Genomic DNA, 57,671 nt, shown 5'->3' on the forward strand with positions numbered 1-57,671 from the left:
TGAATCACCGACAGGCTCCCCGGCAGTCACGGGCCACTCGGCACCGCTCCATCGCGACTTACTGGACGAAGCCGGCCTCTCACTCTCTTCAATCGTTTTTTGGCTTTCGCCGATTTCGGACTGACGCCGTCACCCGTGACCGTCCGGTGGCAGTCCGAGAGAAGGCGAGAGTCAAAAAACCAAGGTGCGATCGTTAACAGAGCGTGCGTAGACTTTAACGATTGATGGCGAAGCGTTTTTCTACTTTTGCAGCGGTTGGCCGATTGCCCTGTTGACAGCCAGGCGGAGCTGTCGCGTCATCGAGGTGCTCCCTGCTCCCTGCTCATTGAACTTGATCACCACCGCCACCGATCAAGGCTGCCGCTATCGATGACAACCGAGGGACACGCAGCGCAGCCGGCCGGATCGCAAAGCCCACGCGACTCCGCCGGCATGGATCTTTTCCCACGCGACCGCGCGATAGCAACGTTCCCAACTCAAGGTCAACACGATGGCTTCGACGTTACAAACCCAAGTTCAAAGCTACATCGCTCACCTTCAAGCCGCTTCCGATTCAAGCAGGTCGTTGCACCACAACGACCTAACCGCTCTGGCGTCAAACCTGATGCCAATACTTCGCAATGCCCGCTTAATCAGAGCCTGGCCATAGGCGCATCGACGCGTCAGTGATGCCGCGTTCTTTGGTCGAGTGTCGTTCACGCGGCCGCTTCCACCCCGTCCGCTGATCCGGGATACCGGTGTGGGCGGACACAACCCCAAGGAAATTCAAAACGATGTCCAATTCACCTACTCGATCCGTCCTGCTATCCCGTTACTTCACCCACTTGCGAATGAACAACTGGTCCCCGATGGCGATCTCCCGTCGCGATTACGCTCTTGGCAAGTTTATCGTCTGGTGCAGCGATCGCGACATCGACAACGTCGCAGAGATCACAACCGAGGCGTTGTTCGGGTATCGTCGTTGGCTTTACCATCATCACAGCGTGAAGTCCACAACCGCACTCACTCGGGTGCGGGAGATGGCGAACCGGGCACGTAATGATCATCGGCCCCTGATCGATTAGAATAGGAATAGGCGGTTGCTCTTTCGCACGCTCCGTTCAGACAATCCCCCAAGGCCCATCGATGGAACCACATCAACTCACCGAAGCTGCGCTGTCACTTCCCGAACCTCAGAGAATCGAGTTGGCGGCTTCACTCATTTATAGTCTGGAACCGACGCCAGACCCAAACGCCGATGCTGCTTGGGCAGATGAGATCAACCGTCGACTCATTTCAATTGACGAGGGGAAGGTTAGCCTGCTTCCATCAGAAGACGTGCTGGCAGAAATGAAACAACGTCGAAATGGCTGAGTTGCCAACTAAATTTCACCCTGACGCGCGACTTGAAGCACTCGCGGCGCACGATCGCTACGCCGAAAAGAGCAGTGTACTTGGTGAAGCGTTTGAAACCGAGTTGTCCAAGGCAATTGAAGCCATCAGTGCTAACCCGGAAATGTGGGCAAGTTATCTCTTTGGGACTCAGCGATATCTAATGCGCCGATTCCCGTTCGTTGTCGTGTATCGACGACGGAGCGAATCCATAGAGATCATCGCGGTTGCCCATGGTCACCAAAAGCCTGGCTACTGGAATAAACGATCGTAGCGACTCCGGCGACCCATCGGGGCACACGAAGCTTTTTCCGTGCAGGGCGACATTGCGCAGGCTGTGATTGCACTGCAATTGCAGGATGCCCGTCGACTGAAACCCGTCGGTGACCGGATGTCAGTCGAAGAACGATGGCAGGAAGCGGGGAGAAAGAGGGGGAGTTGGGAGTGGGGGAGAATGGGGAGATTGTGTGGGTATGCCCATAGCGGTGGTGCGATCGTCTGGAATTTCGCCTGCTAATCTTACTGCGCATCAGCGATGTAGCGGCGTTGGTGGTCCATCAATTCGCTCAGTTCGTCCATGGTTTCGCAGGTGCATTGGAAGGTGCACAGCAGCATTTCGTCGGTCGAATCCTCGCCCCAACGGACGGTCACCGGCGGCGAGTTGGGGTTGAGCGGGTTGTCCGACGAATTGTCAAACCAGGCGTCAACGATGATCTGGGTGCCTGCGGGCAGGATGATCGGTTTGGCGAATGAGTATTGTCCTTGCCAATTGAAGTCCCAGTCTTTGATCCACAACAGCGGTTTGCTGCGGCCATCGGGTGCTTTCGCCCAAACCTTCACTTCGCTGCCGAGCATGTGCATGTGGGGGACCAGATCCAGAAACATCGTCTGGACCGGCAGCGTGTACGTTGCCCGCTCGTGGTGATGCGAGGCTCCCGCAGGAATCTCGATGTCCTTGTTGCCCACCTGGACTTCGACGACCAGCTGGCGGGCTGATCGGTGGGCGAAGTAGAGCCCGATCTTGGACCGGTCCCGTTCGACTTTTCCCGTCGTCACGTAGTGGATTTCCGCCACGATGTCGCTGCCCTTTTGCACCAGTCGCCCCATCCCCCGGGGCAGCTTGCGTGGCGTCATCCCGGGAAACCAACTGGTCAGGGTGCCTTGCGATTCAAATTGTGGCCCGCCGAAACCGCTGTACCCTGGTTCCGGGTCCGCTTCGTCGAGTTTTCGTCCGGCGCGTCGAGTGTCCAAATAGAAACTCGCGTGATGAACCGCTTGCGGCGTCCCGGGGTGAAAGTCGATGGCGGTGATCAGCCGGTCGTCGCTCAGCCGCGAGGGGATGACAAAGTACTGGCGGATATCGGGGCCACTGGCGGGAACGGTGAACACGTCCTGCATCTCCAGAATTAAATCCGGTTCGCCCAACTTCCATCCTTTGACGTGTCGGATCGGAGGCGGGAGGTCGGCCGGGTCGCCTTGGGGTTTGCCCGATTCGACCCAGGCCTCGATCAGGTCGATTTGATGATCACTTAGCCGCATCTCGTCGCGGAGACGCGTGAACCCCGGCGCGGGTTTCCATGGCGGCATGTAGCGGTCTCGGGTGACTTCGACGATTTGATTGGCGTGGCCGCTGACGTCGTCGTAGGTCAACAGCGGAAACGGCGCCGACTGGTTTTCGCGGTGACAGGACGAGCAATGTGTCTGGATGATCGGCGCGATGTCGCGGGTGTAGGTGACGCTGCCTTCGCGAGTCTTATTGGGCGGTTGTTCCAAGCGACAGCCGATCGGTTGGGTCGATGGGACGAGGATCGGTGTGCCCTCGATCGCTGATCGAATGGCGTCGTCCAGGTACTCGGTTTCCGCCGTTTCTTTTTTGCGGCCCAATTGCACATAACGGTCGTCGATGGCTCCGCTGTAGATGACTCGACCACGCTGGTTGATGACAAAGGTTTGTGGCGTGTGCGTGGGAGCGAGTGCGAGCCGCAATTCACCGGATCCATCAAACAAAACGGGAAAGCGGACCTTGTACGTGTCGCGATGGGCGATCGCATCGGCACGCGTCACCGACGGATCAGACACCACGCCGTAGAATTCCACACCGCTGCGGCGGTACCGTGACGACATCTCATTGAGCCGCGGTAGGTAACCGTTGCTGATCGGGCATTGTGTCGACATGAAGGTGACGACGACGGCTTTGGTGTCGCCCCGTTCGCCCAGACGACGCAGTCGTCCATCCAGGTCAATGCCCTTGAGCCGGCCGGCCGACCGCGTGTCCCCGGCGACGGCGGATCCGCAGTCGACTCCGCTTAGCAGATAGACAATCGCAAGCGTCGCGGCGATCGCCACTGGAAAATAAGCGAAACCGGCGGGGCCTTTCGTTGTGTGGACGATGGCTGACATTCCGTTTGAATAGTGCCCCGACGCGACGATTCGACGCGACGGGTAAGAAGAGGGGTAAGCGCACTATACGCTTTCCTCGGGGGCACTCGCAACAATTTCGTGCTCGGATGCAGCGTCGATCTCGTGATTGAGGTTGCGGAAAACAGGCCAGAAGATTTCGGGGGTAAGAAAATGGTGGAATGCAGTTTCAAACCGGAGCAGCCAATTTTCCTACCTCCAAAATCTTCCTACCTCGCGATCCAGCGGGTGGCAGGCAGGGGAGGGATGGCAGAATGATTCGGGGCAGAATGATGGGGTGTTCGCCGGCGGACGCCGAACGGTGACCGCCAAGAAACTGGATTGAAGAGGCCCCACATCGACAGGCTGGAAGCCTATCCCACTTGGGAGGCGGTGGCGGAGTTGCGGTGCACGAGGGAGTAGACACAGGGGACCAGGACCAATGTCAACAGCGTGCTAGCAATCATGCCGCCCATCAGGGCTCGGGCCAGTGGGATCATCGCCTCGTTGCCGGGGGCCAGTTGGAACGACAGCGGCAACATCGATGCGACCAGCGTCAGCGAGGTCATCAGGATCGGTCGCAGACGGACGCCGGCTGCCGAAAGCGCCGCGTCGTGGGGCGACAGGCCATCGGCGCGACGGCGGTTGGCGAATTCGACCAACAGGATCGAGTTGTTCACCACGACGCCGATCATCATCAACGTCCCCATCAACGACTGGATGTTGATCGTCGTGCCGGTCAGGTACAACACCAACAACACACCGCCGATACCCAAGGGGACCGCCAGCATGATAATCAGCGGATCGGTGAATGAGCGGAACTGAGCCATCAGCACCAGGTAGACCAACAAGGTCGCGACCGCCAAGCCGACGCCCAACAGATTCATCCCGGACCGCATCTTCTCGACCGGGCCGCGGAGTGCGACGCTGACGCCGTTTTCGAATTCCATCTCCGCCAGGACCGCTTCGATGTCCGCGGCGACCGAGCCGATGTCGCGGCCGGAAACGTTGACGTGGACGTCGTTGACGCGGGAGATATTGTAATGGGCAATCTCGCCGGGAATGTTGACGCGTTTGACCGTGGCGACGTTGGACAACGGAATCGTGATCGGGCCGCTGGGGGTGCTCAGCGACAACGGGATGTTGCGGATTTCATCGAGCGATTCGAAGGTGTTGTTCTCGTATTGCACGCCCATGAAGAAGTCGACGCCGGTCTTGGGGTCGATCCAAATCGTCGGCGCGTAACCGACGCTGGATCCGAGCGCGGTCAACACCGTCTGGGCGACTTCTTCTTGGTCCAGTCCCAGGTACTTGGCGCGGGTTCGATCGACTTGCACATCGAATTGTGGGTAGTCCAGCGACTGTGCGATTTGGACGTCTTCGGTGCCCGCGATCGGACGAATGGCCTGGACGATTCGCTCGGCGGCGTCGCGGCATTGCCCCAGCGTCCCTGCAGAAACCTGGACACTGATCGGCGTCGGCACCCCTTCGTTGAGCGCCATGTTGACGATGCCGCCGGAGACGAACAGGAATTCTTCGAGCGGATAGTCGGCCGCCAGCTTTTCGCGCAGCTGGTTGATGTACGTCTTCGTGCTGGTCGATCGGCCGTCCTGTTTCAAGTTCACGATCAGGTAGGCGGTGTCGGGGCCGGAGTTGGAACTGAGCACGGTGGAGAACCCGGCGCCTTTGCCGACCGGCAGTCCGATGTTGGCGATCAGCGTTTCGATCTCATCTTCGGGGATCACCTCTTTGATGGTGTCTTCGATCCGGGCGACCAGTTTTTCGGTTTCGACCAGTTCGGTCCCCGGCAACGTTTTCAGCCGCAGCTCGAAGGATCCCGAATCGACGCTGGGAAACAGTTCGGTTCCGATCCGCGGCCACAACAGAAACGTCGCACCAACGGCGACGACGATGGCCAGGGCGCTGACCGCGGGGACTTTCATCGCGGCCCCAAGCAGTCGGCCGTACAGACCTCGGGGCATCGTGTCACCACGGTCTTCATCGCTCGGCGTGTGTCCGACCTTTTCGCGGATGAAGGTCGCACAGAAAGCTGGCACGACGGTCAACGCCAAAATGTACGACGCGCCGATCGTGAATGTGGCGGCCAGTGACAGCGGCGTGAACAGGTACTTGATCATCCCGGTCAGGAACACGGCCGGCAGAAACACCGCGAGCGTGGTGACGGTGCCGGCCAGGATCGCGCCGGAAACTTCCGCCGTCCCGTCGCGGGCGGCATCGAAGGCGGATTTCCCCATGCGTTGGTGACGGATCACGTTCTCGACAACGACAATGCCCGCGTCGACGACCGTTCCGATCGCCAAGGCCAATCCGCCCAGGGTCATCACGTTAATCGTCTGGCCGCTGAATGCGAATCCGAGCGCCCCGATCAGAACCGCGAACAGGATGGTCGCGACGATGATCACCGTCGGCAGCAAGCGACGCAGGAAAACGATGACGACGATCGCCACCAACAGCGCGCCCAATGAAATCTGGGTCAACAGGTTGCTCATCGCCTTGCGAATGTAGCTGGACTGGTCGGACACCAGCGTGACTTCGGTGGTTTCGGGGATGTCGCCCCGCTCTTTCATCTTGGGGATTTCGCTGCCGATGCCTTCATAGATTCGGTCAACGACGGCGATGGTGTTTTCGCCGGGCTCTCGCAACAACGGGCAATACACGCTGCGTTTTCCGTTGACCCGAACGATGTTGTATTGCAGTGCCGCGTCATCAACGACGCGGGCCACGTCTCGCACGAACACCGGGCGTTCGTCGCGGACGGTGATCGGAATCGCTTCGATTTCATCGATCGTCGGCAACGTGTTACGGGGATGGATCTGATAGTCGGTGCCGCCCAGGCGTGCGGTCCCGGCAGCGAGGACGAGGTTTGATTTTCGCAGCGCGTCGACGACATCGGTCGCGCTGATGTGGTAGGCCTGCAGTTTGGCCGGATCGACGTACACCATCATCTGGCGAAACTTGCCGCCGAAGGGGTGTGGGATCTGAACGCCTTTCAATCCGCCCATCTTGTTCCGCACGGCGTAGTAGCCGATCGTATAAAGCTCGGATTCGCTCAGGCCTTCGCCGGAGATCGCTGCCAGCACGACGGGCAAGTTGGCCGGTTCGCTGCGCAGGGTGAACGGCCACTCGATGCCCGGCGGCAAGTGGAACATGTCACTGGCTTCCAAGTTGACGATGTCGTTCATCGCCGAACTGGCATCGGCACCGGGTTGAAAGAACACCTTGATGACGGCCGCGCCGGGAACCGTGCGCGATTCCTGGTGTTCGATTTTTCCGGCCAGGGTCAAAGCGCGTTCGACCCGCGACGTGACGGATTTCTCCATGTCCATCGTCGGCAGGCCCGGGTACGAAAAGAAGCTGACGACGACTGGTTTTTTGAAGTCCGGCAAGATGTCGATCGTGATGCCGGGGATGACCGCCGCGCCGAGCACGCACAGGGCGATCGAGCCGGCCAGAACGGCAAAGCGGTTGCGAAGTGAAAAGTGAATCAATCCCATCAGGGCAGTTCTCAGTTGTCAGTCTTGTGTGCGGTGAGTGTGGGATAGGCTTCCAGCCTGTCGATTCGCGTGAGATTGACAGGCTGGAAGCCTATCCCACTTGCCGGGACGCCTGTCCCGCTAGTTGCCCAGGACGGAGACCTTTTGTCCGTCGGTGAAACGTTTCAGGTGGGCATCGATCACGCGCTGGCCGGGCAGCAATCCGGAGCGAACTTGGATCGATTTGCCATCGTCGAGTCCGGTTTCGATCGCCGCGACGGTGACCGTGTCGTCTTGGCCGAGCACATAGACGTGGGCGGTGCCTTCTTCGCTGAAGCGGATCGCGCGGGAGGGCAACAGGTTGGCGGCCACTTTGGTGCCCAGTTTGATCGACGCCCGCCCGAACATGCCGGGCAACAGTTTCCCCTCGGCGTTCTCCAATTCGATTTCGACGATCATGGTCCGCGTGCTCGGATCCAGGCTTCCCGATCGCCGGGTAACGGCCGCCGTGATCGGCGGTTCGCCGGCGAACGTCGGGAAGGTCAACGTGACTTCGTCGCCGGGATTGAGGTGAGCCGCGTCGGTTTCGGGAACGGGAATGCGGACGCGGACCTTGTCGACTTGGCTGACGACGAACAGCGGCTTGGCGGACGCCTGGTCACCGCCGCTGCCGACCAGATCGCCGGGTTCGACGTTTCGCTGGGAGACGATGCCTGCCAGCGGCGCGCGAACGGTCGCGTAGTCGATCATCACTTGCAACTCTTCCAGTTCACGCTCGGCGATCATCGTTTCGGCTTGGGCGGCTTCCAAGTCGGCTTGGGCGGCGGCCTTCTGTGCTTCGGTCACCGCGACGTTCGCCTTGGCCGAATCGATCGCCGAGGCCACGGCTTGCTTGGCCGCACGCTCGCTGTCACGCTTCTTTCGCGATTCGTCCAACATCCGGTCCTGCAACGATCCACGCTCGACCAGATCGCTGGTGCGATCGAATTCGGATTGGGCGGCGGCCAGAGAGGCGTCCACACGGCTCATTTCGCTCTCCGCTTCGGCCAGACGGGCTTGGGAGGAACGGACTTGAGCGTCGGCAAGATCGACACCGGCGGCCGCGCGTTTCTCCTCGGCCTTGAGTCGCGCGATGCGGGCCTGGATGATTTGGCGTTGTTTGTCCATTTCGGGAACATCGATTTGTGCCAAGACCTGGCCGGCTTGGACGACGTCGCCGATGTCCGCCTTTAGCTCGCTGACAAACCCCGACACCTTGGCGCGGATCTCCGAGCGATAGTAGGCATGAACCGACGCCGGTTGCGTGGTCGTCGGCTGGATCTCCGATTCGGTGACGGCGACGGTTCGCACCGCTACCAGACGATCAGCGTCGGCCTTTTGGGCGGCCGGGCCGGACGGTTGGCATCCGGAGAGCCACAACAAGGCTGCCGCAGCACCAAACGTGATTGCGTTGCCGAAACGAAGGGTCATCGAAGGTGGGTCCGTAAGTGGGAAGGGTTGGTTTTTGCCAGGGCGATCGGCACGACCGTCATAACCGCTACCGGTCGGTAACTCTGGCCGATGCTGCCAAGCATCATAGTTGTAACAACGGTTTTTTTCGCTTGGTCAACCCGCGGATTCCGAGAAACCAGCGGTTGCAGTCGTCATTGCCGGAGCCTTTGTTTGCCGAAGCATGATCGGCAGGACCGCTGCGTTTGGCGCAACGGTGACAACAAGATGGACGGACAAAACCGATAGGCGGCAGGATGCCCAAGCGAATTCTGGCTCTAGGATTGATCAGCTGTATGGGGTGTGCGACCGGCCCCGAAGTAGCCCGAAACGCCCCCGATGCAATGCCATCGGTCCCCGCGGACCAGGTCGCCGTGAATACGACCGCCAATATCGATGTTGCTGTCCCCCCGGAGACCGCGAAAGCCGCCGTCGAAGAGCTCGTCGCATCGGAGACCGATGATGCGCTCTCGCTGGTCGATTACATCGCCGAGGAAGATTGGGTGGCGGAGACGGAGCAGGCGGATCCCACGCGAATGCCGATTCGTCCCGTCGCCGCGGAGTCGGGCGATGCGGAGCTGGCGGAAGCGAGCGTCGAGATGAATCTGCCATCGGCCCTGGCGATGGTTTCGGGGCAACACCCGGTCGTCGGTTTCGCTCGCTGGCAGGTCCAGCAGGCCTACGCCCGATTGGCTCAGGCCGAAGCGTTGTGGCTGCCGTCGATCCAAGCCGGTTTCAATTTTCATCGCCACGACGGCAACTACCAGGCCAGCAACGGCGACATTGTCGACGTCAACCGAAACTCTTTTCAGTACGGTTTGGGTGTCGGTGCGACCGGTGCGGGGACGACGCCCCGTCCCGGTTTGGTCGCCCAGTTCCATTTGGCCGACGCGATCTTTCAGCCGCGGGTCGCCGAGGCAACCGCCTGGGCCAGCGGACATGCCGCCAACGCGACACAGAATCGGCAATTGCTGACCGCGGCGCTGGCGTACATCGATCTGATCGCCGCGCACCAGGACGTCAGCATCTTGGCAGCGTCGCGGGCCCGAACGGAAGAGCTGGCCAAGATCACCGCCGATTTTGCCGAAGCCGGCCAGGGGCTCAAAGCGGACGCCGATCGGATGCAGACTGAACTGGCGCTGATGAAAAACCGATTGATCGCCGCGGAGGAGCAAACCGCCGTCGCCTCGGCCCGGTTAGCCGAAGCGATCAGCTTGAGCGGCCAGCCCAAGATTCAACCGATGGATGTCACCGTGCTCCCGCTGGAATTGGTGCCGGTCGAGTCGGACAAGGCGTCGTTGATTGCGACGGGGCTGGCGATGCGTCCGGAGCTGAAGGAATCCCAGGCGCTCGTCGCTGCGGCCTGCCAGGCGTACAGCCGTGAAAAGTACGCTCCGTTTGTGCCCAGCGTGCTGCTGGGATTCAGCACCGGTGGTTTCGGCGGTGGCCTGGGCAATGAACTGGATGATGTCAACGGGCGCTACGACATCGATGCACTGATGTCATGGCAGGTGCGCAGCTTGGGCTTGGGCGAAAAGGCGGCACGGCGCGAGCAATCGGCGCGCGTCCAGCAAGCCAAGTATGAACGCATTCGCGTGATGGATCAGGTGGCCCGCGAGATCAGCGAAGGCCACGCGCGGGTGCAGTCGCGTCATCGCCAGATCGCGGTGACCGAGCGTGCGATCGAGTTCGCGATGGATTCGTACGATCGCAATCTGAAACGGATTCGCGACGGCGAAGGATTGCCGTTGGAAGTGCTGCAGTCGCTGCAGGCGTTGGAGACCGCCAGCCGGGCGTACCTGAGCGCGGTCGTCGACCACAATCGCGCCCAGTTTGAATTGCAATGGGCACAGGGCTGGCCGGTGCAGGGAGGGTGAGGAGTTGGGAGTTGGGAGTTGGGAGTTGGGAGTTGGGAGTTGGGAGTTGGGAGTTGGGAGTTGGGAGTTGGGAGTTGGGAGTTGGGAGTTGGGAGTTGGGAGTTGGGAGTTGGGAGAAAAATGGCGGTGGGAAAGGGGGAGACAAGAAAATGGGTGACAGGAAAATATTGCGCGGCGTTTGAAACCTGTCTTTGAACGAAGTCGGGCGAGGAGGACGATTGGTCAAAAAAATGGGTTGGTCAAAAAATGGCCGAACCCCACTGGATTCTCTCGTGGTGATCGGACGACCGGCCGCTATTTTTTGACCCTTCTCTTGTTCCGCTTCTCTGCCACGTGCCCGGTGGGGAGCGTATCTCACGTGACGCTTACGCCCCTGGAGACCAACCGGGGCGGGGGACGGGGTGGATCTTTGGGGGCTGGTCGCCGGCGAGTTTTTCAATCCGCTCGGCCATTTCGGCGACCGATTCGGGATCGGACAGTGGATCGAGTGTGACGCGGAAGCAGACGGTTTGTTCGGGTTGGACTTCGACGACGCGATCGTGGGAGGCTTCGAAGGACCGCTGGTTGGGAAAATTGGTGGCCGGTTCGAGTCCGGTGACGTAGCCGTCGGTGGAGTCGGCGGTGTTTTTCCAGAGGATGAACCGCGGCAAGGTTTTGGTGGCGTAGGTGACCGCGAGGGCTTGGGAGGCGTCCGCGTTTTGCAGCATCACGGAGGTCAGGTTGGTTTCGTCCCCGCGGAGTTTGGCAAAGTAGACGCGTTCGGCGTACCCGGACTGCGGTTCGCCGTATTCATGGAAGCTTTCGATTTCGCCGGCGGAAAGTTTGTCTTTGGGGGCCAATTCGTCGATCGGCAGCAGCACCTTGGAGCCTTTTTCCAGGAGGGGGTGGCCGACGTTGATGTGATAGAGCATCTGCAAGCTGGCCGGAGTCGAACGCTCGTTGGTCACGTCATCGAGGATTTGGACCGAGGGGCTGCCGGCGTGGACGCGGATCCGGCTGTTGAGGCGAAAATTAGAGAAGAACAATCGGCTTTCGCGGAGGTCGCCGATCAATTCCAAGCGTCCGGAAACCTCATCATATTCGACCTGCAATCCGTCGGCGGGCAAATTTGCGATCCGGCCGTGCAGCGGATAGGTCAATTTCCCGCTCTCGTCGTGCTCCGGGGCACCGTTGCTTTCCAGCCCGCAGCGGACGACCAGTTCATCAAAACCTTCCAGCCAACCGAGTCCGCTGGGGTCGTGAATCGGGACCAGCGACGGGTGGACGGGGCCGTCGACGGGCGAGTGCCAGCCGAAGCGTCCGGTGTCGGATTCGATGCTCCAGATTCCCATCCCACGCGAGGGCAGCACGTTGACGACGACGGCACCGGTGTCGATTTGGACGATTTCGACGCCGTCGGCCCGTCCGCCGACGAACCGCCCGTGCCGCGTTTGGACTTTTCCTCGGGGCGATTCAATCGTGACCGAAAGTGGCGATTGATCGTCCCAAACCACACTTTTGAGCCGATGATCGATCGAGCGAGCGGTCTTCGTTTTTACCATCACTATTCCTAAATCTGTTTCCGCGGACGAATCTGCCGCAGTTCAATTCGCCCCTGGGCCGACGCGACGTAGCGGCCGGCTGTTGTCGGTACAATGTCCCTGGGGACTGGATCGATCCGGGACCGGGATCAATCTTGCCCCGATTGTGCCCTATTTCGGGACTGCCTGCATTCTTGTCGCACAGCGTTCCAATCAATACAACATGCGGGCAGACTTTCCGCCGCAAACGCTCCAAAATTGTCCCTAGCCCTCACAACCATAAAGACATCCATGACGAATGTGAAGCTGGACGCCGGACTCATCCGAGGCGACTCCTGATTCGAAGTCTGTGTTCAACCCTCCCTGCAAGGGAGGGTTCCTACCAACGCCCTTCATTTCCCCCAAGAATCGAAAGACACGATGAAACTTCACAACGCAATGTGGCCCGGATTGGTTGGAAAAGGCGATGGCCCCGACCAGGAGCCGCCGATCAGTTTGGAACACATGCTGGATCTGACGGCCGCAGCCGAGGTGAACGGGCGGAAGTTCGACGGCATCGATTACTTTCTATTCTTGCCGCACACCGACCCGGAAGCCAGCGATGATGACCTGCGCAAGATCGCCGATCTGATCCAGTCCAAAGGTTTCAGTGTCGGTTCGTTGGTCGCACCGGTCTGGCCGGGCACCATCGGTGATTCGGCAATGGGCGACAAAGAACAAACCGACAAGTTCCTCTCGGCGGTCAAAATGGCCTGCCGCGTCGCCGGAATCTTCAACGAACACGGCGTCCGCCAGTACGGCGTGATCCGGATCGATAGCGCCGAGTTCGGCGTGGAAAAATGGCGTGAAGACCCCCAAGCGAACACCGCAAAAATTGCCAACACGTTCCGCGAAGCCGCCAAGATCGCCGCCGATCACGGCGAGCGTCTGGCCGCCGAAGGCGAAATCTGTTGGGCCGGCATGCACAGTTGGAAAGACATGCTGGACTTATTGGAAGCCGTCGGAATGCCCGAATCGTTGGGCTTCCAGGCCGACCTGGCTCACACGTACTTGTACCTGATGGGCTACAACGCCCCCGAACACGCGCTGTTGCACGAAGGGTACAGCGAAGAAGAGTTCTACGCGGCGTATGAAACGATGACCGACAAGCTGCGGCCGTGGACGATCGATTTCCACGTCGCCCAAAACGACGGCGAAGTCCACGGCGCCGGCGACCACGACAAGACCGGCAAGCACTGCCCCGCCGATGACCCCAACGGCAAGTTGGACATCGTCAAGTGCGCCGGGTATTGGCTGAAAGACGCCGACCAGCGCGGCATCAAACACATCTGCTGGGACGGTTGCATGTTCCCCAACGCCACCCTGGAACAGCCGGAAACCTGGAACACGATCCTGGACGCCATGATCAAGGTCGACGAGTCGCTGAAATAGTCCAGCGACTGCGCGTGGGATAGGCTTCCAGCCTGTCGTGGCAGTGCCTGTCGTGGCAGTGTTGACGAGCCTCTCCCATCCGCCCGCAATGACAGGCTAGAAGCCTATCCCACTTCATCCCTTCACACCGCAACAAACAACTATGAAACCTCTTAACATCGGTATGGTCGGCTACGGATTCATGGGCCGCACCCACAGCAACGGGTACTGCCAAGCCAACCACTTCTTTGACCTGGAGTACAAGCCCGTCCTGAAAGCCGTCTGCGCCCGAAACAAGGACAAGGCGCAAGCGTTCGCCGATCAATGGGGTTACGAATCGATCGAGACCGATTGGCGGGAGCTGCTTAAACGCGACGACATCGACGCGATCGACGTTTGCACGCCCAACAATCTGCACAAAGAGATCTCGATCGCGGCGGCCGAAGCCGGCAAGATGGTGCTGTGTGAAAAGCCGATCGCGATGGATGTCGCCGAAGGTGAAGAGATGTGCGCGGCGGTCGAAAAGGCCGGAGTGGCCAACATGGTCTGGTACAACTATCGACGCGTCCCCGCGGTGACGTTGGCCAAGCAGTTGATCGACGAAGGCCGTTTGGGACGGATCTTTCACTACCGAGCGAACTTCCTGCAGGACTGGACGATCAACGCCGATGTCCCCCAAGGCGGGGCGGCGACCTGGCGACTGGATGCCGAGGCCGCCGGCAGCGGCGTGACCGGTGACTTGCTGGCCCACTGCATCGACACCGCCATCTGGCTCAACGGTGGCATCACCGACGTTTCCGCGGTCGCCGAAACGTTCATCAAAGAACGAACGCACGCCGAAACCGGTGCCAAGCAAGCCGTCAAAATCGATGACGCCTGCACGTTCCATTGTCACTTTAACAACGGATCACTGGGGTTGTTCGAATCGACCCGTTACGCCCGCGGGCACAAGGCGTTGTACACGCTGGAAATCAACGGCGAACACGCATCGATCCGCTGGGACCTGCACGACCTGCATCGGCTGGAGTACTTCGATCACAGCGACGATTCCATCGTCCGCGGTTGGCGCAGCGTCCACGTCAGCGACGGTGACCAACCCTACATGGGCAACTGGTGGGTGCCGGGATTGAACATCGGCTACGAACACACCTTCATCCACCAAGTCGCCGACTTCCTGAAGTCGTTGGAAACGGGCGAGCCGATCGAGCCGAGTTTCCGCACGGCGCTGGAAACCCAAAAGGTTTGCGACGCCGTGCTGGCCAGCGCCAGCGACCGAGCCTGGAAGACGATCGAATAAGACGTCAGTTGCCAGCACGACGCGTAAGCGAGTGGCAGACGCTTGCATCGCGGTTCGACACGTGCCGCTCGCTGACCGGCCTGTTGATCTAATCAGCCGCACGGCACTAGCCGCGGTTCTCGCCGCCGCAAAACCGGGGCTAGCGCCCATCGGCTAATCGTTAGCTGTTTCATTTCGACTCAATCAACAGGCCGTGACGCTTCCCGCTGGCAGGGGCTGCGTCTTGCCGGCACACTACGTCAGCCCTGCCAATTCGCTGGCACGGCGGACGCGGGTGATGCCGATCATGTAGGCCGCCGTGCGTAACGGGATGTCTTTTTCGTGCGCGTTCTGCCAAACGTGCTCGAAGGCTTCGGTGAGCGTGCGGTCGAGTTCTTGGCGGACGCGATCGAGTGTCCATCGGTAATGCTGGCGATTCTGCACCCATTCGAAATAGCTGACCGTCACACCGCCGGCGTTGGCCAGGATGTCGGGCAGAATCGTCACGCCGTGGTCATGCAGGATGCGATCGGCGTCGGGGTCGACCGGGCCGTTGGCCGCTTCGATGATCGCCTTGGCAGAAACCTGTTTGGCATTCTTCTCGGTGATCACGCCGCCGAGTGCCGCGGGAATCAGGATGTCCACATCCGGCAGCGTCAACAACGCGTCTTTTGCCAAGACCTCACAGTCTTTGAATCCTTCCAGCAACCCATAAGGGTGTTGCAGCTTGTGGTGCAACGCGGCGGCAATGTCCAACCCTTGCTTGCGATAGTAGGTCCCCGTGATGTCGCTGATCGCGACCACCGGGAACTGTGCTTCGCACAAGAACTTTGCCGCGTGGGAGCCCACGTTGCCGAACCCTTGGATCGCGACCTTGGTGGCTTCGGGTTTCATCCCCAGTCGCTTGGTCAACTTGACCGTCAGCGTTCCGACGCCGCGACCGGTCGCCTCTTCGCGGCCTTTGGCGCCGTATTCTTCGACGGGTTTTCCGGTGATCACGGCGGGGTTGAACCCGTGGTACTTTTCCCACTGGTTGCGAAACCAGGCCATGACGCGATGGTCGGTGCCCATGTCGGGGGCGGGGATGTCGGTGTCGGGGCCGACGATGTCGTGGATTTGATCGACGAACGCGCGGGTCAGTCGTTCCATCTCGCGATGCGACAACGACCGCGGGTCGACGCCGATGCCGCCTTTGGCGCCACCGTAGGGCAGGTTGACGACGGCGGTCTTCCAAGTCATCAGGCTTGCCAACGACCGCGTCTCGTCCAAGTTGACTTCGGGGTGGTAGCGCAAACCGCCCTTCATCGGGCCTCGGCTGTTGTCGTGCTGGACGCGAAACCCGACGAACGTCGCCAGGGAACCGTCGTCACGTTCGATCGAAACCTGAACGCGGACTTCACGCGAAGCCATCAACATCGCCTCCCGCGCTTGGGGACTCAGGTCAAGATGCTCGGCGGCGGCGTGGAAAAATCGGCGAGTCGCTTCAAAGGCTTTCATCGTGGTCGCCCGGTTTGGTGGTTCATTGGGATCTGTATCAAGTGTAGCCCTGCATCGAGTGACGTGACGAGGTCAGGCCGCCCGGCGACGCACTTGTGCGTGACGTTTTTCCGCCTGGTGGATCGCGATCACCCGTTGCTTGATGTCGACTTCGGCAGGCAACCACTGGTCCAAACGTCCGGTTCGATTGTATTCTTCGGCCAACGCCCGTACGGAGATCGATTCCACATGCCGTCGCACCCATGCGTTCCAAATGCCGATCGGGGCGCGAAGGGTTGCGCCGATCAGTGCCCACCCGCGATGAGGTTCGGGGATCGGGTATCCGTTGTACGATTCCGATTCCTCGGCCGCCCGCTCCAAGACCAGGCTGATCGAGGTGATCGCCAGGCAAAACAATTCTGCCAAACACTCGATCGATGGCCCATCAAGTCCCTCGTCGGGGTCTTGCACGCTTCGCGGGAAACGGTAATGCCGAACCAGCAAGTCACAGCGCTGGTTGGCAAAGCGGGCGGCGTGCATCATCAGCGAGCCCAGCCATTCGGGGCCGTCGGCTAGCTCGATGACGGCATGGATGCCGTCATCGTGACACTTTCGGATGATCCGATCGTAGGATCGATCGACGCTCCATTCCCACGGCCGATGGATCAATGCCTCGCGCTGGTTGCTGACCGTATGCAGGGGATCAATCACGTCGGTCACATAGTGCGACAGCACGCCGGCGGCATGGGCGGCATCGCGAAACCGTTCGGCACGAAGGTACTTTTGCAGCCGGCGGTACCACTGGTAGGCGACGCGTGGTGCACCTCCCCACTCGCCGTCGCGAACGTGTAGCACGTGGTTCTGGTAGTCACGAAAGCGGAGGTCCGGGTCGAGCGTGCCACGCAGGTAAGACCGATGGTAATACAGCAGCCAGGCCGCGAGTCGTTTGCCGGCATCGGAGCGGATCTGTGGCAGCGCGTCGATCGCGAATCGATGATGGGTGCCGACACAGTGTGTTTGGCGAACGATCGTGTGCAACCGATTCATCATTCTGCTGATGTAGCTGCGCTCGCCAGAGCGTGGAAATCGAGTTCTGGTGGTAGCATGAATCGACAACGGCTTTCGGCAAATCGGTAGTGGACGACGCGAGAAGTCCTCGCAGTGTGCACTCCGAACGGACTCGTCGCCTCGTCCACTACCCGAAACCGATCTGCGGTAGACGGCTAGGATGCGTAGGGCAGTTTGCTCCCATGCATGTCGGGTGTGTTTTCGCGGCGTGCCGGTCGCAATCGCGGCCGCGCGGGACGTTGCAGTTCAGCGGCATCGACGCGATTGAGGTGAACGTCCATTTGCGGATACGGAATCCCGATGCCGGCCTGATCGAGTTGGCGTTTGATTTCCACGGTCAACGATTCCATCAACCGCCAATAGTCCGCGGATTTGACCCACATGCGGACCTTCCACTCGACGGCGCTGTCGCCGAGGTTGCTAAGAATAACCGCCGTGCCACGGCCTTCGCCGTGAATCGTCTCGTGCAAAAACGCGTCCACCGCGGCATGCAAGGCTTGGCGGGTCGCATCGGTGTCCGCGTCGTAGTCGACGCCGACGATCACTTCGACGCGTCGATGGGCATGGAAGCTGATGTTTTCGATGGTGCTACCGCTGATCGAACTGTTGGGGATGATCAAACGTCGATTGTCCGGCGTGTCCAAGGTTGTCGTGAACAGATCGATCTCGTTGACCTTGCCCGAGACGCCGGCGATGTTGACCATGTCGCCGACTTTAAACGGGCGAAAGACAATCATCAAAACGCCCGCGGCAAAATTGCTGAGCGTTCCTTGAAACGCCAAACCGATCGCAAAACCGGCGGCCGCCAGAATCGCCGCCATCCCGCCCAGCGGCGCACCGAGCTTGCTGGCCACCGCGGCGATCAAGCTGAGCATCACGCTGTAGAAAATCGCCGTGCCCACGAACCGTCCGAACGTCTCGTCGATCCGCTGACGAATCGGACGACTGATGACGCGGGACAAGTATTTGGCAACGAAGTAGCCGCAGAACACGACGGCCAATCCGATGCAGGCCGGGATCAAGTTGGGCAGTACGGTCTTCCCCAGGTACTCCCCGACGCCTTGAAAGTCGGCATTGAGCATCTGGCTCAGCACGCCGTCGAAAGTCGACTCGGTCGGCGAGCCGCCGGTCGGGGTTTCTGGGGTCGACATGCCAGCTTCAGCGAGCAACATCGCGATTCATCCTTGAATGACGGGGGAGAGGCGGGATGAGTCGGCTGTACGAAATCCGTCCCGACGGCGTCAAGTGAGGTTTACCGTAGGTGCCGGTCGGCCATGTCCAGATATTGCTGCCAATCGTAATCCGTCACGTCGTGCTTGCCGGTTCGCAGGTGATAACCGATCGCGCCGCGATTGATCGCCTGATCGGCCGCGGGCATCTTGGTCGGCGGGGCGTCGCCTCCCATGCCACGCGTGCCCAGCAACCGGTACACCGGGTCGGCCGCGGCGGCGGCCAGGAATTCGCCTTTGGGGTCAGCCCATTGATCTTCGCTGGCACTGGCCACGTAGACCGGACGCGGTGCGATCAAAGCAATCAATTGATGTTGGTCAACCGGACAGGCGGCTTCGTTTTCGTTGTACTCGTTGAACTGGTCACAGAACCAATGGGGAAAGACCGTGTTGATTCGGCCGACCGTTTCACCGATCGCGCGTCGTGACAGGGCCGCACCGCCGCATCCGGAGTTGTTGCTGACGACCATCGCAAAACGTGGGTCCGAAGCGCCGGCCCAGAGCGAGGTTTTTCCCAACCGTGAATGTCCGATCACGGCGACCTTGGATGCGTCGATGCCCAGTTCGGTTTCGGATTCTAGGCAATCCAATGCGCGGCTGAGCCCATAGGCCCAAGCCGCGATGCTGCCCCAGCGGGATTCGGGGGCGACATCGGTCAATTGGTCGCCGAGCGCGCCGTGGATGCCGTTATTGAATCCGTCGTCAAAGTCGGGATCGATGTCGCCGTAATAAATCGTCGCCAAGCCATAACCGCGATCCAAGATCATCTTCACCGGCCACCGCTTCGCCGTGGAACCACGCGATTTTTCATTCGCCTTGTTGCCATCGGTGGTGCCGTTGCGTCCCACGCGGAACCAGCCCGGATTCAATTCGATCTCGGGGTCGGCATCGACGCCGTGGTTGCCTTGGAAGTTCAATCCCAAGAACGCGGGGGCGGGGCCGGAGCGTTCGTTGGGCACGTACGTCATCATTCGCATCGAGGGTGCGTCATCGCCCGAGCCAAAAAACACGTCGATTTCGCTGCGCGTGGCCAAGCCATCGAGCACCGTTTTACGGCTGACGATCTGGTGACGGATCGGGCAAGGCTTGGGTGCAACACCGTACACATGTTTTTCAAACAGGCCCAATAATTCCGGCCGGCGCGAGGTGTGCCATTGCTCGGCCGACGTGATCGGTGAACCGTCCTGGGAGACCAGCGGATCGGGCAGCGTGTAGTCGGGGATTTTCGATTCGTCATAGTTGGGTTCAAACCCGATCGCGGGCCCTGTCGACGGAGCGCAAGTCAGAATGAACATCCAACAACAGACCGTCCAGAGTCGTGGGGAGGTGAACCTGTGCATGATGATTGCCTTCGATAATGATGTGTCTTTCGATAGCCCATGGTGAATCTGGGCCCCAGATTGTAGAACGTCTCGGCAGCGGCATGGTCGGTTTCATTCCCCAAAACATGAAGATCCTCAATGAACCACACAAACCACGTGATCGGAAATATCATTTCAGCTTCGGCGCGACTCGGACTCGGTTATGCCGAGCGGATGCTGACCGGCGTCCGCCCGGACCAGTTCGCACGATTTGCAACCGCAGACGGACGCGTGATCGAATCCAATCACCCGTGCTTCATTCTCGGACACCTCAGTCTGTACCCTTCACGCGTCGTCAGCGAATTGGGCGGGGATGCGTCGTCGGTCCTGCCGAGCGACACGTTCAACAAGCTGTTCAGTAAGGAAGCGAAGTGCGTCGATGATCCCGACGGGACGGTTTATCCCAGTATGGACGAAGTCGTTTCGGCGTTTCGCAGCGGTTACGAAAAAGCGATCGAAGCGGTTGAGCAAGCCAGCGACGATCAGTTCATCATCGAGAATCCCAACGAAGCGATGCGGGGAAAATTCCCGACCATTGGCGGGGCGCACGCCTTTTACTTGGGTGGACACATCACGTTGCACATGGGCCAGTTCAGCGCCTGGCGCCGGATGATGGGTCTGGGCCCGGCGTAGCCAGTGTGTCGCCGTGTTCTCCGAACTCGGCGCACACGAAAAAGCGAAGCTTTGCCCGAAGCCGACCTCGGAGAGGACGGCGACTGTCCAGGAAAGAATCGAAAACGAGGCTGCGGTAAACCACTCGAGCTTTGTCAGCACTAACGTTTTGGGTTGTGTTTGTCGACCGAAGAGTTCGCCCAGGTAATCCACGCTCTGGCGAGCGTAGCTACGTCGAGGGAGTTATCCGGCTTATTTCCCGATACAAAACCGGCTGAAGACGCGGTCCAGGATGTCGTCGGTGTAGACCGCGCCGGTCACTTCACCAAGTGCCGCGGCGGCCAGGCGAAGCTCGGACGAGACATACTCGTGGCCGTCCCGGCCGTGGACATAGTCGATCGCCGAACCGATCGCGGTTTCGGCCGCACGCAGGCTGCCGCCGCAGCGGGCCGCCGTGGAGGTGATCGAGACGCCTTCGTTGGCGTCCAGAGATTCGATCGCCTCGATGATCTGTTGTCGCAGCGAGCCGATTCCGGTTCCATCGAGCGAGCTGGTGCGGATCCAGGGATCGGGCGTGTCGCGGGCGATTGATCCATCGCACTTCGTCGCCACCCACAGGTCGATCGCCGCTTGCCGTTTGTCTTTAGCAAGCTCGCGCATCGCCGCGGCGGTCGGTTCCCAGTCGGACGACCCCCTGTCGACACACCACAGTCGGATGTCGGCCTCGCGGCCGGCGCGGCGGGCCTGAAGCTGGGCCTGGTGTGAGATCTGTTCTAAAGACGAATCGCCATCGGCGGTTTCGATCCCCGCGGTGTCGACCAACACGACTTGATGGTCGCCCAGTTGCACGGGGACGGAAACGACGTCGCGTGTCGTCCCGGCCTGGTCGGCCACGATCGCGGCCTCGTGACCTGCCAACGCGTTCAATAGCCGGCTCTTTCCGGCGTTGGGCAGCCCCCGCAGGGCGATGATCCACTGGGACGTGTCGCGTGTCCGCTCGGTCAACTGCTCGCGTGTGGTTGCCAGCGTGGAGCGGATCGAATCGAGTCGCTCGACCAACGTTTCGTCGCTGATGAATTGAATGTCTTCGTCGACAAAATCCAGTCCGGCTTCGACGTCGGCCAACAGGTCCAACAATTGGCCTCGTAAAAATTCCATCGGCCGCGAAAGATTGCCGGCCAGTTGACGCAGCGCGTGGTCGAGCGCGCCACGGCCTTCGGCTTCGATCACCCCCAGCACCGCTTCGGCTTGAGTCAGATCCAATCGGCCGGCCAAGAAGGCGCGTAAGGTAAATTCGCCCGGTCGCGCCGCGCGGGCACCGAATTGGATCGCACGGGCGACGATCGCGTTCAGGACCGGCAGCGAGCCGAAGGTGTGCAGTTCCAGCGAGGGTTGGCCGGTGTAGCTGCGTGACGTCGGCCAGATCAATGCGCGGACGGGGACGTCACCGAGTGGTTGGCCCAGGGTGATCGCGGAGTCGACACAATGTGCCGAAGTGTCGCTGGTCGGCGTGACGCCCAACCGTACGGCGATGTCGATCACGCCGGTGCCGGTCAGCCGAACGGCACCACGGGTTGCCGGCATCGTCGACGATCCGATCGCGACGATCGTGTCGTCCATTTCGATGGCGGTGCTGGTACCCATGTCCGCTAAATCAATGGCTGGAATCGACAGTCGAATCCCTCTTGGACGTCAGCCGCGCGGCCTTGCCGCGCTGCTTTGACGCCACCGACCCACCCAGGCTGGGACCGGCTTGATTGAGCGCTTCAAGCACCATCGATTGGGTCACGATGTCACGCAACACGATCGGCTTTTCGGGAGACGTGCCCGGATAAATCGCAAGCAGTGGAATCGACTTGCTGCCGAATTCGGTTTCCAGTTTCTTGACGATGTCGTCGGGCAGATCGGTCATGTCGGCCAACATCGGGACCGCATCGAGTTCTTCGAGCAACTCGCTGGTCGGTTTGGTATCGAGCGCGATCTCGGTATTGAGGATGCAGTTGGGGCACCATGCCGCGGTGAAATCCAACATCACCGTTCGACCGGCCGCCTGGTGTTCTTGCAGTCGTTGTTCGTCGAATTTTTCCCAGCGAACATGGTCGTCGGCGACGTACTGGACTTCGCCCGGGCCGGCTGTCGGAGCCGGGTTGCGTTCCAGGTAGGCGAACCCGAACCAGCCGATCGCCACGGCACTGGCGACGCCGATACTCCATCCCCGCAATCGTTTTTCGATCGATTCCCACGGCGGGACTTTTCCGATCACCCAGCATCCGAACCAGACGCCGATCAGGGTGACGAAGACGGGCAGCTTTTGCTCGTCGCTGAACTGGTTGAAGAAGTAGGCGACGGTTCCCAGAAACAAGAACGCCAAGAACTCTTTCAGCGTCACCATCCAGTTCCCGGGCTTGGGCAGGAAGCCGACCAGTGACGGGAACAAGCCCAGCACGATGTATGGCAGCGACATGCCCAAGCCGACGGTCATGATGACGGCGGCTGATTGGATACTGTTGAGATAGATCGTGTAACCGAGTGCCACGCCCAGGAACGGGCCGCTGCAAGGTGTCGCCAGGATCGTGGCGAACGTCCCGGTGAAGAACGCGCCGCTGTAGCCTTCTTTACTCTGCAGGTTCTCCGACGATTTGCCCGTCGCCACTCCCGGTGTCGGCAATTCCCAAACGCCCAGATACGACAGTGCCAGGGCAAAGATCATCACCGTCAAACCGATCCGCACGGGGAAGTAGGCGAATTGCTGGCCCCATCCGAATGAAAACACGACCGCCAACACGGCCAGCCCGGCAAACACGCTCAGAATTCCGGCGACGTAGGCAAAGTTCAGCAGTGCGACGCGGCGACGATCTTCACCGGCTTGTTGGACAAAGCTCAACACCTTGATCCCGATCACCGGCAACACGCAGGGCATGAAGTTCAAAATGAACCCGCCGCAAAGTGCCAACAGCAAGATGAACGGAAACGATGCTTTGGGGGCATCGTCTGTCAGGGCATTCGTCGCCGACTCGCCGGTTTGGGCCGTTTGGCTTGTTTGACTCGGCTGCGTTTGCGCGACCGTGGCGGATGCGTCCGGGCCTTCGGTTTGTCCGACCACCGGTTTCGCCGGGGCCTTGTTCAAATCATCGACCCATTTTGTTTCGGCAGCTTGATCGATCGCGGTGACGTACTTGGCGGATTTAAGCTCCAGCGGGCCAAGCGTCGCATCGGATTCGGCGGCGACCTTGACGACCGCGGTGAATTCGAACGCCATCGGACGCAGACAACTCGTGTCCGTACAGGCTTGGTAACCGACATAACCGCGGATCGGGTAGTCTCCCTCGGGCGTCCCCGAGGGGACCTTGATCGGCAACGACCACGTCACTTCACCCTTATAAAACTTGACCGGCGGCGTGTCGGGGACGCCGGGGATCGACGGGAACAGCGATTTGGAAATGATCGGTTGGTCCGCTTTGGGGTACCCGATCATCAAACCGCTCTTTTCGGTGATGACAAAATTGGTGGACGATTCGGAGTCATCGACGACGCCTTGGTAGACGTGAAAGTCGGCTTCGGGGCTGGCTCGAAAGACCAACCGGCCTTGACCGCCGGCGGCGACCGCGGAAGAGACGCCGGCCGTCCAAGTCACGTCGTAATCGTTGTCACGGAACGTCGTCGCTTTGGCTGCGGGATCGGCCAACAATTTCGCCGCCTTCTTCGCCTCGTCAGCTTCCCCCGCTGCCTTCGTGTCCGATTGGGGCACGAGTGATTGTGTGGCCGTGTCGGCGGCATCGGCATCGGCGGCATCTGCATCGGCTTGACCGGCGTCTGGTCCCGCAAAGGTTGCCGTCAATGTTTCGTTGGCGGGCATGCACGACCCGCCGGTTTGGCAAACGAGCGCGTTGGCATTGACCTTGATCGCATCTTGGAAACCGGTGGGCAGTTTGATCGGCGCCGACCAGCGAACGACCCCTTCGTGTTCCTCGATCGTGACACCGGGGTAGACGTCCGAGACGCTTTTCATCGGCGGATGATCGGGTTTGAATTTCCCCGTGATCGACACCGATTTCGGAGACGCGATCGTAAACTTCGTCGGCAGCGGTCCGCCCGCCGGTTGCGTCGTTGAATAGATGTGCCACGACCGGCCCACGGTGGCTTCGATTTCCAGCCGCCCTTGTTGGCCGTTGGTCACGTAGCTGGCCGACCAAGTCACCGGCTCCTGTTGCGACTCGCTCAGTCCGCCAAAATTGATACCGCCGAAGACGTCATCGGATTGTCCCAGCGAGGAGGCGTCAAAGCTGCCTTGGGCGACGGCGCGCGTTTGGCCGATCGGTGTGAGACCGGCCAGGGCGACGGCAACGATGGCCAGGACGCCGATTGACGCCGTCCAGGAATTTCTGCCGCCAGACGTCAGGGGCTTGTTGTGATGTTTTCTTTTCATAGTGATCGTATCGCCGCGGTGATCGCCGCCACGAGTTTAGTTGTGGCGGCTAAAAAGCGTCAACGTTTCCGTTCCCCGTCCACTGATTCGATTAATCGACGTAGCCTTTCGGACACAAGCTGCAAATCGGGGAATTGTCTCGACTCGCCAACCAGCCAGACGACCCAATTTGCCAAGCTGATCCAAAGTGATGACTCGGCGATCAGCAGTACCAGTGTACGAAACTCCGCGGCGTCCGACGCCCCGTAATCGGTTTCCGACCCGAGTGGCCGTCCCACAATCCGGTCCGCCTGGTCGATCGAATCCGGCTGGACAACTGCCCGGGGGGCGGCCGGCGGGGTGTCGCCGTGACTGCCAGCAGGCCGACTTGCAAATGTCGCTGCAGCCCGGTAGTCCGCCAAAACTTGGTCGATCACCGCCTCCGGGGCGCCGCGATAATGATCGAAACCGACCGTCCAGCGGGCCAGATCGACCGCGGCTGTGTCGACACGCAAGGCGTCAAAATCAATGATTCCGCTGATTTGGCCCCCGGAAAAGAGCACGTGTTCGCGGTGGATGTCCCGAACAACGTATTGCAATGGCCAGCGGCGGCGGGCCAGTGGGGCCAGAGCCGCGGACAATCGCGGCGCGGTGGTCGGCCACTTTTGCTGCAACAACCGCCTGGCCCGGTCCAAGACACCGACGACACTTGGGTGAACCCGGCCGTCCAGGTCGATGATTAGGTTGCGCGGCAAATGCTCGTCCAGCCAAGCGATCCGCTGCAGCCGCTCGGCGATCGCGGGGGCGGCGTGAAACCGCGATTTCAGATCCCCGATGTGCACCTGTGCGAGCGCGTGGTGCAGGCCAGCGATCGCGCGGGCGCCTTGACCGATCAATTCCAGCGAGGCGTCGCCGGCCAGCGGTTGCCCCGGCATCCACGTGGCCAGCTCCCAAATCGCCCCGGAAGCGTCGACCGTGAACGTCAAGCCGCGTGGATCGATCGCCTTGTATTTTGGTAGCAATTGAAACGAAGATGCGACCGCGGTGATGACCGAGTGGATTTCCCGGACACGGTTTGGTGTGGTCCTCAGCGGCCAACAGCGCAGCACCAGCGTTTCGTCTCCGTCGCAACGAAACACCCGCGCGCCACTGAGCCCCGGCGGCAGCGGCGCGATCCGATGCACACCGTGTTGATCGGCGAGCTGTTTGCGAAGGGGCGCGGGGATCATGGTCGTCGCATTGAGCTGTACGACGTCCCTTCCGGGACGTCGCACAGAGTCCAGCGGAGCGACGGCCCGGACGGGCCATCGTACTTATTGATTCGGCATCGCGTCGGCGATCGATGCCAGGGGGTCGGCCAGTGCGTCGTTTTGCGTGGTCAACGTGATCTGGCGATGCGGCGCGATGGGATCAGCCGAGGCTGGGATGTCGATGTGAATCCAAAGCGTGTCCGGTGGCAGCACGGATTCGACGCGGTCGGCCCATTCGACCAACACCCAGGCGTTGTCGGCATCGAATAGCTCTTCGACACCCAATTCCAAAAACTCGTCCTCATCGACCAACCGATAGGCATCGAGGTGGTGCAAACGAATCGGGCCTGCATCGATGTTGGCGTCGTAGCTGCACAGCAGCGTGAACGTGGGACTGGTGACGTCTTCCGGATCGACACCCATCGCCGCGGCCAGCGATTGGGTCAGCGTGGTCTTTCCCGCGCCGAGTGTCCCGACCAGACCGATGACCAGTTGGGTCGGCATCGAGCGAACCAAGACGCCGGCCAATGTGCGTAGCCGATCGAGGTCGATGTCGTGGAGGCTGAGGTTCGGCATGGGAGATTGGAGGGCGTCACTTCGTGCGGTTTCTAAATTGCGAAATGAACAGTGCAAATTGCGAAATGATTTGAGCGACGATGCCCGGCAAATTTGAATCTTGCAATGAACAGTTTGCAATTTGCAATCGAGGGATCCAGCAGAATCGATGAACGTCTCCGGATCTACCCAGCGTTCCAAGTTCCATTGATTTTCGCCAGCCCTTCTCTGTGCGCAAAGCCGGGGGAGAAGGGAGCCATGGTAAGTTGTGTCGACACCAATGCTGCCAGGGAGGGTTTCTTCCTAAAAACCGCACAACCTCTGCCAGAGCGGGCGGTGTCTGCACCTTGCACCGATGCGAGTCGCTTGGCGTGGCCGTTAGGGAATCAGCCAGAACGCTCCGGTCATCGCGGCCCCTTGGACCAGTGCTCCGCGGGCGCTGATCGGCACCGGCGGCACGATCCACGGGGCACAGTTACCCGGGCGGTAGTAACCCAACGCGTACTGGCATTCGTTCGGCGGATGGATTCCCATTTTGTACGGCAGGACGGCGATGTTGGCAAAGAAGTGGGCCGAAGAAACGACCGGTTGCAACCAGGGACCGGCGGTGTGTCCGTAACGTTCCAGGTTGACCTGTTCAAAGTAGCGCGGCTTGCTGCACAGATTGGATGCTTTCCAGGTCATGGTCAGCGGGGCCCACGAGCGTGGCGTGTAGGGAACCTTCGCGATCAAGCATTCTTTGGGCAGCCCCCAGTTCTCCGACAGGTAACCCAGGTCGCCTTCACTGAGCTCGTTGACTTGCAACTCTTGTCGCGTGCCGTCTTCAGTTTCGATGATAACTTGTTCGTAAGCCAGTTCGATGAAGCGTCCGTTGGCGATCACGTTCCCGTCGATGTTGCTCCACGGCCGGTCGGTTTGTCGCGATTCGAACTTTTCCCGCTGCCGCTGGTAGTCGGCCGGATCAAACAGATCGGGACGGAACGGTGGGCTGGGGTCCAGCGAAATCTTGTCGATGGTCTCACGAGCGATGCGTGCCCGGAAGTCTTCACAGGACAATTGATTGGCCTTCAACATCGAGGTGTCGCCGGGCACGGGGCCGATGGGGGCTTGGTCGGCTCGACCGTTTGGCTCGCGCCGGGATCGGTCTTGGTCAAACGGGTTTTGATACGGAATGGGATCCGGTTGGGCAGCCTCGGTTGGCGTTCGATCCGAAGGTGAATCGGTCGGCATGTCGCCGGGATTGTCAGTCGGATCACTCAGCTGCGGGATCGACGGCGGCTCAATGGCAGGTTGATCCGCGGCTGCGTCGAGCGACGGTTCGGGGATCACTTGCTGGTCGGGATCGCTCAGCAAATCACGCATCGACGAACCTTCGTCCGGGGACGGCAAGCTCGGTGCGGGCAGCGATTGGGTGTCCGGGCCGACGCCGCGCAGGGCGTTCGGCGGAAGCTGCTCGGGCATCGGAGCGGGGGTGCCCGCGGCGTTGCCCTGCGGTGCCGCACCGGGCAGGTCGGGAAGCGTCAGCCCGGGGGCGGCGTCATCGCCGGACGTTTGCGGCGCGATGGCGAGTTGGGCGGTCGTGCCACCGCGACGCTGTTGCTGCGCGACGCGAGCGGCCGGAGCCGCTGCAGCCTGGGCCGGCGGATTGAGACCGTCGGCAAAGGGGTTGTTGAAAAAATCGTTGGCCTGGGCCAGTCGTTCCGGGGCGCGGCGTGGGGCGGGCGCTGCGGTGTTCGGAGCAACAGGGCTGGCGGCGCGTCGGTAGTTGCCGACCGGCGCGGCGGCTTCGGGCGCGCTGTATTGGGTTTGGCGAACCTGGCCGATGGCTTGCAAGCCTTGCGATCGGCGCGACAGTTGGGCTTGGCGGATCGTTCGTGACACGGCGGCCTGCCGGAAGGCGTTGGCCGGCTGGTGCATGTTGGCCGGCTGGGGCCGCATCGGATTGGCGACCGGTTGCTGGTGGGCGACCTGAGCGACGCCGGACGCGGGTGCGGGATTCGCCGGCGCTGCAGGGTTGGCCGGCGTTGTGGTGTTGGCCGGGATCGCAGCGTGTGTCCGAGTAGGTCGCGGCGGCGTGGCGAAGATGTCTCGCTGGGGCACTGCGGCGGGCGGGGGCGTGACTTTGGAACTCTTTCGCCAACGCAGGTTCCAGCTGGCGTTGGCTGACGAACCGGCTGACGATGGGGCCTGGGCGTCTGCGGTTCCCAGCAGGGCCGTCGACAGGCAGGCCAGTGCCAGCGCGGCGGTCGGTCCGTTCAGACGTCGCCTAATTTTGGTCCGACGAGTGGACGTCGGGGCTGTAATTGGGCGCTTCTTGAGTGATCGCAATGTCATGCGGGTGGTTCTCCCTAACCGTCGCTGCGGAAACGCGAATGAACCGTCCATCGCGTTTCAATTCGTCGATCGTCTTGGTTCCTAAATATCCCATGCCCGCTCGCAAGCCGCCGACCAGTTGGTAGACGTAATCGCTGAGCGGACCTTTGTAGGGCACACGGCCTTCGACGCCTTCGGGGACCAGTTTTCCGGCCTGGACTCCCTTTTGGCGATACCGATCGCTGCTGCCCTTGACCATCGCCCCCATCGATCCCATCCCACGGTACGTTTTGAACGTCCGGCCTTGGTACAGGATGACTTTTCCGGGGCTTTCGCTCAGTCCGGCAAACAAGCTGCCGATCATCACGGTGTTGGCCCCGGCGACGATTGCCTTGGTAATGTCACCGCTGAAGCGAACGCCGCCGTCAGCAATGACAGGTATGTTTTTCTGCTTGGCGACCGCAGTCGCACGGAGGATCGCCGAGACTTGGGGCACACCGACGCCGCTGATCACTCGCGTGGTGCAGATCGATCCGGGGCCGATTCCGACCTTGATCGCGTCCGCACCGGCATCGATCAGCGCCTGGGCCCCTTCCGCGGTCGCGACGTTCCCCGCGATCACATCGATGTCCCAGCCGGATTGTGCCTTAATCTCCTTGACCGTCTCGACCACGTTCTTGCTGTGGCCGTGAGCCGAATCGACGACCAACAAGTCCACGCCTTGTCGGATCAACTCCTCGGCACGTTCCAGATCACCCACCCCGATTGCCGCTCCGACCCGCAATCTGCCTTGCGAATCTTTGCACGCACGGGGAAACCGCTTCATCATGTCGATGTCGCGGATCGTGATCAGGCCCGTTAGTTTTCTATCTTCGTCAATCAGCAAAAGTTTCTCGACTCTTTTTGCCGTTAAAATTCGCTCAGCTTCCTCAAGCGTTACATTCCCCGTTCCCGTCACCAGATTCTCACAGGTCATGACCTCGGAAATGGGGAGATCTGGGTCTTCTAGGAAGCGCAGGTCGCGGCGGGTCAGGATTCCGGCCAGCTTGCGGTCCTGGTCCACGATCGGAATCCCGGACACGTTGGCTTGGTCCATCAACTCGGCGGCGCGGCTGACTTTCTCGCCCGGCTGCAGCGTGACCGGGTCGACGATGATCCCGTTGGCCGAGCGTTTGACTTTCAAGACCTCTTCGGTCTGGGCCTCGGTCGACAGGTTCTTGTGGATGATGCCCAAACCACCTTCTTTCGCCAGTCCGATTGCCATTTCGGCTTCGGTGACCGTGTCCATCGGGGAGGACAGCAGGGGGATTTGCAGCCGGATTCGCTGTGTCAGCTGGCTGCTGACGTCGACTTCGCTGGGGACGACTTCGCTGTAGCGGGGTTCCAGCAGGACGTCATCGAAGGTGACCCCTGAGTAGCTGATTTTGTCTTCAAACATGCCGAACATTCCTGACCGAGCGAAGCTGCGAAACGGGAAAAGCTTGGCAGTATGACGAAGACGGATCGGGAACGGAAGTCGCCAAACTACAGCGGGAATTCATCTTCCGCAGCGGCTTCGGCGTACAGCGGCATGTGCCGGTAGTAGACTTCCAGGATCATGGTGGCGAACGAGGTCAGGCAGAGCCGGCCGGCTTCGCTCATGTGGGGGGCGCCGTTGAAATACCAGCTGCCCTTGGCGCCCTTGGATTGATCCTGGGTTTCGACCAGCCAATCGCGGAGTTCGGCGTTGAACTTGTCCCACTCCTTTCCGCCGTGGTGTCGGAGCACTTGGGCGGCGTAATAGTTGTAGTACAGGTCGGGTTTTTTGACGCCGATTTTGGCCAGGTGTTTGACCCCCTTTTTGATGCCGGGGTGGTTTTTATCCCAGCCGGTGTACATTCGGCACAGCAGCCCGACGGCGGTGGTGGCCGGTCGGGGCGTGGTGGACGGTTTGTTGTAGCCGTAGATCGAACCGCCGTCGCTGGAGACACGATCCAGGAACAAGGTGGAGCCTTGAATGACGTTGGGGGGGATGCTCAGGTGTCCCATGTGCCCGCTCTTGAGCGCCATCACCTGCCAACCGACGACGGAGGTGTCGCCGCCGCTGGAGTCTCGTTTCCGGTACCGCCAGCCGCCGTCGCGGCACTGCGCCAGGGCGATGAAGTTGAGTGCGGCTTGGGCCGGGCCGGCCAAATCCGGGTCGCCGGTCATCGCGTAGGCTTCGCAGAGCGTGATCGCGGCCAGCCCGTGGTCGTACATGTTGCCGCCGCCGGTGTAGTCGATGTACGGCAAGCCTTGTTCTTTGCCGGGTTTTCCGTTCTGGACCAGGAATCGCAAGCCGCCCATCACGACGCCCTTGAATTCACCCTTGAGGTGCGTCTGGCCGGCGCCCATGAAGGGCAGCAAGGCCAGCGAGGTGGCGGCATTGAGTTGTTTGGCGCGGCCCGGTTTGGTGCAGCCATTGCCACAGGCACCGCGACAGACCAGTTCGTGTTGGAAGGTCCACGCGCCGGCGGTCGGTCCGCTTTTGATTTGGTGTCGTGAAAACCACTTCAGCGCTTCGGTGACCGCGGCTTCACTGCTGTCGGTTCCGCCGTATTTTCGCAGCAGTTTCTCCTTCATTTCCGAGCTGCGGCTGCCCATCGGCTTCATACTCATCGAAGCCATCGATTGCAGCGTCGTCGCGGCGGGGGCCATGTCGGCGGCGAAATCGCTGATGTCCAACGGGACCGCCGCGATGTCCAGCACGGGAACTTCCATGGCCACCGGTTCGACCATTTCGACCGGGTCGGTGATCTCGACTTCCTCGGTCATCTCCTCGGCCTCTTCGATCTCGCCGGGATCGAACTCCTCGATCGACAGTTCTTCGATTTCCGGTCCGTCGTCGCCGCCGCTGGACGCCGTCAGCACGTTGACGATTTGGATCGGATCGGCGATCGAAACCAGTCCCAGGATCAACAGGATCAGCGCGTGCACGAGTGTGCTGACCAACCAGGCCGGCATCGCTTGAAAGAACAGGAACCGGTGATGGGTGCCCGCCGCGTCGTCGTCCTCTTCGCCCTCGTCCGCAGCGACCACGTCGGCGCCGATGATCTCGTCCGTCGTCGCTTCCGCGGTCGCCTGATTTGCCGCGCCCTGTTTGGTTGGGGCCTGTGCCTCGGCGTCGCCCAATGCCTCATCGGGATTGGCTGCTGTGCTCACGAAAGCGGTTCCTGAAGTCGTGCGGAAGAAGAGGGTGGGGCGCGTAGAAAACGGGACCGCAGCGACCGAAAACGTCGACTGCATGCCCCTTAAGTATAAGCGAAGGAGGGATAAATCAGCACAGCTGAAATCTACATTCTGCAAACGCAATCGCCCCAGTTTTGTACCCACCGCACAGATCGTGCGGGATGAATCGATTGAGATTGCGGCGGTTTTCGGGGGGGCTATTCCCCGGACGGGGTTGGTTTCCGCAGCTCCACTCGCAGCGGTTCGTAGTCGGCGACCTGGGTCAAGAACGCCGGCACGGCATTGCGAAACCGCTCATTCAACTGGATCCGACGGTCGCCGTCGGCTTTTCCGATCCAGCCCTGTTCAAGATCGATGATGACTTCGGCATCGGGAAACCGTTTGGCTTCGGGATCGGAGAACCGCAGCATCATGCACTCGGTTTGCCCCAGACGCGACCGCATCGATTCGTTCTTGACCGACGTCCATCGATAACTGCGGTCATCGAGCAGCAGGTGACGCAGATGCCCCAGCCCCGGCATGCCGGTCAATCGAACCGGTTCGGCCTCCGCGGCCGGCTGGTCGGGCTGGATGATCAGATGGATTTCCGCGGCCAACTGAAACGCCTGGATCACCTCGGGCCCCCAGAATTTGGTGGTCTGTTCCAGCCGCGTTCGCCGGGCCCAGATGCTCAGGGCGGCCCCGGCGATCCCGAACAGCACGACGCCCAGGCCGATCAGGATTCCCCGCCGCGAGATCTGGGCGCGAGGGTCGTTGTATTTGTCGGCGTGAGCGTCGGTCTGGTCGTCCGTCTGGTCGTCGATTGGGGAGGTCATCGGTTAAACTGCCGAAAAATTACAGGGGAGATCGAGACGACACAATGAATTCAGAGCTTGCCAGCGATCCCGGTGAAAGCACCGTTTCAGTCGACTTGGGTGATCGTAGTTATCCAATTCATATTGCCACAGGGGCAACCGGGCGATTTGCCGCCGCGTTTGCCGAATCACTCGGCGACGTCAGTCACGTGCTGCTGATCTATGATGCCGCCGTCGAGCGTTGGGCCGAGGCGTTGGCCGGCCAGATCCGCAGCGAATCTGGCCGTGTTGATGCAACGGCGGTCCCTTCGGGCGAACCCAGCAAGTCGATTGCAAAGTTCGGCGAGCTGTTGGATTGGATGCTGGATCGGGGGGCGGATCGACGCAGCGTCGTGGTCGCCGTCGGCGGCGGGGTGATCGGCGACCTGGCCGGTTTCGTCGCCGCATCGTTCGCCCGCGGAATCCGCTTCGTGCAAGTCCCGACGACCTTGTTGGCGATGGTCGACAGCAGCGTCGGCGGCAAGACGGGGATCAACCTGTCCGGGGCCAAAAACATGGTCGGCGCGTTCTGGCAGCCCGAACTGGTTTGGATTGATACCTTGGCGATGAAGACCCTGCCCGATCGCAGCTACTTGAGCGGTCTGGCCGAAGTCATCAAGTACGGCGTGATCGACGATGCCGCGTTCTTTGACTATTTGGAATCCAACTCGGCCGCGCTGGTCCGGCGCGATCCGGATGTGTTGCGGTATGCGATCCGGCAGAGCTGCTTGGCCAAAGCACGCGTCGTCGGTGAAGACGAACGCGAAACCAGTGGCCGCCGAGCGATCTTGAATTACGGACACACCTTCGCCCATGCCATCGAAGCGACCGCGGGCTACGGAACGCTGTTGCACGGTGAAGCGGTCGCGATCGGAATGCAGATGGCCGCCTCGCTGGCGATCCAGTTGGGACGCTGCGACGCCGAGGTGCTGCGGCGCCAAACCAAGGTTCTGCAGGCTTGCCAGCTGCCGATCACGTTCCCCGACGCCGACGTCGCCGCCATGCTGCCGGTGATGATGCGCGACAAAAAAGTCGCCCACGGAAAGCTGCGTTTCATTTTGCCGACCAAAATCGGGCACGTGGAACTGGTCGGCGATGTCGATCCCGCCGAAGTCGAAACGGCGATTGCGGCGCATCGCTGAGGTGGCGCGGGGGGCGACAGAGGTAGGAAGATTTTGGAGGGCATGGGGGCCGAAGAACGACAAAACCCTCCCTGGAAGAGGTCGTGCGGTTTTTAACCTTTGATTTAACAGACGTTTACGACTTCACCCTCCCTGGCAGGGAGGGTCGCGGAGGAGGATACGACGACGCGGGGAGGGTTCGTTGCGGCTCGAAAGTACTCGGTCACCACCAATCGACCCTCCCCTCGTTACGCTCGACCCTCCCTTCCAGGGAGGGTTTCGTCATTATGAAAGCCCTCTCCTTCTCCTACTTCAAAACCTGCTCGGCCGTCCGGCGGCACGCACTCGCGTACGACGGGCCGAACAGATTCAAATGGTTTAGCTGGTGGTACAGCATGTAAACGGCCACCCGTCGCTGCCAGCCGTCGGCCATCGGCCATTCGTCGACGTAAGCCCGCTCGAAGTCGCCGGGACAGCTGCCGAACCACTTGATCATGCCCCACTCGGCCTCGCGGCAACCCCGGTACACCGCCGGATCGATCAAGGCGGGTTGCCCCGAGGTGTCGAACAGGTAGTTGCCGCTCCACAGGTCGCCGTGTAGCAGCGACAACGTCTCTTCCCGCCCTGAAAGCAGGTCCTCCATCCGGTCGATGATCCGCTGGCAGTCGGACTTCAACTTCGCATCGACCAGCCCCTGGTCGGCGGCCCAACGGATTTGGAACCCGATGCGTCGCGTGGCGAAAAATTCTGCCCACGAACTGCAGGCCCCGTTGGGCTGCCGGGCCGACCCGAGGTAGTTGTCCTCCGGCCAGCCCACGGAATCGCCGAGCGTTGCGCGGTGCAGTCGGGCCAGTTGTCGCCCGAATCGGCTGAACGCCTGTGACGAGGATCGCGGGGCGGCGTTGGGGATGAATTCCATCGCCAAGAATGCCTGTCGGTCCACGACATCGGCGGCATACACCTGGGGAATGCGGATCTCGTTCGCGTCGGCCAATGCCTGCAAACCACGAGCTTCACAGCGAAAATTCGAAACCATGTCGGCCGAATTGCGTTTGATCAACAGTTGGGTTTGCGGCTCGGCGGCGGCGAGACCGCTGGATTTTTGCCAAGATTGCGGGTCATCCCAACGAACCGTCACGACCGAGGCTTCGCTGATGCAACCGCCGCCCAGAGGACGCTGGTCGATGACCGCCAGTGGCGTGTCGAGTAATCGAGACAGGGTGTCGGCAAGCATGATGCGAAGCGAGGATTTTCAGCACAAAGATTGAAACCTGGCGGTGTCCGCGTGGGTATTCTACAAGGACGGCGGGCGATTGGTGGGATAGGCTTCCAGCCTGTCGGGCAGAAAGTGACAGACGGGAAGCCTGTCCCACACCCTTGGTCGACTTTGTCCGTTCGAGCGATCCAATTAGTTCCAAAAACCATCAAGATGAAGTTCCAAAAACTGCTCTCCTCCGCCGCGGCGTGTTTCACATTGATCCTCGGATCGTCGATTCAGCCTTCACCGGCCGAAGACCCCGTCGCGTCGCCCGCACTGGGCAAGCGTTTGACCCGCATCGACCTGGACGACCATCGCGGTCGGCGTTGGCAGCTGGAGGATTTCCAGCGAGATTCGCACTTGATTGTGGCGTTTTTGGGAACCGAATGTCCGCTGGCAAAGCTGTACGCCGTCCGGTTGCAATCGATGCAGGAAACGCTCGCCGACGAAGGCGTTCGCGTGGTCGGTGTGATGAGCAACCGGCACGATTCGCTGTTGGACATCAGCGCGTTTGCGCAACGACAAAAGCTGACCTTCCCGATCGTCAAAGATGCCGGTGGCCGACTGGCCGACGACCTGGGTGCGACACGGACGCCCGAGGTGTTTGTGTTTGATGATCAGCGTCGGCTGCGGTATCGCGGCCGTGTCGATGACCAGTATGGAATCGGATACGTCCGCGACAATCCGCGTCGCAACGACCTCCGTGAAGCGGTCGACGAGCTGTTGGCCGGGTCACCGGTTTCGGTTCCCCGGACCGAGGCGGTGGGCTGCATCATCGGTCGCAAAAAAGAAGTCCAGACCGATGCGGCGGTGACCTACGGCGGTCAAATTGCAGCGATCCTGCAACGCCACTGTGTCGAGTGTCATCGCGAGGGCGAGATCGCTCCGTTTGCATTGACCGAGTACGAAGAGGTTGCCGGTTGGGCCGACATGATTGCCGAAGTCGTCGGCGATCAACGCATGCCTCCCTGGCACGCCGATCCCGAGCACGGCAAATTTGCAAACGCCCGGCGAATGAGTGACGAGGAAAAGCAGTTGCTTTACGATTGGGCCCAGGCCGGTGCGCCGGCCGGTGACCTGAGCGACTTGCCCGTGCCGCCGGCCAAGGTCGCGGGATGGCAATTGCCGCGCGAGCCCGACTTGGTGTTCAAGGTCAGCCCCCAGCCGTTCGAAGTTCCCGCCGAGGGCGCCGTGCGCTATCAATACTTTCGCGTCGATCCGAAACTGGATCACGACGTCTGGATCGAAGCGGCCGAATTGAAGCCGGGCAATCGGAGTGTCGTGCATCACATTCTGGCGTTCGCGGTTCCCAAAGGCCAACGCCGAGGTCTGGACGGCGCCCGCGGATTCTTGGTCGGTTATGTTCCCGGCGCGCGTGTCGAACCCTGGCCGGCCGGGCATGCCAAACGGATTCCCGCCGGCAGCGAGCTGATCTTTCAAGTCCACTACACACCGATCGGAACCGCGGCCAAGGACCAAAGCGAGCTGGGGATTTGTCTGGTCGACGAAGCAACCGTCACGCACGAGATCGTGACCACCAGTGCCGTGCAAACACGATTTGCAATTCCGCCGGGCGCGGCCGATCATCCCGTCGCCGCGGTCAGCCCCGGGTTCCCCGCCGACGCGAAACTGTTGAGCATGAGCCCGCACATGCACGTCCGCGGCAAGGCGTTCGAGTATGCGCTCAAGTCCAGCGGCGAAGTCTTGTTGTCGATCCCGCAGTACGACTTCAACTGGCAAACCACCTATGTCCTCAAGCAACCGTTGTCGCTGGACGAAGGCGATCAAATCGTTTGCCGGGCGGTGTTTGATAACAGTAAAGGCAATCTCAACAATCCCGATCCGTCGGCGACCGTGCGTTGGGGAGATCAGACCTGGGACGAAATGATGATCGGCTATTACCATCTGTCGGTGCCCCGCGATCGCGACGATACCGGTCCCACGCAAGCCGAACGCAGCCGCGCGGCGATCCAGCGCGCCGTCCGACTGGCGACCTTCGATCGCATCGACCGGGACAAAGACGGCAAACTGACCAAGGCCCAAACACCGCGCAAGCTGCACAAGGTCTTTGAAGAGTTGGATGCCGACGGGAATGGCGTGCTGACCCGCCAAGAAGCCGAAACTCAATAAGCCTGTGGGAGAGGCTTCCCGCCTGTCGCTCCTCCCAGTACGACGGCCCTTCCGGGCGGTCGCTCCGCCATTGGCATGCCACGTGCATCAACGTCTCCACGAAACCCGAAACTGTCGCCATGACAGTCTTCGCCGGGCAACCGACCTTCAACTCTTTCGTGGAGCTATCGCGATGCGTATGGTTTTTCCGTCCCCTGTGTCGGGACGTCTGATGGATGACTTGGCCACGGATGTTGGAACACTCGTCGAATCCTTCTTCGGTGATGCGGCCGATCGAGGTCGTGCGGCGCGTCAGAATCGGATGCCGGTGCCGATGGACATCGATGAAACCGACGATGCCTATCAGGTGACGCTGGACGTGCCGGGTGTACCGATCGAATCGATTGCAATCGATGTGCACGAGAACACGTTGACGATTTCCGGACAACGCGTGTCGGGGGCGAAGGCGGAGTCCGATGAAGAAGCAACGGAAAACGGTCATGCCGCCGAAACCAACCCGGCCGCGGCGCCGACGGTCAAGCGTCATCGCCGGGAACGCCCCAGCGGCAAATTCGAGCGGAAGCTGGAGTTGCCGTTGGCGATCGAATCCGATGCGGTCACCGCGAACCTTTCCGACGGCGTGTTGGTCGTCCGATTGCCGAAGGCGGATCCGGACAAAGACAAACGCCGGATCCCGGTGACGAAGCGATAATCACGTCAAATCCCACGCGGCGGGGCACCAAAATGGCAAGTCCCGTCACGTCGGCGGATCACAGACGCGGCCCGGGCGTTTACAATTCGTCGGGGCCGTTTGTCGTAAACGGTCGTTCTAAATTAGCGATTCAACACGAACGAATATTGGAATCGACCGATTGGGCGTGAAGCGAGAATTCGACGAGTCCGAATTGATCGATCGGGCACTCGCGGGCGACCGTTCGGCGTTCGCGGAATTGGTGCGTCAAAATCAAGAGCGCCTGTTTGCGTCGATGCTGCAGGTGACCGGGTCGCCGGAAGAGGCCGAGGAGGCGTCGCAGGAAGCCTTCATCCGCGCGTTCGTCAAACTGGATACATTTCAACGCAACAGCCAGTTCTTCACCTGGGTCTATCGGATCGCGTTCAACAGCGCGCTGACGATGCGCCGCAAAAAGAAAGCGCGCGTTTCCCTGGATCAGATGCGCGAAGAAAGCGGATTGGAAATGGGAGGCGAGGATGATGGCGTCGACGAACCGATGCTGCGCAACGAACGGGTGGCTCTGGTCCGCCGCGCGATCGACACGTTGACCGACGAGCATCGAAAGATTTTGGTGCTCCGCGAGATGGATGAGTTTGCCTACGAAGAGATCGCCGAGATTTTGGAGATCTCCATCGGCACCGTCCGCAGTCGACTCAGCCGCGCCCGACGCCAACTGAAACTCGCTATCGAAGCGATCGAAAAGACGCGGTGATCGATGCCAGCGGGAAGCGTGAGCGAGCGGCCCGGTGTCGGTTCCAACGCAAACGTCTGCCACTCGCTGACGCGTCGTGCTGGCATTGACGCGTCGTGCTGGCACCGGCTACTTCGCCAAATAGCTGGCCGTGTAATACGCCTGGGGATGCAGCAACGGTTGCCCATCGGCGTTCTTGATCTTGTCGCACAAAAACTCGTGGACGTGTCCGCGTTGCAGTCCATCGACGACCAGTCGCACCTTCATGCGATCCTTGGACACCGTCGCCGATCGAATCGTCGGCTTTGTGTGGTCGACTTCGGGGCTACCGTACTCCGAGCGATACTCGTACGTGTAAGTTTGCAATTGATAGAGCGCCGGGTCGGTGACCGAATCCGGGGCGACGGGCTGAGTGAATTCGAGTTCAAAGCCATCGTTTTGCAAGCGGATCGCGAGGATTTCGAACGGTGTCTTGCCGGTCCAATCGAGTCGCTCGATCGCGAACGGACGCGGACCGACCGAGCCCCAGCCGCGGTTGGTTCCGCCGACGAACAAGGATCCACCGGGCGTCATCTCCACACCGACGTTCCCCGAGGCAAACCCCGACCGGAATGGAAAACAAACGCCTTGGACATGACCGTCGACCTCTTCCAAAAAGACACGCATGATCGTGCTGGCGGATTGGTCGGCGACGAACAATTGATTCTTGAACGGGCCGAACTTGCCGCCGGTGGTGTCACAAGCGATCCCCGACGCGCTCTTGCCCATCTTGGTGTAGGGGAACAGCACGGTCGGCATGTCCAATTCGTCGATCCGATCGGCTTCGATGTGCAATCGCGAACCGCTCTTCGGTTCGACCGGTTTCGGTCCCATCGTCGATTCGGCGTCGTCGTACCATTTGAACCCGCCGGGGTGTCCGACGAAACGTCCTTGGCGCAGTGGTTTCAGGGCGCAGGTTCCGTTCCACGGACCCTGGTTGTCGGTGTAATACCAACGCCCTTGGGCGTCGGTGCCGATGCCGGCCGGGGAACGCACGCCGCTGGTCATCGGCAACGTCTTGCCGTCGGGCGTGATTTTCATCGCCCAGCCGCGGTAGGGAACGTTGCTGTTGAACGAACCGGTCAGACACAGCGTGACGGCCATGTTGCCGTCTTTGTCGAACTTGGATCCGAAGGCGTATTCGTGGTAATCGGTCGACACGCCCCAGCCGTCGGCCACGGTTTCAAACACGTCGGCCGCGCCGTCGCCGTTCTCGTCGCGCATCCGAGTGACTTCGCAGCGCTGGGTCGCGTACAGCCAGCCGTCGCGCCAGGCCAGGCTGAGCGGTTCGTGCAATCCACGCGCGAAAAACGAAAACTGGTCGGCGGTGACGCTCTCGGCGAGCGGGTCGGCGATGCGAAAGATATCGCCGCGGCGGCTGCACACGGTCATCGATCCGTCAGGCATCAGCTGGAAACCGCACGCTTCGATCACTTCGCCGATCGGGGTTTCAAACGTCGTGATGGTGTAGTAATCCGATTCTTTGGCGGATTGGGCCGAGACGTGTGTGGCGGCGCACAGGATCGCCGCGGTGGTCAGTGCGAAAAAAGGTTTCATCGGGTTCATGCTTGATTGACTTCGTCGAACGAGATCGGCGTTACCACTGGATAGTTTGCGTGAGCGTCACGGACGTTCCCGCGGGCACTCGGGCACGCAGCTCACTTTGTCCGCGGGCGGTGATGATTTCACACGGGGCGTCGGTGATCGACAATTTGATCGGGCCGGTCTGGTACAAGCCATCGCCGACCGCTTCAATCTTGGCCGCCCGCAGGATCCGCCAGATCAGCCCCGGTTTCGTCGAGTCGTCGGGGCGGGTGATCGTCAGTTGTCGCTGGAATCCGCCCGGACCGAGCGGCCGGATCGAATCGGAGACGGTTGTGTCGTCGATCGAGTACAGGAACGTCGGGTTGCCGGCGTCGTCCAGTCGGTAGCCGCCGAACCGGTAACCGAGATCGCGTCCGGATTCGCTCGGCCACGTCATGTCGATCGAATCGCCCGGGGCCAGCGGCGTCCAGGGTTCTAGCGTGTGGATGGAATCTCCGGCCGGCGTGGTGCGTCCTTGACCACGCCCGGTCCAGTGCCTGGCCGCGTCGATGAACTCGTGTTTCCAGATCGAATTCAGCCCCATCCGTTCGGCGTCCCAGATCAGGTTGACTTCGCCGGGAAATCCGACGGCGATGCCGCGACCGGAAACGCCTTCGAAAAAGTTGCGATAGATTCGCGGTCGTTCGGCTGCGGCCAACAGGATCGCGCCGACACGCAGCCCCGGCGGTTCCTTGGCCGATTCTCCCGCGTTCAGGTAGGACCACATCGCGGCGATTTGTTGCGCCGGGTCGCCGTCAAACAGGCCGGTGAAGGAACTGCGGCCTTCGGGAAAACTGTTGGGCATCCGCGTCCCCGGCCGATACTTGGTGGGGTCTTGCAGGTAGCGGTGGAACCAATCGGCGCGCAGTCGTTTGGGCATCGCCAGCAGGTCGATCACACCGATGCCGCCGCCTTTGACATCTTTGTAGGAGTGGCATTTGATGCAGGAGAGCCCGGTGGCGCCGGTCAGTTTCCGGCCGTCGTTGACATCGGCATGCTGCGCCCATTCGGCCATCGCCGCGCCGCCGTCGGTGTCCTGGCGATCCAGCCGCACCAGGCTTTGATGCAGCAAGTCCAAGTTGCCCTCACCGAATCCGGGCATCCGCGTCAGCATGTACGGTCGTTCGTTTGCACCGTGAGCGAACAGGTCGGACAGGTAAGACGATTTTAATTTGTCGCCGACACCGTCCAGCGGCGGCGGCAATCGACTCTCCCAACCCATCTCCGCCGTGGTCGTTTGAAAGGAGGCGTCGCGCGCCGCCTCGGGGCCGCCCGACGATCCGCGTCGGTGACAGGCATAACAATTCAGGCCTGCCAGGGTCAGATGGACCAGGTCCGGATCGCTGATCGTCATCGCGGTCGATCGGACTTCTTTGCGCAAACCGATCGCGTTTTTGATCGAACGTTTCTGTCGCGGTGACAGGTGAAAGTCGACGGCGGGGCGGGTCACCGAATTGGCCAGGCAGCCGCGGTCGGTTCGGACGTCGGTCAACTTCGGGGCCAGGTCGAGCGGCGGCCGCGTCGATCCGAATTCGTGACACGAGGCACACCCGGCGGATTGGAACAGTTGCCCGCCACGCTGGACCGAATTCGGGTCCGGCTGGAACTCGCTGGCCAACAACGGCTGGGAATCTTCCTGGCCGTCGGTGATCACTTCTCTCAGCCGGACGCGTCCCAGCATTGGATCGACAACGTGCGCTTCCAAAGCGACTTCGCCGGCATTGTTGAACCATTCGACACGGACCGGATAAAGCCCCGCAGCCAATTCAAACGTGGCCGTCTTGGTGACCTTGGGGTGGATGCCATCGTTGTCGATCCTGTGATCGCCGATGAACAATCGCGACCCGTCGTCGCTGGCGATCGAGAACTCATATTTCCCGGGGGCGGCGATCCGAATCTGTGACTGGAACACCATCGCGGTGTGCAGCGGATTGCCGTCGTGATTGAGGTCCAAGCCCGAAACGGAATCTTCGGAGACGGGAGTGAGGGTGTCAAAGTCGGGCAGCTTTTGCCACTGGCCCTTGTAGATCAGCCGGCGAAATTTGACATCGCTGGCCCGCTCGGTGACTTTGGCCGTCAGATAGCTGGCGATGGCATAGGCGTCTCCCATCGAGCCGACCAGCGACGGCATACGGGCTCCCTTGCGAATGCGGTGTGGCTGTGCGATCAGCTGGGCGAGCGAGTCGACGGTGTACTTCACATCGACCGGCCCCAAGGGAACGGTGGTCGCGGTGGGCGTCTCGGTGCCGTTAAAGGATCGGTGACAGGCCACGCACCCGACGCTGTGATAGAGCGTTTTGCCGCGTTTGACCGCGGTCGGTTTTGCGGGGCGGTCGACCAACTCGGACGGATCGCCGGCCAACATCAGGTAGCTGGCGATCGACGCGGCGGCCGAGCGTCGTTGTTGGGCATTGAGCCCCATCCACGGATCGGGCATCGTTGTCCCGGTCTTTGTCTTGTGCGGGTCGGCGATCATGTCGACCAACACGTCGGGGCGAACCCGCCCGCGCACGTCGGAGAGCACGGGGCCTTTTTTGATCGGCAACGCGCCTTCGGCACCGGCGTGACAATGGACGCATCCGAGGGTGCTGATCAGCAGTTCGCCGCCGAGTCCTTTGGGGTCGTCGCGGCCGGCGAAGAAACGTTCAAATCCGGGCACGATCGGCCGCGACGCCTCACGGGTCGCGTCGCGGGGGATCAGCCAGATGTTACGAAAGCGGACGGGGTTGCCGTGGTCTTGCAACACGATCGGTCCGTCGTCGGGGCCTTCGCGGTACTTGGCCGCGGTCGTGGTGGAGGGCACGACGACATCGTTCTGGACCGTGACGCCATTGAGTCGAACCGTCATCCGCGCGTCGGATAATTTTGTCTGCCCTTGGTAGCGCGCGGCGGTGAAGTCGACGTCGTAGGTTTGCCACTGCATGGGAGGCAAACAGGCGTTGGAATCGGGAGCTTTGACGCCATAGATTCCGCCGGATTCATTGGCCGCCCCGGACAGTCCGAACGAATCCAGGACCTGTGTTTCGTAGCGTCCTTGGTGGTACACGCCGCTGTTGCCCCGGGCTTGGCCGCTGGCGTTGGGCATCCACGGCGTGCGGAACTCCAGGTGCAACGTGTAGTCGCGAAAGGTCTGCCTGGTCTCGGTGCCTTGTTGCAACAGCCCGTCATCGGTCTGCGTCCCGCCTTTCCAATTGGCCAGCGACTCTTCCGAACCGTCGAACAACACGATCGCATCCGGCGGCGGGGCGGCACCGAGCGTCGGCGACGTCCGCTCGACGCGTTCGACCTCCAGCGCGTTGGCCAGGTCCAGGACCGTGTCTTCGTCTCCCTCCAGGCGGCGCGGCGGATTCCCCGCCGCGGCAATCGCCTCGAGTGCGACGTCGTAGACGATGATTTCGAACTCGCCATCACCCCTCGCAATGACGTGCATGCTGTGGTTTTCGCCGTCGTATTCACCCTGGATGGCGTAATCAGGGTCCGCCCGGTGGCCCTTGGGTTCAGCGGCCGAGACACCGGCGGCCAGCAGGCAAATCAATGTCGCGGAGAAAGACGCAAAACGCAGAGTTGCAAGCCGTTGGATTGCAAGCTGCAGGGACGCAAGATGCAGTGGCACAAGATGCAGTGGCACAAGATGCATGGACGATTCGACGGTGGAAAGAAAATCAATCGTTGTGGCGGAATTCGCCACAGCATACACGAACGCATCAATGATGGTACGGGATGATTTCTCGACCGTTGACCGAGGCTTGGGCGCGGTGGACCTCCAGATCCAAGCTGTAATCCATCATCGTGACCCGCCCGTCGGCGAACGCCACATTCCAGCCGCCGTAGTGCGTCGAGCCGAAATCATGACATTCCAAGCAGTTGGCGCGCGAATCGACCTTGGGAGAACGAGCGGCGTAGCGGACATAGGAGTGGGACGAGATCGCAACGTCGTGGTAACCGGCCAACGGCGAGCGGTCTCCGAACCCGTCTCCGGTTTCCAGCTTGTTCAGATCCATCGCCTTCTCGCCGACCAGGTACGTGTTGCTCAGCCCGTCCAGGATCGTGTTGAAACGCGTCCGCTGTCCGAGCACCCAGACGCCGTCGTGGGTCAACCGGATCGCGGGTGCGTTGCGATCATTGGGTGTTGCGTCGGGGTCGATTTCGGCCGATCCGCCATTCATCGCATAATCGTTTCGGGCTCCCGCATCGCCGTACCGCAAGCTGTACGGTTCGACCAACGGGTACGGCTCGGCATCTCGCCGTGACGGGCAATGCAACGTTTCGACCGGAACGCGAACGAGCGACTGGATCCGATCCGATGGCGTCACGGCCAACGATCGGGCCAGCGGCTGGATCTTGGTGGCGAGCTGCGGTTCTTCCAGATACAGCAGCACCTGTGTGATCCACGTCCCGCCGCCGATGTGGGTTCGAAAGCGGTTTTCGCGTTGCGTGATCAGGAACCCCGGACGCTCCCCCCCGTAGCCCGGCAATTCCTTGAAGGCCGATTCGTAATTGTGGCATGCCAAGGCGACCTGCTTTAGCCGGTTCTGGCACTGGATCACACGGGCGGCTTCCCGAGCCGCCTGGACGGCCGGCAGCAACAAACCGACCAAGATCCCGATGATCGCGATCACCACCAACAACTCGACCAGTGTGAAGCCTGGGCGAAACGCTTGACGGCGGCGCGGCGATGAATTCGAAGGATCAGGAGCCGGCATCGGAACAAACCTGGCAAAGATCGGCAGACGAGCGGATGAGCGACGGGCAACAAACGGACTCCGTTATAGGCGATCTCACGCTGCGCCGCCAAAGCTTTTCCGACCCGCTGCTTGATTGGTGACCTCAGGTGCGGATCCAAAACGACAGGGTTTCGGCCAATTGTTCGGCGTCCAGGTACTCGTGGGCCAGCAATTCGTCGCTGACCGCCGCGATCGCCGCCCAGCACAAATCCTCGCTCAGGTGGTGGTGCAGCAACACCACAACGGACTCCAGCAGTTGCGTCCGACGCTGGGGGTCACGCATCAACCGCTCACCGCGTTGCCAAGCCCAGGCCCAGTCGTGTTGCCAGGGCGCGAACGTGGCCGGATGCAGTTTCTCGCCACGGTAAATCATTTCCGCGACCGGACCGGCAAGAATCGTCAACACCTCGCGCTGGACTTGCCAATCGCTGTGCGCGTCGACGCGGCCCCAATTGACATGGCAATCGCCGAACCGCTCGGGCAGCCACTCGTCCGCTTCGGCGTACAGGCCGACCGATTCGATTTCGCCGCCGAGGGCAAAGCCGACCACCGCATGGCCGGCTTCGTGGTAGGCGGTCAAGGTTTCGTCGTCGTCCATCGTTTGGGGATTGGGGGAGGTAAGGTGACAGAAAAAGAGGGGGCAGAAAGATGGGAGGGGAGCCGACAAGAAAATAGTGCAGCACCCGCCCCCGCGCAAACCAAGAACCAAGAACCTTGGAACTTCTTCCCCAACCCGGTAACTTAACCGCATGGCTGATTTAATCGCACAGGGACCGCAGAATTATCATCGTTGGCGTCGGGAGGTCCCCGATGCGGCGATGCGTCGTGATGTGGTGATCGGTCGCAGCGATGCGGATTGGAACGTGCCCTGGGATCCGTTGATCTCAAGGGCGCATGTGCGTTTGATTCCCCAAGCCGATGGTCGTCTGGAAGTGATCGCGGTCGCTTCGGCGCGAAACCCGGTTTATCACCAGGGGCGTCATGCCGTTCGCTTTGTGCTGGTGCCCGGCGATCACTTTGTGATCGGCAAGACGACGTTCACGTTGGCCGCGGCGACGGGAAAACGTTCGCCGGAACGTCTGGGCGATCAGGCCGCCGAAGACGGGCTGGATGTGACCGAAAACGTGTTTGATCACGTGGCCCTGCGTCGCAAGCACTTCCGCGATGTCAACGCGCGGATCGACGTGTTGACTCGGCTGCCCGATCTGATCGCCAGCAGCGACAGCGATCAAGAGCTGTTGGTCCGGGTGACGAGTGTCTTGTTGCAATCAACGCCTTCGGCCGAAGCGGTCTCGATTTTGTCGGCAGGGGACCTCCAGCACGATCCAGACGCGCCGATCGAAGTGCTGCATTACGACAACCGCAGTGCGACGCTGGGCGGATCGCCGATCAGTCGACGGTTGGTCCAGCGGTCGATCGAGAAACGCGAAAGCATCTTGAATGTGTGGGCATCGGGCGATTCGACGTTGACGACCAGTGCGTTCACGGCGCGGGAGGATGTGGATTGGGCCTACTGCGTGCCGCTCCGCACCCAAGCCTGTCGCGGTTGGGTGATCTACATCACGGGAAAGTTGCCGGACACCGAGACGATGACGGGCTCGGGACATCCGGTGGATGTTTCCGACCAGCTGCACGACGACGTCAAGTTTGCCGAACTGGTCGGGACGACGATGGCCAGTTTGCAACAAAGTCGTCAGCTGCAACGTCGCCAGGCGGCGATGAGCAACTTCTTTGCGCCGATCGTGATGCGTGCCTTGGCCAGCGGTGATAGCGAAAAAGTATTGCAGCCGCGCGAAGCCGAGCTGACCGTGATGTTCTGTGACCTGCGTGGATTCTCCAGCCGCAGCGAACAGGATTCACAGCAATTGTTGCAATTGTTGTCCGACGTCAGCGACGCACTGGGCGTGATGACCAAACACATCCTCGGCTATGACGGGGTGATCGGCGACTTTCATGGCGACGCGGCGATGGGGTTTTGGGGATGGCCGCTGGCTCAAGACCAATCGATCCTCCAAGCCGCCGGTGCGGCCCTGGCGATCCAGGCGGAATACCATCGATCGGACCTGGGGTTTCGCTGCGGCATCGGACTGGCCCACGGCCGCGCCGTTGCCGGACAGATCGGCACCAAGGATCAAGTCAAGGTGACGGCCTTCGGTCCGGTCGTGAATCTGTCCAGTCGGTTGGAGTCGATGTCCAAACGATTCGGCGCGGAGATCATTCTTGATGAAGCGACTCGGACGGCGTTGTTGGCGGCCGGTCGACACGGGGTCCGACTCCGACGACTGGCCAAAGTCCGACCCGCCGGCTTTGCCACCCCGGTCGAGATTTCGGAACTGATCGGGGACGCCGCCATCGGGACGCACCAAGTCACCGACGCATTGATCGCGGACTACGAAGCGGCACTGGATCTGTTCCGTGCCTCCGACCTGGACGGCGCGCTGCGACTGTTTCGCTCCCTGCCGACCTGGGACGGGCCGACGCAGATGATGATCCAGCAAATCCTCTCGGGCGAAAGCGAAGGTGAAGTGATCGACCTGCCGAAGTGATGGTGGCGGATTGGGTGAGAGGTGGTCGTTGGGGAGGGTGTACGACGTCCTTTCTAGGTCGGCGCGCAGAGCCCCACGGGCGACAGCCCGGAAGGGGCGTACCCCAAGAAAAGCATCGCCCTAAGCTGGAAAATCCCTAAAGGCCAGAGACTGTTGCCACAGCCAGTTGATGGCCTGGTCGATTTCGTGTTCGTGATCGTCGGTGGTGATGCCGTCGTGATCGAGGCCTTCCAGGATCACCAATCGCTTCGGCCCCGGCAGCGCGTCGAACACTTCCATCTGCAACGCCGGCGGAACCAGTTGGTCGCGTTCGGATTGCAGCATCACCGTCGGAACCTTGGCGCCGGGCGCCGTCAACGACAGGTTCATTTCCGGCGGAACGCTCTCGGCGATCGCGTCGGTCAAATGCCCCAGCGGGTACTGCCGAGCGACGCGCTTGACGGTCTGGATCAACGGCGGCGGGTTGCGCAAGATCAACCCTTCGATCTGAACCTCCGGCCGCGACGCCAAATAGGTTGCCGTCGCGCAGCCGAGTGAGTTGCCGACCAACCAAATTCGCGGCCGCTGGGGCGGCAGGTCGCTGGTGACCAGGGACCAGAATCGAGACGCGCGGCGGGCGATGTTGGCCAGCGTCGCGCGGCCGCTGCTGGCGCCATAGCCGGGCGCATTCCAGGTGCAGATCTTGACCGTTGATTCGGGCAGGAAGCGGCACGGCCAATCCGACGCCCGCTCCGCCCGACCGGCCGTCCCCGGGAACTTCAGGACCAGCAAGTCGATCGGTTGATGGTCCGGAGAGAGTTCGCCGCAGGTGCCGTCGCCGCGCGAGCGGCGATACTCAACAAAGTACTCGTCCGTCATCCGATCGACGGTCACCAACACGCGTTCTTTGGGCGCATAGACCAATTCGTTTCGCGAAGGCCGCAAAACGAATCGATCCAACAGATGACGGCGGAACGAACGAATCATCCCAGCATCTTGACCGTCGGATCGCACGCTGTCTAGCTGGACACCGTCAGTTTGACTTCGCGAGGCTCACAGAAACGCGCAACGTCACATTGACGTAGCTACGCTCGCCAGAGCGTGGAGCACACGGGAGACCGACGCTCTAAAGACCCACCTTCTGGCGAAGCTAGCTACGTCCATGTTACCGCGGCCCATGTTACCGCGGCCCATGTTTCCGCGGCCCATGTTACCGCGGACCGGGCGCGTTGACGTGATCGGCCGAGCGATCTTCGCCCGGCGTCATCGCACCCTGGGCGTCGATCGCCTCCTCGGCGAGCGGTTTCCCGGACTCGCGGTCAAACGTATCGGGCGACAATTTGTCCGGCACGCTGTCCCCGGTTTCGTCCATCCAACGCTGCAGCACCGCGACCAGTCGCTGCCGGGTTTCCGCATGCTCGGGGTGTGTCGTCAAATTGTTCAACTGATGTGGATCGGACGTCACATCGTACAATTCCACCTCTGGCCGTGGCGACAGGAACACGTCCGCCTGGGCGTCGTTCAAGCTTCCCGACTGGCGCAGGGAACGCAGCTGTTGGTGTGAGTCGCTGCGAACCGAATCCGCCGGGCCTTGCCAAGCCAGTCCCGGACGCCGGTTGATGATCAACAGGTGATCGCCGTGACGCACGCTGCGGCCGAAGGCTTCGTAGTCGTGCCAGTTGTGCTCTGAAAACGCATACTCGCGGACCGAGGCCGAGGCGTTTTGAAACAGCGGCAACATCGAAACGCCCTGCATCGTTTCTGGGACTTGGCAGCCGGCCACCGACAACACCGTCGGCGCCAGATCGATCACGCTGACCAATTGGTCACTCGCGCCTTGCCACTGGATTCCCGTCGGCCAGTGGGCCACCAAAGCCGTCTTCATCCCCGAATCGTGCAGCCGCGTTTTGGCTCGCGGGAACGGACGCCCGTTGTCGGCCAAGACGTAAATCAGCGTCTCGTCCAACACGCCTTGCCGGCGCAGTTCATCGACCACGACGCCGATGCGATAATCAAAACGCGTGACTTCGTTGTAGTACGACGCCAGGTCCCGACGCGTTTGCAGGTCGTCCGACAAAAACGGCGGCACGACCACATCCTCCGCACGGTGCATCGGCCCATACTCGGATTCCTTCCACTGCTTGTCCGCGTCCCAGCCGCGATGGGCGTCGTAGGAGGCGAACCAAAAGAAGAACGGCTGGTCTTTGGGGCGGTCACGCGTCACGCTCAACCAATTCGCCGAGCCGCTTGAGTCGCCTTTGACCCGTCCGGCATCGACGTGATCAAACGCCTCCGGTCGCGGCGATTCGCCTTTGCCCGGCGACGTCGATTTCATGTGATGCTTGCCCGACAGTGCCGTGTAGTAACCGGATTGCTTCAAGATCTCGGGGAACCATGGCAAGTGCACCGAGATCGGCTGGTGAAGCTCGGCCGCCTTGCCGTTGTTGTGCGGGTAACGCCCCGTGATGATGCTGCTCCGAGACGGGCTGCAACTGCTGGCGGTCAAGTACGCGCGGTCAAAACGAATCCCGCCGGCGGCCAGTTCGTCGATGTTCGGTGTTCGCGCGGCGCCATTGCCATAGCATCCGTAATCGTTCCAGCTGACATCATCGGCGATGAACAAGATGACGTTGGGGCGATCGGCGGCGCGAGACGTTGATGCGTGCAGCAACGCAATGCAACTAGCAAGCAGCGCGGTGCGACGAAGAACAATTGATAGCATTTCAAATCCGCTTAAAAACGGTCACAAACTGGGTGTTCAGACGAATCCATAGCTTAATCGGTGCGTGAAATCGATGTCGACGCGGTATGATTCAAAAGAGCGAGAGGTTTCCAGCCTGTCATCCGCTGTATCTGACAGGCTGGAAGCCTCTCCCACGTTGTCTCGCGGGAGTCAGATCGATGTCGGAGTCTCTTGAGGATCGTTTGCGGCGATTGGAAATCAACGCCGCGGTGACGCTTTCGGTTCCCGCCGACGGCTTACTTGGGCGGACTTGGTTGGCGCTCACGTCCAGCCATCTGGGCAGATCGACGCGTTTGCATGCCCAGGTGTGTCGTTACATCAGTCGTGCGATGATCGACGCGCGACAAGCCGGGCGCGTCGTCTTGGTTGCGGCGGGTTCGGCAATCGAGCCCTGGGCGGCGCGCGCGGCGGATCTGTTTGCGGTGCCGTTGATACGGGTGTCGGTCAACGAGACGGTTGAAGGTGCCTCCGCCGATTTAGGTCGATCGCGGGAATCGCAGTTGTGGATCGAGGTTCGCGGCGACGATTCTCTATGCCGCGATACAACGGTTGTTGCGTTGGCCGATCGTGTGGATTGTGTTTTCTGTCGACCGCGTGGCAATGTCCAGCGGTCGTTGCGAAAGCGTCTCGAACGTGATCGTGAACCGACGGTCCGTATCGCGATTCACGACAACCCGGTGGACAAAAAAACGCAACAAACGGCGCGCGGGTTGATGGATTGCGGCGCCGTCGGATGGTATTGCTGTCCGGCGGTGGCGAAGGACCCATCGCCACGTTGTGCCGCTGGGATACATTCGTCGCAGTGGGCGGGCACCCGCGGCGAGTGGCTGGTTCATTGCACCCGCGGCAGCCAAGGTCCTTGGCCGGGGCAAACCGACCGACAGCACCGCGATGCGTTGTTGTTGGGCGGTCCCGCGTTGGCGACGGCAACGCGCACGCCCCTGGATTCGCTTGAGCGGATCGTCCGCATGCGTCGCCTGGTGGCGTCGGCGATCACGAGCGATCGGGCCTGGCCGGTGGTCTGTTTTTCCGAGCAGTCGCTGGAGCGGCTGTTAGCGGAACGCCGCTATCGGCCTCATCTGCACCGCTGGGATTACGAACCCTATGGCATTGCGATCCGAAAGTCGGCCGCGATCGCCGCAGGATTCCGGCCGGTGATCTACGGCACCGCAAAGGATCGCCGTTCGATCCCGCCGCAGGATCAGTTTCGGTTTCAAGCGGCGGGCAAGACCTACGATTGGACTCGCGAATGTGAATGGCGATCCGCAGGCGACCTGGACTTGGACCGCTTCGATCGCGGTGACGTGCGCGTGTTTGTCGCGGACGAGAGCGAGGTCGGACGTGTCGCGGGTCGATTCGCCGTCAGCGTGGTGGGCGGGTTCGCGCGTGACCGGTCCGCAGTCCCCGAACACGCGTGACCTCCTCTCCAAAACTGGACGGTCCCTTGAGGCGATTTCCCGTCGCTGCGAAGCGGCGAGGAGCGATTGCCCGGACGGGCCGTCGTACCCGGACGCGACTCTTGCGGCGAAAGCCTGGACACCAGCCCGCTTTCAGTCGCCGAATCGGTACTCGACCCAGCCGCTGAGACGCTCACCGGGTGGGCAAACCTGCAGGTGCGCTTCGGTCATTTTGCCGGCGGCGTGCAGGTTGTGGGCGTCGGTGCTGCAGGTCTGGCTTTCGATGCCGAAATAGGGTCGATCCGGCGTCCAAACCACCAGGTGTGTGAACGCTTCGGAAGCCTTGATCGTGATTGTTCGATTCACGTCGCGAGACTCGATGATGGTGGGCTGGTCCGGTGTTAGCCCCCAGAACACGTCGTCGAACGTCGTTCCCTTCAGCGACATGGACTCGCCAAGCGGATAGTCCAGATCGTCCTTTGGGATCAGCCGGCCCGATGGCAACTGGTTTTCGGATTCCATCCAATGTGATGCGGGGATCTTCAAGTACGTGTTCTCGCGGCGACCTTGATAGACGAAGTACGGATGCAAGGCAAATCCGAACGGCACGGCGGTCTTCCCTTCGCTGTTGTCCACCGTGTACGTCCAGCGGACCGCACCCTCGGTCACCGTGACGGTCAAGAACAATTGATGCGGGAACGGGAACTGTGCATGCAACTCGGTGCCGTCGCGGAAATCGGCGACACAAGTGACCGACGCGCTGCCAGCATCGGATCCGGATCGGACGAACTGCCAAGTGTGCCGATTGACCAGTCCGTGAATGAAGTTCTTTCCCGCGTTGGGTTGAAAGCGAACCGTTTGGCCGTCGAACTCGAACGAGGCGTTCTTGACACGATTCGGCGTCGGATACAGCACGGGATTGCCGAAGCCGACGCCGGGCAGTTTGTCCAGCGATTCGGGTTGCCGCAGGTATTCGATATCGTCGATGCGAATCGAATACGCGTTGGCACCGGCGGCCGGAGCGAATTTGACGACGGTGGTTTCCTGCCGCAACGTGAACACCTGGATCCCGGATTCGTTGCCGATCGAGATTCCGCCTGCCAATGCGGTGGGTGCGATTGCCAAGAAGGTGAAGCAACAAAGGAGTGATCGGATCATCAGGTTCGTGCTCAAGGGGAACAAGATCGACGCGCGGGCGAGTGAGCAACTGACGTTGAGACACACTTGCTGGCGCTGCTCGCTTGTATCTTATTCGATTCTGCACGATGGGGCGCCGTCCAGCTAGGCTTGGATTCCTTTTCAGCTGCAAGGACTCCTCGCGTCGTCCACTACCATTTGCCCGAATCTTGCGGTGAGACGTGATACGCGAAGCTTCCGACGACGTTGCATCGATCGGCATGCACGTTTTTCACGTCATTCGGTTGATTGCATCCGATCCAACGGGATGGTCGTGACGAGGACGTTGGCGCGATAGTTCTCGATCTGCAGCACCGGACGCTTTTGCTGGTCCCAGACATCGATATTGAACGTCGCGTATGTGTCGGTCGATTCGAGCGGGGTGATGCGGGCGGTGACCTGCTGGCCGACCACGGGACGCGAGAACATCCGCAACCGCAGAATCGAATGCGGCAGGGCGATCGACGTCCGGTCAATCGTCCACTCATGAACGCCCGCCGAAAACACGCAGGTGTCAATCAACACACAGGGTAGCAAGACCGAATCGCTGCTTTCGGTCGATAGAAACTCCGCCGGGTCGGCGATCCGGATTTTCGCCCATGATTCCTGCCGGGAATAGTAGAACTGTTTCAGCTGGCGATAGATCGGACCGTGGTACACCGACAATTTGTGATCCAGGTAATGGACCGGGATGTAGGTGACATCGGGAAAGTCGACCGTTTCGATCGCAGACTCATCGGGCCGGTCCGTTCCGATGACGCATTCGGCATGCACGCGGTCCTGGCGAAGCACCTGGCCTTTGCGGTTCTTGAAATCGCTGAGCAAGGAACATCGGACCTGGTCGCCGGATCGCTCGGCGCGGACACGAATCTCCTGCGGTTGGTCGGTAAAGAACCGCATCGATTCGGCGATGCGAAAGTCCTCGATCGTCATCACCGCCCTCCCATCGGTCAGCAGACTCGCCGCTTCGGCACAGGCTTCGGCGGCGGCGACGAAGGGCAAAATCGGTCGTCCGCGCAGCAGGTGCTGGGACAGGAAGTTGTCGTTGACCGGGTCGACCACGTGCGCGGTCATGATGCCGTGGCCGTTTGAACCCTCCCACTCTTGGACACGGTCGATCATCGGAAAGGGGCTTAGGGAAGCGACGTACTGGTCGGTGTAGTAGCGTTTGTAGCGTTGCCAATCGGTGATCAGGATCTCGCCTTCGGGACAGCCCCGTCGAAGCTCGTCGATGAAGTGTCCGACGCCTTCCTCGACGGGCATGTACTTGGCGTCGACGAGTGTCTTGGCGAGTCGAGACTCCGGGCGGACGGCCATCCCGACTTCATCCCACGACGGCCAGTCAAAGGCGACCGCGTGAACATTGGGGCGAGTCTTGCGAAACCAACTGACGAGCTTGCACAGCAGTTCGTTGGCCAAGCAGTAATCGGTTTGGCCGACACCGCCGAAGCGCCCCGAGATGGATGCAAAGGCGGCAAAGAACTTCAAGTCGTCTTGTCGGGTCAATTCCATTAGCGCGACGGCGCCGTCGACTTTCGAGGCGATCGTCCGCTCGACCGACGGAAGTTTCTTCTTGGCAAAACGGGTCGCCTTTTCATAGCCCGCACCGTGGACGACGCCGTCGATGCGGCCGTCGGTCTGTCGGATCTGGTCGAGCAACCGTGCCAGAGCCCGGTGGTCGCTGACGTCGCAGGCGTGATAGGTGACGTCCAATCCGGATGCGGCGAAATCACGCAGGTTTTCGTCGATCTCCAAGGCCTTTTCCACGCGCGCCCAGGCCTCAATCGGGACCTCCCCCGCCGCGAGTGCTTTGCGAACGACTTCCGCACGTAACTGTTTTTGCTGCTCAGGAGTCAAGTCTCGCCAACTGTCTTCGATTTCCGGCAAGGGACTCGATCCGACCAGGTGCAACTTGACGCCGAATTGCCTGCCGATTGCTTTGGCGATCTTGGCGGTGACACCACGGGCGCCGCCGGTGATGATCCAAACGCGACCAAAGTCCGGGTTGACGCTGGGGAGCTGATCGGCCGGTTGATGGAGGGGCGCGACGACGTGACGTTGTCCGCCGCGATAGGCAACTTCCGCCGTCCGCCCGGCCGACGACGCGGCTTCATCGATCAATCGAGCCGCGACAAAATGCGGATCGGCACGCTCGTCAAAATCGACGACGCGGGCGCGGAATGACGTCTGTGCGGCGAACCCAAGCTCGATCAACAAACCCTTGACCAGCCCGGTCGCAAATCCACCCTCGGGTGAGTTGACTTGATGGTCAAAGCCCAGCATCCCGCCCAGGCGGACGCCGCCGATGATTCTGCCGTCGCCGACCAGACCGTTGTCCGCAAGCCGTTTTTGCCAGCGTTGACAGAGTTGATAGGGCACCAACAGGCCGCTCTGTCGGCGGCGTTGCCAATCGTCCGCCGAGGCGCCCTCGGCGGCGTTGATATCCCACGCGGTCAACAGGAACACATTGGTGGGCACGCCGGTTTGGCAAAAGGCGTCCAGCTGGGAAAGGGCGGTGTCGATGTTGTCCAACCGGCGGAGGTGAAGATAGCGGACGCCGGCATCTTGCAGCGATCCGGCAAGCGTGTCGGCGACGGCGTTATCGCCCAACAGCAAAACGCCACCATCAAGCGTCGTCGCAATGTCAGCTGGTGGTGCAGGCGGCGTTTGGATGCATCGCAGCACGAATCGGTCACAGACCCTTCCCGTCTCACCGCCCGATCGTTGGCCGTCGGCGGTGACACTGCGCGGGGCAAATTCTTGCCAGCGGATCACGCGGTCGGTCACGGGCTCGGCAACGTTGCTTGTCACGCTTGTCGCGGTGGTCGCGGTGGCGCGATTTCGGGCTGGTGCGCGCGGTTGCAATCCGATCAGGGACTCCAGATCGAGCTGGAAAAACTGATTCGCGTCCGCGGAGGGTTCGTGATTGCCCGGCGTCGTCCAGGCCCGGGCGGATCGGACATCAAACAAAACGCTGACCTGATTGTCGACACGACGAATGGTGTTCATCGTGGCAAAGCGGACTTCTCTGCCACGGCCTTCGTCGTATTGATCTCTCATCCATCGTTGCAGCATTTCGGTCGACGGAGCCTGGTCGCCTTTCTGACGCCACAATGATTCCAGTCGTTGTTGGCGCAACAGCGAGTGTCTGGGTTTGGCGCTGACCGGCGCCAGCAGCTGGGCATGGTTGCTGACCAGGTGACGATCTTGAATCCGCTTGGACTGGAACGTTCCACAGTCGTATTCGACGTAGGCCGCATCGGTTCCACTGGCGTCGGAAATACACATGCCCCAGCCGCCGGTGGTCCGTTCGCGACGCAGCAGATGGATGGCGTCGTCAACCGATTGGCAGGTTTCCAGGACGCGTCGAATCACGATCGAGTGGAGTAGTCCGTCCAGCGTTTCGGTGCGGCGGGGCCGGTCCAACAACATCGAACTGGTGACGACCAGTCCGGACGCATTGACGCCGTTGATCCCCAGCACGTGTCCGGCGGAAGAGAACAGCACGTGGTGCAACCCCTCGGTCGGTCGACGGACTTGAACGCAGCGGCGCATCGTGTCGCGCAGAAAGAGTCCCAACGCCATGTCTTCATTGGCCGCGTGCAGCCACTGTGTCGTCGACGGCTGTTTGCCCGGTGGCGACTCCGGCGAGGTTCGGCCGGCGAGAACCTGTGTGCAACCGGCACCGATTTCCGGATAGGCGTACAAATTGTGCTCAAGCAACGCGTCGACGGGCACGCCCGCCGCGTCGGCCATCCCACGCACTTCCTCCAACGCCGATTCGTCGACCAGGGTGCCCAGCATCGATTTGGCGGGCGACAGATCTGGCAGCGTTCTGCCGAACTTGCCCGCGGCGATTTCGCCGTAACGATCCAGCATCGGGCGGATCACCGACGCCATGGCGTGACCGTGCGCGGCACCCATCTCGCGAGGCGAACCTTCCAGGAACAGTAGCGGAAGTCCCGCCTGAGGATCGGATTCCGGTTGCCGGATGCCACTCGCGTTGCCCGGACGCCGGCGCGAACCGGCTGATGTCGTTTGCAGATCAGCCGTTTGGCGCGAGCCTATGGGCATGTCGGAAGGGACCCCCGTTAACTTCAACCGCGTTTCCATGTCATCGGATGGACCGCTTGGGACCCCCGCCGCACGCAGCGCGGCATCCAGCCGGGCCAGTGATTCATCGGGGTGGCGTTTCTTGTTGTTTGTCGCGATCCAAAACAAATCGTCACCGACGATCTGTTCGTGCAACCGCGTCAGGACGGGGCTGGGGCCGATCTCCACCAGCACATTGACGCCTTCGTCGGCCAGCCGTCGAATTTGGTCGGTGTACAGCACCGGCTGCACCAGTTGCCGGACCAGGTTTTCCCGAATCGTGTCGGGTTCAGCGACGTAGCGGTTGTCGACACTGCTGAGCAACGGGGTGCGCGGC

Annotated in this window: 38 protein-coding genes (1 of these 38 running past the window's edge); 13 read left to right on the top strand and 25 right to left on the bottom strand. The window is 61.1% G+C overall.

From position 1 onward, the window contains the following. Positions 1-773: 773 nt before the first annotated feature. The 3 genes from H1B37_RS00005 to H1B37_RS00015 all read left to right on the top strand — a co-directional run bounded on the left by H1B37_RS00005 (position 774) and on the right by H1B37_RS00015 (position 1,645). Positions 774-1,064, top strand: coding sequence for a hypothetical protein (locus tag H1B37_RS00005; protein WP_182864559.1), 291 nt, complete (start codon positions 774-776; stop codon positions 1,062-1,064). Between the two features lie 61 nt (positions 1,065-1,125). Further along, the gene (locus tag H1B37_RS00010) at positions 1,126-1,353 is read left to right on the top strand and encodes an addiction module protein (RefSeq protein ID WP_147871612.1); all 228 of its coding nucleotides are present in this window, start codon (positions 1,126-1,128) and stop codon (positions 1,351-1,353) included. After that, a complete protein-coding gene (locus H1B37_RS00015; protein ID WP_182864560.1) occupies positions 1,346-1,645 on the top strand; it encodes a type II toxin-antitoxin system RelE/ParE family toxin in 300 nt (99 codons plus the stop codon). Before H1B37_RS00010 ends, H1B37_RS00015 begins: the two co-directional genes overlap by 8 nt. 245 nt (positions 1,646-1,890) lie before the next feature. Here H1B37_RS00015 and H1B37_RS00020 read toward each other — a convergent pair whose 3' ends face one another. The 3 genes from H1B37_RS00020 to H1B37_RS00030 form a co-directional block, all read right to left on the bottom strand. Then, a complete protein-coding gene (locus H1B37_RS00020; protein ID WP_182864561.1) occupies positions 1,891-3,771 on the bottom strand; it encodes a redoxin domain-containing protein in 1,881 nt (626 codons plus the stop codon). A gap of 371 nt (positions 3,772-4,142) precedes the next feature. Further along, positions 4,143-7,283 (bottom strand): efflux RND transporter permease subunit, encoded by a 3,141-nt coding sequence (locus H1B37_RS00025; RefSeq protein ID WP_182864562.1) that lies wholly within the window; start codon positions 7,281-7,283, stop codon positions 4,143-4,145. 120 nt (positions 7,284-7,403) lie between these two features. Beyond that, positions 7,404-8,732 (bottom strand): efflux RND transporter periplasmic adaptor subunit, encoded by a 1,329-nt coding sequence (locus tag H1B37_RS00030; RefSeq protein WP_182864563.1) that lies wholly within the window; start codon positions 8,730-8,732, stop codon positions 7,404-7,406. 275 nt (positions 8,733-9,007) lie between these two features. Here H1B37_RS00030 and H1B37_RS00035 point away from each other — a divergent pair, with 275 nt between their 5' ends. Beyond that, entirely contained in the window at positions 9,008-10,627 is a 1,620-nt protein-coding gene (locus H1B37_RS00035; protein ID WP_182864564.1) for a TolC family protein, read from the top strand. 365 nt (positions 10,628-10,992) lie between these two features. Here the strand turns inward: H1B37_RS00035 and H1B37_RS00040 are convergent, their stop codons facing one another. Continuing rightward, the gene (locus H1B37_RS00040; RefSeq protein ID WP_182864565.1) at positions 10,993-12,168 is read right to left on the bottom strand and encodes an aldose 1-epimerase family protein; all 1,176 of its coding nucleotides are present in this window, start codon (positions 12,166-12,168) and stop codon (positions 10,993-10,995) included. A 399-nt stretch (positions 12,169-12,567) separates the two neighbouring features. On the opposite strand from H1B37_RS00040, the gene H1B37_RS00045 reads away from it, so the two are divergent. After that, complete coding sequence (locus H1B37_RS00045) at positions 12,568-13,578, top strand: sugar phosphate isomerase/epimerase family protein (RefSeq protein ID WP_220497967.1); 1,011 nt, start codon at positions 12,568-12,570, stop codon at positions 13,576-13,578. Between the two features lie 142 nt (positions 13,579-13,720). Next, positions 13,721-14,854 (top strand): Gfo/Idh/MocA family protein, encoded by a 1,134-nt coding sequence (locus H1B37_RS00050; RefSeq protein ID WP_182864566.1) that lies wholly within the window; start codon positions 13,721-13,723, stop codon positions 14,852-14,854. Between the two features lie 234 nt (positions 14,855-15,088). Here the strand turns inward: H1B37_RS00050 and H1B37_RS00055 are convergent, their stop codons facing one another. The 4 genes from H1B37_RS00055 to H1B37_RS00070 all read right to left on the bottom strand — a co-directional run bounded on the left by H1B37_RS00055 (position 15,089) and on the right by H1B37_RS00070 (position 19,901). Further along, positions 15,089-16,330, bottom strand: coding sequence for a Glu/Leu/Phe/Val family dehydrogenase (locus tag H1B37_RS00055; RefSeq protein WP_182864567.1), 1,242 nt, complete (start codon positions 16,328-16,330; stop codon positions 15,089-15,091). A 72-nt stretch (positions 16,331-16,402) separates the two neighbouring features. Further along, positions 16,403-17,359 (bottom strand): zinc dependent phospholipase C family protein, encoded by a 957-nt coding sequence (locus H1B37_RS00060; RefSeq protein ID WP_182864568.1) that lies wholly within the window; start codon positions 17,357-17,359, stop codon positions 16,403-16,405. A gap of 173 nt (positions 17,360-17,532) precedes the next feature. Next, the gene (locus H1B37_RS00065; protein WP_286177238.1) at positions 17,533-18,528 is read right to left on the bottom strand and encodes a mechanosensitive ion channel family protein; all 996 of its coding nucleotides are present in this window, start codon (positions 18,526-18,528) and stop codon (positions 17,533-17,535) included. Positions 18,529-18,629: 101 nt separating this feature from the next. Beyond that, a complete protein-coding gene (locus tag H1B37_RS00070; RefSeq protein ID WP_182864570.1) occupies positions 18,630-19,901 on the bottom strand; it encodes a glucuronyl esterase domain-containing protein in 1,272 nt (423 codons plus the stop codon). 165 nt (positions 19,902-20,066) lie between these two features. Between H1B37_RS00070 and H1B37_RS00075 the strand changes: the two genes are divergently transcribed. After that, positions 20,067-20,600 carry a DinB family protein gene (locus H1B37_RS00075; RefSeq protein WP_220497968.1) on the top strand — a complete coding sequence of 178 codons (534 nt, stop codon included), beginning with the start codon at positions 20,067-20,069 and terminating at the stop codon, positions 20,598-20,600. Positions 20,601-20,831: 231 nt separating this feature from the next. On the opposite strand, the gene H1B37_RS00080 is transcribed toward H1B37_RS00075, so the two are convergent. From H1B37_RS00080 to H1B37_RS00115, 8 genes are all read right to left on the bottom strand, one after another. Further along, complete coding sequence (locus H1B37_RS00080) at positions 20,832-22,223, bottom strand: tRNA modification GTPase (RefSeq protein WP_182864571.1); 1,392 nt, start codon at positions 22,221-22,223, stop codon at positions 20,832-20,834. A 10-nt stretch (positions 22,224-22,233) separates the two neighbouring features. Beyond that, positions 22,234-25,005 carry a protein-disulfide reductase DsbD family protein gene (locus H1B37_RS00085; RefSeq protein ID WP_182864572.1) on the bottom strand — a complete coding sequence of 924 codons (2,772 nt, stop codon included), beginning with the start codon at positions 25,003-25,005 and terminating at the stop codon, positions 22,234-22,236. Between the two features lie 59 nt (positions 25,006-25,064). Further along, positions 25,065-26,213, bottom strand: coding sequence for an aminoglycoside phosphotransferase family protein (locus H1B37_RS00090; RefSeq protein ID WP_182864573.1), 1,149 nt, complete (start codon positions 26,211-26,213; stop codon positions 25,065-25,067). An 84-nt stretch (positions 26,214-26,297) separates the two neighbouring features. After that, a complete protein-coding gene (gene tsaE / locus H1B37_RS00095; protein ID WP_182864574.1) occupies positions 26,298-26,810 on the bottom strand; it encodes a tRNA (adenosine(37)-N6)-threonylcarbamoyltransferase complex ATPase subunit type 1 TsaE in 513 nt (170 codons plus the stop codon). 357 nt (positions 26,811-27,167) lie between these two features. After that, positions 27,168-29,123, bottom strand: coding sequence for a hypothetical protein (locus tag H1B37_RS00100; protein ID WP_182864575.1), 1,956 nt, complete (start codon positions 29,121-29,123; stop codon positions 27,168-27,170). Continuing rightward, a complete protein-coding gene (gene guaB / locus H1B37_RS00105) occupies positions 29,056-30,540 on the bottom strand; it encodes an IMP dehydrogenase (protein WP_182864576.1) in 1,485 nt (494 codons plus the stop codon). The genes H1B37_RS00100 and guaB overlap by 68 nt, the downstream gene beginning before the upstream one ends. Positions 30,541-30,626: 86 nt before the next feature. After that, complete coding sequence (locus H1B37_RS00110) at positions 30,627-32,282, bottom strand: prenyltransferase/squalene oxidase repeat-containing protein (RefSeq protein ID WP_353620741.1); 1,656 nt, start codon at positions 32,280-32,282, stop codon at positions 30,627-30,629. A 224-nt stretch (positions 32,283-32,506) separates the two neighbouring features. Continuing rightward, entirely contained in the window at positions 32,507-33,124 is a 618-nt protein-coding gene (locus H1B37_RS00115) for a hypothetical protein (protein ID WP_182864577.1), read from the bottom strand. Between the two features lie 44 nt (positions 33,125-33,168). On the opposite strand from H1B37_RS00115, the gene aroB reads away from it, so the two are divergent. Then, the gene (gene aroB, locus H1B37_RS00120; RefSeq protein WP_182864578.1) at positions 33,169-34,284 is read left to right on the top strand and encodes a 3-dehydroquinate synthase; all 1,116 of its coding nucleotides are present in this window, start codon (positions 33,169-33,171) and stop codon (positions 34,282-34,284) included. A gap of 286 nt (positions 34,285-34,570) precedes the next feature. Here the strand turns inward: aroB and H1B37_RS00125 are convergent, their stop codons facing one another. Further along, positions 34,571-35,497 carry a fructosamine kinase family protein gene (locus tag H1B37_RS00125; RefSeq protein ID WP_182864579.1) on the bottom strand — a complete coding sequence of 309 codons (927 nt, stop codon included), beginning with the start codon at positions 35,495-35,497 and terminating at the stop codon, positions 34,571-34,573. Between the two features lie 195 nt (positions 35,498-35,692). On the opposite strand from H1B37_RS00125, the gene H1B37_RS00130 reads away from it, so the two are divergent. From H1B37_RS00130 to H1B37_RS00140, 3 genes are all read left to right on the top strand, one after another. After that, positions 35,693-37,651 (top strand): redoxin domain-containing protein, encoded by a 1,959-nt coding sequence (locus H1B37_RS00130; RefSeq protein ID WP_182864580.1) that lies wholly within the window; start codon positions 35,693-35,695, stop codon positions 37,649-37,651. Positions 37,652-37,823: 172 nt separating this feature from the next. Next, on the top strand, positions 37,824-38,342 hold the full coding sequence (locus H1B37_RS00135) for an Hsp20/alpha crystallin family protein (protein WP_182864581.1): 519 nt from the start codon (positions 37,824-37,826) through the stop codon (positions 38,340-38,342). Positions 38,343-38,508: 166 nt separating this feature from the next. After that, positions 38,509-39,075: an RNA polymerase sigma factor gene (locus tag H1B37_RS00140; protein ID WP_353620742.1), complete on the top strand. Its 567-nt coding sequence runs from the start codon at positions 38,509-38,511 to the stop codon at positions 39,073-39,075. A gap of 108 nt (positions 39,076-39,183) precedes the next feature. Here H1B37_RS00140 and H1B37_RS00145 read toward each other — a convergent pair whose 3' ends face one another. The 4 genes from H1B37_RS00145 to H1B37_RS00160 all read right to left on the bottom strand — a co-directional run bounded on the left by H1B37_RS00145 (position 39,184) and on the right by H1B37_RS00160 (position 45,999). Next, positions 39,184-40,659, bottom strand: a complete 1,476-nt coding sequence (locus H1B37_RS00145; RefSeq protein ID WP_436297867.1) for a DUF7133 domain-containing protein — start codon at positions 40,657-40,659, stop codon at positions 39,184-39,186. Between the two features lie 31 nt (positions 40,660-40,690). Next, the gene (locus H1B37_RS00150; RefSeq protein ID WP_182864583.1) at positions 40,691-44,314 is read right to left on the bottom strand and encodes a 3-keto-alpha-glucoside-1,2-lyase-like domain-containing protein; all 3,624 of its coding nucleotides are present in this window, start codon (positions 44,312-44,314) and stop codon (positions 40,691-40,693) included. 67 nt (positions 44,315-44,381) lie between these two features. Then, entirely contained in the window at positions 44,382-45,380 is a 999-nt protein-coding gene (locus H1B37_RS00155) for a DUF1559 domain-containing protein (protein ID WP_182864584.1), read from the bottom strand. Between the two features lie 124 nt (positions 45,381-45,504). Then, on the bottom strand, positions 45,505-45,999 hold the full coding sequence (locus H1B37_RS00160; RefSeq protein WP_182864585.1) for a cell division protein FtsH: 495 nt from the start codon (positions 45,997-45,999) through the stop codon (positions 45,505-45,507). 151 nt (positions 46,000-46,150) lie between these two features. Here H1B37_RS00160 and H1B37_RS00165 point away from each other — a divergent pair, with 151 nt between their 5' ends. Continuing rightward, entirely contained in the window at positions 46,151-47,947 is a 1,797-nt protein-coding gene (locus tag H1B37_RS00165; RefSeq protein ID WP_182864586.1) for an adenylate/guanylate cyclase domain-containing protein, read from the top strand. Positions 47,948-48,067: 120 nt separating this feature from the next. Here the strand turns inward: H1B37_RS00165 and H1B37_RS00170 are convergent, their stop codons facing one another. Next, the gene (locus H1B37_RS00170; RefSeq protein ID WP_182864587.1) at positions 48,068-48,913 is read right to left on the bottom strand and encodes an alpha/beta hydrolase; all 846 of its coding nucleotides are present in this window, start codon (positions 48,911-48,913) and stop codon (positions 48,068-48,070) included. Between the two features lie 223 nt (positions 48,914-49,136). Further along, the gene (locus H1B37_RS00175) at positions 49,137-50,648 is read right to left on the bottom strand and encodes a sulfatase family protein (RefSeq protein ID WP_182864588.1); all 1,512 of its coding nucleotides are present in this window, start codon (positions 50,646-50,648) and stop codon (positions 49,137-49,139) included. A gap of 179 nt (positions 50,649-50,827) precedes the next feature. On the opposite strand from H1B37_RS00175, the gene H1B37_RS00180 reads away from it, so the two are divergent. Beyond that, positions 50,828-52,087 carry a hypothetical protein gene (locus H1B37_RS00180; RefSeq protein WP_182864589.1) on the top strand — a complete coding sequence of 420 codons (1,260 nt, stop codon included), beginning with the start codon at positions 50,828-50,830 and terminating at the stop codon, positions 52,085-52,087. 132 nt (positions 52,088-52,219) lie between these two features. On the opposite strand, the gene H1B37_RS00185 is transcribed toward H1B37_RS00180, so the two are convergent. Together H1B37_RS00185 and H1B37_RS00190 are read right to left on the bottom strand one after the other, a co-directional pair. After that, positions 52,220-53,224: an aldose 1-epimerase gene (locus H1B37_RS00185; protein WP_182864590.1), complete on the bottom strand. Its 1,005-nt coding sequence runs from the start codon at positions 53,222-53,224 to the stop codon at positions 52,220-52,222. Positions 53,225-53,479: 255 nt separating this feature from the next. Next, a protein-coding gene (locus H1B37_RS00190) for a type I polyketide synthase (RefSeq protein ID WP_182864591.1) crosses the window boundary here: on the bottom strand, positions 53,480-57,671 show its 3' portion. 3,833 nt of this gene lie beyond the right edge of the window; the window shows 4,192 of its 8,025 coding nt (coding positions 3,834-8,025); its start codon lies off the right edge, out of view — the gene reads right to left on this strand; its stop codon occupies positions 53,480-53,482.

Source organism: Stieleria mannarensis (genome assembly GCF_014154935.1).
Taxonomy (GTDB): domain Bacteria; phylum Planctomycetota; class Planctomycetia; order Pirellulales; family Pirellulaceae; genus Stieleria; species Stieleria mannarensis.

What these genes read in the sequence shown, in the direction of transcription:
- H1B37_RS00135 (WP_182864581.1), top strand. Translation starts at nt 37,824, where the DNA reads ATGCGTATGGTTTTTCCGTCCCCTGTGTCGGGACGTCTGATGGATGAC.
- H1B37_RS00010 (WP_147871612.1), top strand. Translation starts at nt 1,126, where the DNA reads ATGGAACCACATCAACTCACCGAAGCTGCGCTGTCACTTCCCGAACCT.
- aroB (WP_182864578.1), top strand. Translation starts at nt 33,169, where the DNA reads ATGAATTCAGAGCTTGCCAGCGATCCCGGTGAAAGCACCGTTTCAGTC.
- H1B37_RS00005 (WP_182864559.1), top strand. Translation starts at nt 774, where the DNA reads ATGTCCAATTCACCTACTCGATCCGTCCTGCTATCCCGTTACTTCACC.
- H1B37_RS00060 (WP_182864568.1), bottom strand. Translation starts at nt 17,359, where the DNA reads ATGATGAATCGGTTGCACACGATCGTTCGCCAAACACACTGTGTCGGC.
- H1B37_RS00055 (WP_182864567.1), bottom strand. Translation starts at nt 16,330, where the DNA reads ATGAAAGCCTTTGAAGCGACTCGCCGATTTTTCCACGCCGCCGCCGAG.
- H1B37_RS00160 (WP_182864585.1), bottom strand. Translation starts at nt 45,999, where the DNA reads ATGGACGACGACGAAACCTTGACCGCCTACCACGAAGCCGGCCATGCG.
- H1B37_RS00025 (WP_182864562.1), bottom strand. Translation starts at nt 7,283, where the DNA reads ATGGGATTGATTCACTTTTCACTTCGCAACCGCTTTGCCGTTCTGGCC.
- H1B37_RS00145 (WP_436297867.1), bottom strand. Translation starts at nt 40,659, where the DNA reads ATGAACCCGATGAAACCTTTTTTCGCACTGACCACCGCGGCGATCCTG.
- H1B37_RS00070 (WP_182864570.1), bottom strand. Translation starts at nt 19,901, where the DNA reads ATGTTCATTCTGACTTGCGCTCCGTCGACAGGGCCCGCGATCGGGTTT.
- H1B37_RS00045 (WP_220497967.1), top strand. Translation starts at nt 12,568, where the DNA reads ATGAAACTTCACAACGCAATGTGGCCCGGATTGGTTGGAAAAGGCGAT.
- H1B37_RS00150 (WP_182864583.1), bottom strand. Translation starts at nt 44,314, where the DNA reads ATGCATCTTGTGCCACTGCATCTTGTGCCACTGCATCTTGCGTCCCTG.
- guaB (WP_182864576.1), bottom strand. Translation starts at nt 30,540, where the DNA reads ATGTTTGAAGACAAAATCAGCTACTCAGGGGTCACCTTCGATGACGTC.
- H1B37_RS00065 (WP_286177238.1), bottom strand. Translation starts at nt 18,528, where the DNA reads ATGTCGACCCCAGAAACCCCGACCGGCGGCTCGCCGACCGAGTCGACT.
- H1B37_RS00130 (WP_182864580.1), top strand. Translation starts at nt 35,693, where the DNA reads ATGAAGTTCCAAAAACTGCTCTCCTCCGCCGCGGCGTGTTTCACATTG.
- H1B37_RS00050 (WP_182864566.1), top strand. Translation starts at nt 13,721, where the DNA reads ATGAAACCTCTTAACATCGGTATGGTCGGCTACGGATTCATGGGCCGC.
- H1B37_RS00115 (WP_182864577.1), bottom strand. Translation starts at nt 33,124, where the DNA reads ATGACCTCCCCAATCGACGACCAGACGGACGACCAGACCGACGCTCAC.
- H1B37_RS00030 (WP_182864563.1), bottom strand. Translation starts at nt 8,732, where the DNA reads ATGACCCTTCGTTTCGGCAACGCAATCACGTTTGGTGCTGCGGCAGCC.
- H1B37_RS00015 (WP_182864560.1), top strand. Translation starts at nt 1,346, where the DNA reads ATGGCTGAGTTGCCAACTAAATTTCACCCTGACGCGCGACTTGAAGCA.
- H1B37_RS00020 (WP_182864561.1), bottom strand. Translation starts at nt 3,771, where the DNA reads ATGTCAGCCATCGTCCACACAACGAAAGGCCCCGCCGGTTTCGCTTAT.
- H1B37_RS00075 (WP_220497968.1), top strand. Translation starts at nt 20,067, where the DNA reads ATGAACCACACAAACCACGTGATCGGAAATATCATTTCAGCTTCGGCG.
- H1B37_RS00085 (WP_182864572.1), bottom strand. Translation starts at nt 25,005, where the DNA reads ATGAAAAGAAAACATCACAACAAGCCCCTGACGTCTGGCGGCAGAAAT.
- H1B37_RS00175 (WP_182864588.1), bottom strand. Translation starts at nt 50,648, where the DNA reads ATGCTATCAATTGTTCTTCGTCGCACCGCGCTGCTTGCTAGTTGCATT.
- H1B37_RS00170 (WP_182864587.1), bottom strand. Translation starts at nt 48,913, where the DNA reads ATGATTCGTTCGTTCCGCCGTCATCTGTTGGATCGATTCGTTTTGCGG.
- tsaE (WP_182864574.1), bottom strand. Translation starts at nt 26,810, where the DNA reads ATGCCGAACCTCAGCCTCCACGACATCGACCTCGATCGGCTACGCACA.
- H1B37_RS00125 (WP_182864579.1), bottom strand. Translation starts at nt 35,497, where the DNA reads ATGCTTGCCGACACCCTGTCTCGATTACTCGACACGCCACTGGCGGTC.
- H1B37_RS00165 (WP_182864586.1), top strand. Translation starts at nt 46,151, where the DNA reads ATGGCTGATTTAATCGCACAGGGACCGCAGAATTATCATCGTTGGCGT.
- H1B37_RS00090 (WP_182864573.1), bottom strand. Translation starts at nt 26,213, where the DNA reads ATGATCCCCGCGCCCCTTCGCAAACAGCTCGCCGATCAACACGGTGTG.
- H1B37_RS00040 (WP_182864565.1), bottom strand. Translation starts at nt 12,168, where the DNA reads ATGGTAAAAACGAAGACCGCTCGCTCGATCGATCATCGGCTCAAAAGT.
- H1B37_RS00100 (WP_182864575.1), bottom strand. Translation starts at nt 29,123, where the DNA reads ATGACATTGCGATCACTCAAGAAGCGCCCAATTACAGCCCCGACGTCC.
- H1B37_RS00185 (WP_182864590.1), bottom strand. Translation starts at nt 53,224, where the DNA reads ATGATCCGATCACTCCTTTGTTGCTTCACCTTCTTGGCAATCGCACCC.
- H1B37_RS00155 (WP_182864584.1), bottom strand. Translation starts at nt 45,380, where the DNA reads ATGCCGGCTCCTGATCCTTCGAATTCATCGCCGCGCCGCCGTCAAGCG.
- H1B37_RS00180 (WP_182864589.1), top strand. Translation starts at nt 50,828, where the DNA reads ATGTCGGAGTCTCTTGAGGATCGTTTGCGGCGATTGGAAATCAACGCC.
- H1B37_RS00035 (WP_182864564.1), top strand. Translation starts at nt 9,008, where the DNA reads ATGCCCAAGCGAATTCTGGCTCTAGGATTGATCAGCTGTATGGGGTGT.
- H1B37_RS00080 (WP_182864571.1), bottom strand. Translation starts at nt 22,223, where the DNA reads ATGGGTACCAGCACCGCCATCGAAATGGACGACACGATCGTCGCGATC.